Raw genomic sequence first — 55,897 nt, 5'->3', positions numbered from 1 at the left:
TCATCCTTCGGATCGCCCAGTTCACCAAGGACGCGGTTCTCGAAGTTCGGGTTGATCGGGTCCTGGTAATTGCTGATCTTCAGGTTGTGGGTGTAGATCAGGTTCGCGTTGAGCTTCACCGGGCCCAGTTCGGTGCGGTAGGACAGATTGACGTCGATACCTTTCCGCTGGCGGCTTGCGAAGTTCACTGGAGCCGAGATCAGCGAATTGCCCAGGATGCGGCCCGGCGTTTCACCAGCAGGACCAGTGCCCGAACCGCGGAACCGCGTGAACTGTCCGCAGAACACGTTGTTGAGTGTCGCAGAGTCGTAGCAGTTGTTCACGATCGCCTGAGCGGTGAGCGACACGATAATGTTCTTAACTTTGATGTTATAATAATCGACGGACAGGTTGAAGCCGCGGAGAAAACGCGGCTGGAAAACCGCACCGAGTGTCAGCGAGTCCGACGTTTCCGCTTCAAGGTTCGGGTTGCTGCCACTCACGATCGCGAGCGACTGCGTGACATCATTCAGTTGAGTGAGGAGCGCCCCCAGATCCGCCGCACAATTGGCCGCGCGAACCCCCGCGCCGCGCGCTGAAGGGTTACAAGGATCCACGAAATTCGGTGCGAAGTTCGGCACAAGCGGGAAGCCGGTTTCCGACACGTTGGGTGCACGAACCGCGCGGCTGAAGTTGCCGCGGAATCGGACGTCGGGAATCGGTGCCCAATCAGCGCCGGCATTGTAGGAATAGACCGTGCCTACATCGCCCTGATACTTTGCAACGCGTCCCGCAGCGCTGATCGTCAGCTCATGGAAGAGGGGCTGATCCTTGATCAACGGGAGCTGGAGTTCGCCGTAAGCTTCCTTCACTTCGAAAGCTTTCGCTTTGAAAGAGGGAATGGAAACACCGTTCGTGAAACCGTCGGTCACGAATGGATCCTGAGTATAGGAGGCATTTTCCCGCCGATACTCGGCGCCCAATGCGAAGCGCACTGGGCCACCGGGCAGTTCGAAAAGCTGGCTCAGATCGCCGGACACGTATCCCGAAAGAACGAGCTGGTCGAGGCTGGAGCGGTTGGAGAATGTACGGCTGAAATAATTGATCGACGCGCTGTTATCGGGCGCACCAAAGGCATTATAGGGCACGCACGCCGCGATATCGGCCGCAAGGCGTGCCGCGTTACGAGCCGCGATCGCGTTGGAAACGTCATCGGTACGCTGAATCGGCAACGCGGAGGCGGGGTCATATTGCGACCGACACTGAATTTGCCCGGTAACAGGATTACGGCCGGCGTCGAGCGCGAGCATGAAACGCTGCCGGTCGATAAAGCCGGTCGTGGTAATATTTTCCTTGAACTTCCCGTAGTTCGCCGAGAGTTCGTAACTCCAATCATCATTGAATGTGCCGCGAAGACCGGCGACGAAGCGATAGGTATCGCGTTGGAAATGTTCATCGCGATTGCCGACATCGGTCAAGGACCGAGCGTTGACGAAACGATAGCTACCATTGTTGAGTGCGGTGACGTCCGCTGGCGTCAATGCCGTGCGCGCCAAAAGGTCGGTATTGAAACCCGATGTCAGAATCGCGTTGCGAAGCGTTGTGCTGTCCTGAGCGTTGAGAAACGGGTTATCGAGACGGAAGCGTTCGCGATAGTCGAACTGGCCGAACGTTCCCTGGATACCTGTCGGGCCAGCGTTGTTGCCGACCGCATTGACCCGGTTCCACTTTGCTTCGAGGAACACTTCGACCGCCGGGCTGAACTCATAATGAGTGAGCAGATTGAAGTTATAGCGTTCGGTGTACGGTAATACCGACAAAAGATTGCCTTCGCGACCGGTCTGACCATTGCCGCCGGCGATGCCACCAATGATGCCGGCACCGTAACGCTGCCCCGTCTGGGGAGTCAGGCGACCGGCATCGTTGAAGATGTAGGTACAGTTATAAGGTGTGCCAGTGTGGTTCGGACCGCCATTCGTTGCGGCGGTACCGATTCCGCAAAGAGCCCCGGCACCTCCCGGCTGAACGATCGGGACCAGGCCGTTATAGTGGATGGACGCACTGCGGATGTCGCGGATGAACGTGCGGTCGGGGAATCCGTCACCGCCGTTTACGATGCCCGCCCCGCCATCGGCGTCGACGACACCGAAAGCATCCTGACGACGAAACGCCGGAATGTCGGAGGCATAGACGCGGTCCGCGCGCGCATATTCGGCATGGAGCGTGATGTTGCCTTTGCCGCTGTCGAAATTCTTGCCGTACATCGCCGAAAGGTACTGGTTGCCGCCAAAGCCCTTTTCAGCGACGCCCGCCTGACCGCGAACCTGCAGCCCGTTATAGTCGCGGCGCAGTACGAAGTTGACGACGCCCGCAATGGCGTCCGATCCGTAAATGGCTGAACTGCCGCCGGTGACGATATCGACCCGCTCAATAAGGTCGTTCGGAATGGTATTGATGTCAGGCGACACCGCATTGTTCAGAATATCGGCGGCAACATGGCGGCGGCCATTGACCAGCACCAGTGTGCGCTGAGTACCCAGGCCGCGGAGATCGAGCAGGTTCAGACCGCCGATGCCGATACCAAGGCCAGGATTCTGCTGGGCAAAGGTGCTGCGGAGCTGAGGCAGGTCGTTCAGCGTATCGCCGATGTTGGTTTGACCCTGCTGAAAGAATTGTTCGCCGGAAATGGACGTGATTGGCACCGTCGATTCGAGATTCGGGCGCCGGATGCGTGATCCGGTAACGACGATCGCCTCTTCGCTTTCGGCCTGATCAGTCGCTGGTTCGCTGGCAATCTGTTCCGCGGGCGCGGTCTGCGCAAAAGCAGCATTTGGAAATACAAAGGCGCCGGCGGCGAGCGCCGTGGCGGCCAAAAGGCGAGTTTTCAACATATGATCGGAACCCCCGAAAAAAAAGCGCGAGCAGCAGCTTGCGCAGCATGATGCGATGTTTTGCCGAGGCCTTCACATCGCACAATGTTAATCAGCGGTTCAGGTAGCCATCCGTGTCTATTTCAACAGGCCTGTAGCGAAAATGCCACAACCCGTACATGTTCGAGACACAAACATTAACGCTCAATACACATGGCGATGCCCATCCCACCGCCGATGCAGAGTGTTGCCAGGCCCTTCTTCGCATCGCGCTTCTGCATTTCGTAGATCAGCGTCGTCAGCACGCGCGCGCCGCTTGCGCCAATCGGATGGCCGATCGCGATCGCGCCGCCATTGACGTTGACCTTGTCCGCGTCCCAGCCGAGCTCCTTGCCGACCGACAGCGCCTGGGCCGCGAACGCCTCGTTCGCCTCGATCAGGTCGAGGTCGCCAAGAGTCCAGCCGGCCTTTTCCAGTGCGCGGCGCGTTGCCGGGACCGGGCCGATACCCATGATCGACGGATCGACACCGGCCGACGCCCAGCTCCTGATCGTCGCCAGGATGGTCGAACCGCGCTTCTCGGCTTCCTCGCGGCTCATCAGCACCAGCGCCGCAGCGCCGTCGTTGAGACCGCTGGCATTTGCCGCGGTAACCGTACCATCCTTCTTGAACGCCGGCTTCACGCCCGACACGCTCTCCAGTGTCACGCCGCTGCGGATATATTCGTCGTCTGACACGATCGTATCGCCCTTGCGTCCCTTGACCGTGACGGGAGCGATCTCGTCGCGGAAGCGACCCGAGGAGCGCGCCGCATCGGCAAGGTTCTGCGAGCGGACCGAGAATTCGTCCTGCTGCCCGCGCGTCACCTGATATTGTTCGGCGAGATTCTCAGCGGTGATGCCCATGTGATAGCCGTTGAACACGTCGGTCAGCCCGTCCTTGACCATCGTGTCGACCAGGGCGAGGTCGCCCATCTTCTGTCCGCCACGCAGATTCTGCGCATGCGCGCTGAGCGACATGGATTCCTGGCCGCCGGCCACGACGATGGTCGCGTCGCCGGTCGCGATCGCCTGCGCCGCCAGCGCCACCGCACGCAGGCCCGATCCGCACACCTGGTTGACACCCCAGGCCGGGATTTCCTTCGGCACGCCGGCTGCCATCGATGCCTGGCGCGCCGGGTTCTGGCCCTGTGCAGCGGTCAGCACCTGGCCGAGAATCACTTCCGACACGTCAGCACCGTCGACGCCAGCCTGCTCCAGCGCCGCCTCGATCGCGATGCGGCCGAGCTCATGCGCCGGGACCGCCCCAAATGCGCCCAGGAAACTACCCACGGGAGTACGCTTTGCGGCGGTGATGACGATGTCGGTCATGGAGAACTCCTTCGGGCAAGTCAGATATTGTGGGCGCTATCTAGGCGCGGGCAGAGCAGTAATCCAGTCCGCCAGCGGCTCCCACAATTGCATCCGTGCGCCGCGTCCGACGATCATCCCGACATGGCCCGCACCGAGGTCGCGCCGGTCGGGCAGATCGGCGGCGCTGGCCGCCGGCACGATGCGGTCGCTTAGCGACACGAAATCGATCGCCGGGCAAGTGAGGCTTGCCGGATCGACCGTCAGGCCGCCGACGTGCCATTCGCCGCGCCCGGTCATATTGCCGCCGATGAACTGGTCGAACATCTGCTCGCCGGCCGCGAAGGGCAGGGGCGCGCCGGCATTGGCCCAATCCTCCATTGCGACGAATGTCCGCGCACCGGCACTGTCCGGGTCCATCGCTGCGAATGCTTCGTATTTTGCAATCGTGCGCGCTGGATCGAGCCGCCAGAAGCCGGCCTGCAGCACCTCCATCGGCACCAGCCCCATCGCATCGCAGGTCGGCCGCGCGGCTCGCCACAACTCGGCGATGTCGGCGCGTGCCCTTCCGCTGAATCCATCGAAGCGCCACGGTGCCGCGATCAGCGCAAGTCCTGCCACCGGTGCGGCACAGGCAGCGGCGAGCGCCATCGTCCCGCCCAGGCAATAGCCAATCAATACCGGCGGCTCGGCGAACTTTGCGATCAGCGGCAGCAACAATTGTTCGACATGTGCGGTCACGTTCATGTCGCGCGCTTCCGGCCCGGGCGATCCCCAGTCGAGGAGATAGGGATGAAAGCCCTGCGCGGCGAGCCAGCGCAGCAGCGAAATATCAGGCGCCAGGTCGAGGATGAAGGGCGGATTGATCAGTGATGGAATCACGACCACCGGGCGACCGCCGGCCTCTCGGCCTTGCCCCTTCGGCCCATAGTCGCGCAATCGCGCCCGGCCCTTGCGATAGCGCATGGGAGCCGCCTTGCGCCGCTTGCCGCGCTCGGCTGCCTGATAGGCGCGCAGTCCGGTCAGCGCCTGTTCACGCCGCTCGGGCGATGTTGCGGTTTCGCTGCGCAACATCTCCAGAAACAAGGGTAACGGCCGCGGGCCGTGTTGCGGTGCGGCATTAAAGGGTGTTACAGGTGAGCCAACCACTTGGGCGGGGACCTTTCCCATGAAGAAGCAGACACCGGGCGACGGCCCCGTCATCATCAAGAAATATGCGAACCGTCGTCTCTATAACACCGAGACCTCGTCTTACATCACGCTTGAGCACCTTGCCGCGATGACGCGCGAAGGTCGCGATTTCAAGGTCGTCGACGCTAAGACCGACGAAGACATCACGCACAACGTGCTGACCCAGATCATCATGGAAGAGGAATCGCGCGGCCAGACGATGTTGCCGGTCAATTTCCTGCGCCAGCTAATCGCGATGTACGGCGATTCGATGCAGGCAATGGTGCCGGGCTATCTGGAGGCGTCGATGGACAGCTTCCGCCGTAACCATGAACAGTTCAAGACTGCGGTTGAAGGCGCGTTCGCCAATTCGCCCTTTGCCGAAATCGCCAAACGCAACATGGCGATGTTCGAGGCCGCAACCGCCGCGTTCAAGCCTGGCTCGGCCGGCGCCAAGGCGGCTGCCGCTGCGGCCGAAACACCCGCTGCCGCGGCGGCGGCGAGCAAGGATGATGAGATTGCCGCGCTCAAGGCCGAGCTGACCCGGTTGAACGAGAAGATCGAAAAACTCGATCATTGATCTGACAATGGCATGGTTCGAATCGCCGGCGGCCCCCTTCTGGGGTGCCGCCATTGTTGCCGTGCTGGTGGCGCTTATCGCCGGACTGGGTGATCGCCGCCGCAAGCGCCGCGCCGATCTCGATCGTGTGGGGCTGCTCGATTGGCCGACGCTTCAAATGCTCGCGCTGATTGCGGCCGCAATCTTCGTCATTTTGGCGCTTCATGACTAACGGTCCCGCGTTTGTACGTCAGATCGCGGCGCAGATAGACCAACGTGCGATACTCGTCGCGGGGCGTGCTGAAGACGAGGCGGTAATCGGCGCGCAGCGCGGATTTGGCCGCGCTGAAGCTGGCCCGGTTCCAGATGTTCAGCGAGCGTGACGAGGTGACGATCACGGGCGGGTGTGTGGCGATGATGCGCCGGACCTCCGCCGCCTCGTCGATTCCGATCGCGCCCTGCTCGGTCGCGTAGAGCAGCAAATTGGGGAAGACATAGGCGGTCGGCAGGCAGGTATCGGCCAGACGATAGGTGATGGTATCGCCGATCGCGACCCACGGGCATTCGGTGCCGCTGTTCGCCTTGACGATCGCGGCGACTTCGCGTGCGCCTTCGGCATTGCGTGGCTGCATGGCCAGCCTGATCACGAACAACAGCATCGCCAGGCCCAGCGCGCCGACCATGATCCGGGGCGACCGTCCCAGCGCCGGGGCCGCGACCAGCGCGAGCGGCGCGATCAGCGGCAGGGCATAATGATCAAAATAGGCCCCGATCGCGCAAAAGCCGATCAGCGCGGCACCGAGCCAGCCCCAGGCGATGATCGCGCTTTCCCCGGCCAGGCCGAACCGCCGGCGCCAGCGCCAGGAGATTCCGGCGGCCACGATGAGCGGCGATAGCTGCGCGACGATGCCCAGCAGCCGCATCGCGATCTGATCGATCGGATAGCCGGGACGCAGTGCGATCGAGGTGATATTGGCGAACCAGAAGGCCCGCAGCGCGTCCGGCCCGATCCAGGCATAACCGCCGATCGCGAGCAGTGTCGGCAACAACCCCATGCTGATCCAGGCCAGACCGGCGCCGGCTATCACCGGCAGCCTGGCGCCGGCGCGGCGCAGGAACCATAAATGGGCCAGGCCGAAATACATGCCCTCAATCGCCGGCGTGTATTTCATCTGGATTGCGACCCCGCCCAGCAGGCAGGCGATCAATCCATTGCTCAGGATCGCACGCTGTGCACCCGCCTCGGCCAGGGCGGGAAGGCGCAGGGTGAGCAACGCCGCGATGGCGACGAACAGATTGTAGAATACCGGCGATTGCCCACCACGCCCGTTGAGCAGGGACAGCCAGATCAGATAGGCGATCGCCGCCGCCAGCGCGCCGGTCCGCGCAGCGCCGAGCCGCAACGCGCCCCGATCAACCACCCATGCCGTCGCCGCCGCGAATAGGGTCGCTACGATCTGATAGGCGAGAATACCGTCGCCCGGCAGCAGGCGGATCGCGGCGAACAGCAGGAACAGGCCGATCGGCTTGCGGTCCCAGATGTCGATATAGGGTATGTCGCCCTGCAGGATGCGGTCGCCGACCAGCAGGTAGAATTGCTCATCGACATGGATGATGGGATTGCCGAAATCCCATATGCGCAGCGCCAGCGCGACGAGCAACAGCAGCGCCGCCGTTTTCCAGCGCGAGGCGATCGGCAGGACCATGGTCAGTAGAAATGCCGCAGCGTCAGGTTGCGGCGCGTCCCGTCGCACAGGTCGAGCGCAACGACCCGCCCCGGGACACCGATCGACCAGGTCGCAATCGGACTGGATGGATAATTGTCGGGCACTGGCGTTCCATCGATGACGCAGATCATATCGCCGACGTGCCAACCGTCGCGCTCCGCCGGCCCGCCGCGCATCACATGCAGGACTTTCAACCGGTCGCTTTCGGCGGTTACCAGCAGCCCGCTGGTCGATCGCATGGTCGGCGCGCGCGCCTGCGCGCCTGGTGCCAGCACCATATGGCCGGCCTTTGGATCGAGCAGCACGCGATATTTCTGCAGGAAGCCCGACCCGATCCGGCCGGCCATGCCCATGGCGTGGGAAAAGCCGCCTTTCTGTTCGATCTGCACATCAACATAGGGGGCAACCAATGCGCCGGTGCGCAGTTCGGGTACGATGATCAGGTCAGTGACGATCGGCCCGCCCAGGCCGAACGATATGGTCGATGTGCGCGCCGTCGGGACCATCGCAGTGGACGTCCAGGCCTCGGACGACAGAGTGACGCTGTTGCCGTCGCCGGTGTCGACGATCATCGGCCGCAGTCGCCGTCCATTGACCGTCGTCTCGCTGACATAGACCAGCCGGTCGCGCGATACCGTCAGCGGCGCGCTCGCCCCCTTGAACGGCATCCGGCCGGAGGGAAGCAGGCGAAAGCGCCGTGTGTCGTAATCGATGTCGAGCGCATAATCCGCGGTCAGGTCGCGCCCGACCAGCATCTCGATCGGCCTCGCGCTACCCGTCGCGGTCGCGGGCAGGGTGGCAACGCTGATGCTGCCCCCCGTCCGGGTCAGGCCACCCAAAGTGATCGACTGTGTGTCGATCCAGCCCAGCGGGACCATGCCGCCGATCGCATTGGCGCTGCCGCCGCTGCGCACCTTCAATTTGGCCGCATCGACATAGGCGCGCGATAATACCGAGTAGCTGACCCCGGTATCGAGAATCGCGCTGACCGGCTTGCCATCAACCATGAGCGTGAAGCGAATCTGGTTGCCCGGCGTCAAATCGAACGGCACCCACCGCACCTCGGCGTCGCGCGCGAGGATATCGGCGGGTGGCGTGGCTGCAGTCAGCAGCAGCAGCAAGAGGGCAGCGAGACTCCGCATCCGCGCTGCCGTAGCCGCATAAACCACCCAGAGAAAAGGCTTTACGCGCCTAATGTGGGCGCTGTTTACAGACAGGCCTCGAGGAACGCCTGATCGAAGCCGAACTGCCGTGCTTTTTCAAGCGTATAGGGGCGCAAGCCCATCGAGCGATACTCGCCGAGGATCTTGCCGTCAGCGCTTTCGTCGAGATATTCGAACTTGAACAATTCCTGCGTGACGATCACCGGGCCTTCCATGCCGATCACCTCGGTGACATTGGTCACGCGGCGCGAACCGTCGCGCAGACGCTTCACCTGGATGATCAGTTCGACCGAATCGGCGATCTGCCGGCTGATCGCTTCCTTCGGCACCTTGATGTCCGACATCATCACCATGTTTTCCATACGCGCGAGTGCTTCGCGCGGGGAGTTGGCGTGGAGCGTACACATCGAGCCGTCATGGCCGGTATTCATTGCCGCGAGCATGTCGAAACATTCCGCGCCGCGAATTTCGCCCAGGATGATGCGGTCCGGCCGCATACGCAGCGCGTTCTTGACCAGGTCGCGGATCGAGATTTCGCCCTGACCCTCGAGATTGGCGGGCCGCGTTTCGAGCGGCAGCCAGTGCGGCTGCTGCAGGCGAAGTTCGGCCGCGTCCTCGATCGTCAGCACGCGCTCGCCCGGGTCGATCATCTTCGACAGGGCGTTGAGCATGGTCGTCTTGCCCGAACCGGTACCGCCCGAGATGACCACGTTGAAGCGGCTTGCCCCGGCGATCTTCAGCGCGGTGGCCATTTTCGGGCTCATCGACCCGAAACCGGCCATCATGTCGAGCGTGATCGGCTTGGCGGAGAATTTACGAATCGAGATCGCGGTGCCGCGAAGCGACAGCGGCGGCACGATCACGTTAACGCGCGACCCGTCTTTCAGGCGGGCATCGGCTAGCGGCGTGGTCTGGTCGACGCGGCGGCCGACCGAATTGCAGATGCGCTGCGCGATCTGGAACAGATGCTCCTCGTCGCGGAACTGGATGTTGGCGAGAACCAGCTGCCCCTTGCGCTCGACATAGGTCTGCTCCGGGCCGTTGACCATGATGTCGGTGATCGACGGATCGGCGAGCAATTCCTCGAGCGGCCCGAGACCAAGCAGCTCGTCGACCAGCACTTTTTCAAGCGCGAACTGCTCGCGACGATTGAGCGTGAGCTTCAGTTCGGCGAGCACTTCACCGATGATCGGGCGGAATTCTTCGGCCAGTTCATTCTTGTCGAGCGTCGCGGCCGCCTCCGGATCAACGCGCTCGAGCAGGCGCGGCAGCACCTGTTCCTTGATCTTGTGAATCGAGCTTTCGAAACCCTCGACCCGGCTGTTGCCGGCTTCGCCCGAGGCGGACTGGCGGTCGGCGAGGCGCTGCATTGCATCCTGATTGACGCCCGGCATGTTGCCCGCCGGCTGGCCGTCGGTTTCGCCGGGCATGGGCAGGGGCGGGAATTGCTCGCCGCCGATCTCGGGTTCGGCCGGACGTGCCGCGCCGCCCTGCATCGGGCGCGCGACACCGAACGCGGGCCGATTGCTGGTCGTGGACCCTCCTACCCCTGGACGACGCCCAAATGCGCTCATGCCTTAACAATCCCTCATGCTTGGAATGAGATGCTTAATCGCCAAGCTTTGACAATTAGCTAACCGGCGACCCCGGCATTTCCCGTCCGCCGGCCGAACCGCACCAGGCGTGGCAGGTATTGAGACGGCGAGACGGCTTCGCGCGCATAGATCGCACTGGCCAGAATGACCGAGAAAGTGGTGACCGCCGCTCCCGCGAACAGATCGACCAGATAATGCGCGCCGAACAGCGGAGAGGCGGCGAGCATCAGCACATTGGTGACCAGTGCCGCTGTGCGCAAACCGCGCACGGTCCAGGCGGCCCACATGAAGAGGCAGGCCACAACGGCATGGAAACTGGGAAAGGTGATCAGTCCGGTCAACGTCTGCGCGCTCACCTGCCGGAAGCTGCCGTCGCGAAGCCCTTCCAGGAACGCGATATGCTGCTTCAGGATGGTAATGTGAACATCGCCTTCCGGCGGATAGATCACGGTCAATTGCCGCGCGGCCGCGCCGAAATGGCCATAAGCGGAAATCGCCGGGAAGAAGATGAAGATGATGCTGGTCACCGCGAGCGCGATGAACATCGCCAGCAGGAAGACACGCAGCCTGGCGAACTGATTGGCCAGGATCAGCGCCGCGAGGAGCAGCAGCGGCTGCAGGTTGAAGGAGTTATAGGCGAGTTTGAGGATCCAGCAGAGCAGCGGATACTCGTTGATCGTCCTCGCATAGCTGAGCCAGTCGAAACCAATCTTGAGATCGGCGGCATGGAGCTCAGCGTCGCTATAGGCAAAAGGAAAACTGGCCGCACCGGCGGCGTAGGTGATCAACGTGCCCAACGACAACATGGTCAGCAGGATCGCCGCCGCCTCCGCGCTAACGGCAAGCTTGGGCGCGTCGGTGCGATTGCGATAGGCAAACGCGACCCCTGCGCAGACGAAGAGCGGCAGCAGGATCAGCGCGATGCTCAGCAGATCGATCGTCAAGCCGGCGATGATATAGGAAAGGACGAGGACGGCGGCCTGGAACGCCAGCGCGCCATGCAGGATCGATCGTCCGCTTTGCCATAGCTCGGTCCCGCTCATGGGTTCACTTTGCAAAAACGATGTTGAAAATTGGTAAATTCATTTCGAATTCGTTCTGACCGTCAGAGCTCGCCGGGGTAATCCGGCAAGCAGTGACATGCCGGATCCTGCGTGAAGGTTGAATCGTCCTCGCCGGCGACAGGACCAAGGGTGAGCGGGGGGAGATATGGGACACCGGTTGTGTCGTATCTCAGTCCGCTGTCGGGATAAGTCGACTCTCTATAATATTATTATATATCAAATAGTTAATCTATTGATCGCCCGCCGCTCAACATGAGCGACGCGGATTGAACCCATGATGCTTTAGGTGGAATCACCAGGCAGGAACGGGCCGACCGCACGGTTGCGTGCGGTCCGTGGTGCGACCCCGGCGAGCCGGCGGAAATCGCGCGCCATATGCGCCTGATCGGCAAAGCCGCCTTTTGCTGCCTGATCCGCCAGCGTCGTTGGCGCCGCGACCTCCACCATCGCGCGGTGGAAACGGATCAGGCGCAAATAGCCGCGCGGTGTGATGCCGACACTGCGTTCGAACCAGCGCTGCACCGTGCGGTGCGAACAGCCGCTGGCCCGGACGATGTCCTCGACCCGTGTCGCACTCAATACCCGCGATCCGATCGGATGGGGCACAGCTCCCGCGAATGCCGCGGTCACATCGGCCAGGACGCTATCCGGGTTCATTACCAGCGCCCCCGCCTTGCTGTCGGCATTCAGCGCGCTCCAGCCATCGGCAAAATCGGGGCAGGGTGTGCCGCCGAGCATCTCCCACGCCCATGGCCAGAGCCTCAGCCCGAGAAACCCGGCATCACCGCTGATCCGGAACCGCACCGGCACCTGGCTCAGTCCAGTGACGAACAGTGCCGGCTGCTCTTCGCCCCAGATCGAGCGGCCATGCAGCCTATGGATCACCTCAATACAGCCATCGGGTGTCGCATCATGATCGATCCACTCGCCGGGCTCACCGTCACCGGCCATTGTCCAGATCGCCGCGACCAGCCCGGTCAACGCGTCTGGCAGGGGCTGTTCGGCGTAGCGCATCGTGCCATATTCCATGTCGCGTCGGTTCAAGCCAGCCGCAGTGCAACCGTTAGACTGGCAACGACATGTAGGGGAGACGGATGATGCGCCGGATGATCGCGATATGTGCCGCACTGGCTCTGGGTGGCGCCGCCAGCATTGCCGCTGAGCCGGCTGCCAAGGGGCCGCCGGGCTGGCTGGCCGGCTGCTGGATCATGAAGGCGGAGCAGAAATGGGTCGAGGAATGCTGGACGCCGGTGCGTGCCGGCATGATGCTCGGATCGGGCCGCAGCGGGGCAGGGGAGTCGCTCCAGTCGTGGGAAGCCAATCAGATCCTGCCCGACGCCGGCGGCAAGCCGGTCTTCTGGGCCTCACCGCAAGGGGCGGCTCGCGTTGCCTTCCCGATGGTGTCGCAAGGGGCGAGCGAGATCGTCTTCGCCAACCCGGCGCATGATTATCCGCAACGTATCCGCTATTGGCGCGACGGCAAGGCGCTCAACGCAGAAATTTCGCTTGCTGATGGCAGCAAGCCGATGCGCTGGAGCTACACCCCGATGTGATGATGTAGCCGCCCTCCCGATTGGAGAGCGGTGGCGGCGTCAGGCGGCGCGTTCGGCCAGCACGGTCAGCCCATTGGCATTGACCTCGGCGAACCCACCCTCGATCGCAATCGTCTCGGGCTCGCCCTTTTCGGTGCGATAGATCGCCAGCGCGCCGTCGCGGATCGTCGACATGACCGGCGCATGGCCTTCGAGCACGCCGAAGTCGCCCTCGGTGCCGGGGACGACGACCATATACACGTCCTCCGAGCGGACGAGCTTTTCAGGGGTGACGAGTTCGAAGTGCAGGGGCATCACAAAAGTCTTTCTAGTTCAGATACGTAATCGTGGTGGCCGGATGGCCGCCAAATTCGCCGCCCGCATCCGCCATGATCACCGCAAAAGAACTGGCGGGTGATTTCCGCGATACTTTGAGGATCATCGTGCCGTCGCCCAGAGATGCTGGCGGGCTGACGCCGTAGCCTAGTTTGCCCGCTTCGGTTAGCATCTCGCCAACACGTTCCCTGTTGTCCGGCCCTCCGAACCAAACTCCGCAGGACGGGTTATTCCCGCCATGACCGGCGATCACGATTTTGGTCGCACCTTCGCCCGTCTCCGCGCGCGGGATTCTCCCGCCCGGCGTGTCGCGCGGTGGTGTGCCCTTGTAGCCGATTGCGGCTAGTTGAGTTGGATCGTCGAGCGACACGTTGCCCGCGAGAATTTTGGGACAAAGGTCGAACACGGCGCGCTTAACATCGACCGCGCGATCCGGTGGCGGCGCGTCTTGCGCCGCAACCAGGGTTGATGCGAGTGCAGCGATCAAGATTGGGCGGCCCAACGCCATGCTTAAGCGTCCTGCGCCATCTTCTCGGCCTTGGCGACCGCTTCCTCGATGCCACCGACCATGTAGAAGGCGCTCTCAGGCAGATGGTCATATTCGCCATCGACCACGGCCTTGAAGCTCTTCACCGTGTCTTCGATCTGCACGAACTTGCCCGGGATGTTGGTGAACACCTCGGCGACGTGGAACGGCTGGCTCAGGAAGCGCTGGATCTTCCGCGCGCGGCTGACGGTACGCTTATCGTCTTCCGACAGCTCGTCCATGCCGAGAATGGCGATGATGTCCTGCAGCGACTTGTAGCGCTGCAGCGTCTCCTGGACGCGGCGGGCCGTGTCGTAATGCTCCTGGCCGACGATCGCCGGGGTCAGCACGCGCGACGTGGAGTCGAGCGGATCGACCGCCGGGTAGATGCCCAGTTCGGAAATGGCGCGGTTGAGGTTGGTCGTCGCGTCCAAGTGAGCGAACGAGGTGGCCGGCGCCGGATCGGTCAAATCGTCGGCCGGCACGTAGATCGCCTGCACCGAGGTGATCGAACCCTTGTTGGTCGAGGTGATGCGCTCCTGCAGCGCGCCCATGTCGGTCGACAGGGTCGGCTGATAGCCCACCGCCGACGGGATACGGCCGAGCAGTGCCGACACTTCCGAGCCCGCCTGGGTGAAGCGGAAGATGTTGTCGACGAAGAACAGCACGTCCTGGCCTTCGACGTCGCGGAAATATTCCGCGATGGTCAGGCCCGACAGCGCGACGCGCGCGCGGGCGCCGGGCGGCTCGTTCATCTGGCCGAACACCAGTGCCACCTTCGACCCTTCCGGGGTCGGGTTGCCGTCGGCGTCCTTGGCGATAACGCCCGCGTCGAGGAATTCGTGGTACAGATCGTTACCCTCGCGGGTGCGCTCGCCGACGCCGGCGAACACCGAGGTGCCGCCATGGCCCTTGGCGATGTTGTTGATCAGTTCCTGGATCAGCACGGTCTTGCCCACGCCGGCGCCGCCGAACAGGCCGATCTTGCCGCCCTTCGCATAAGGCGCAAGCAGATCGATAACCTTGATGCCGGTAACCAGGATCGCGCTCTCGGTCGACTGATCGACGAACAAAGGCGCCGGTGCGTGGATCGGCATCGTGTCGGTGTGGCCGACCGGGCCGCGCTCGTCGATCGGCTCGCCGATCACGTTGAGGATGCGGCCGAGCGTCTTCGGGCCGACCGGCACGCGGATCTGCGAGCCGGTGTCGGTCACCGCCTGGCCGCGGGTCAGACCCTCGGTCGAGTCCATCGCGATCGCGCGGACCGTGTTCTCGCCGAGATGCTGAGCGACTTCGAGCACCAGACGGTTGCCGTTATTGTCGGTCTCAAGCGCCGAGAGAATGGCGGGCAGCTTGTCCTGCTCGAAGGTCACGTCGACGACGGCGCCGATGACCTGGCTGATGCGGCCAACATTGCTGCCCGATGCGACCGATGCCGTCGAAGCGGTCGGTGCAGCGGCCTTGGTCGCGCGCGGCTTGCGGGCGGGCTTCTCGGCGGTAGGGGCGGTTGCCATCTTCTCTTCCTCGTATCGAATTACTTGAGCGCTTCAGCGCCGGAGATGATTTCCACCAGCTCGGTCGTGATCGCGGCCTGGCGGGTGCGGTTGTACTGGATCGTAAGGCGATTGATCATGTCGCCGGCATTGCGCGTGGCATTGTCCATCGCGGTCATGCGGCTGCCCTGTTCCGACGCGGCGTTTTCGAGCAGCGCACCGAACACCTGGATCGCCACGTTGCGCGGCAGCAGATCGGCGAGGATCGATTCCTCATCGGGCTCGTACGTCACGGCGGCACCGCCATCGGCGACCGGCGCCGCATCGGTGTCGATCGCGACCGGAATGATCTGGCGGCCGGCGGCTTCCTGCACCAGCGCCGACTGAAACTTGGCGTAGAACAGATGGGCGATGTCGAACTCGCCCGCCTCGAAGCGAGCGATCACATCGTCAGCGACGGCGCGCGCATCGGAAAACGCGACATTCTTGATCTGACCCTGCTCATGATCGTGCAGGATCATCGTCGGATAGAAGCGGCGCAGCACGCGGCCCTTCTTGCCGGCGAGGTAGAATTTCACCGTCTTGCCCTGGGCGATCAACTCCTCGGCCTTGCGGCGCGCGGCGCGGACGATGTTCGAATTGAACGCGCCGGCCAGACCCCGTTCGGAGGTCGCGACGATCAGCAGATGAACCTGATCCTTGCCGGTGCCGGCGAGCAGCTTGGGCGAGGATTCGCTCACGCTGACCTTCGACGCCAGGCTGGCCATCACGCGCTCCAGCCGTTCGGCATAGGGACGCGCGGCGACCGCCGCTTCCTGCGCACGGCGCAGTTTCGCGGCGGCGACCATCTTCATCGCCTTGGTGATCTTCTGCGTCGACTTCACTGAGCCGATGCGGAGCTTGAGAGCTTTCAAACTAGCCATTGGCTTATTGAGTCTTCCGTTCAGAAATGAGTTTTTTCAGCCGTGGTTCGATCACGATTTGGCCTGCTGCCAAGTGAGCTAAGCAAGCCCCGATGAACCACACTCCGGAGGTGCTCGAAAAACCGCTCGAGAGAGCCGAGATGATAAAGGCCGCCCAAAGCGCCATGCCCAGCAAATGCCAGGCCACAAGCGTCAAACGGGGGCTCATCCCAATCACGCGAACGTTTTGCCGAACGCCGCGAGCGCGCTCTTCAGCGCCTCGGTCGTTTCCTTCGACAGGTCGCGCTTCTCGCGGATATCGGTCAGGACGGCCGCATGATTGGCGCGCAGATCGGCGAGCATCGCCTGCTCGTAGCGAACCACGGCATCGACCGGCACGGTGTCGAGATAGCCGTTGGTGCCGGCGAAGATCGACGCGGTCTGCTCCTCGAACGGCATTGGCTGATACTGGGCCTGCTTGAGCAGCTCGGTCAGGCGCGCGCCGCGGTTGAGCAGCTTCTGCGTCGAGGCGTCCAGATCCGAGCCGAACTGCGCGAACGCGGCCATTTCACGGTACTGGGCGAGCTCGAGCTTGATCGAGCCCGACACCTTCTTCATCGCCTTGGTCTGCGCGGCGGAACCGACGCGGCTGACCGAAAGGCCGACGTTGATCGCGGGACGGATGCCGGCGAAGAACAGGTCGGTTTCGAGGAAGATCTGACCGTCGGTGATCGAGATCACGTTGGTCGGAATGTACGCCGACACGTCGCCCGCCTGGGTTTCGATGATCGGCAGCGCGGTGAGCGAGCCCGAACCATTGTCCGCGTTCATCTTCGCGGCGCGCTCGAGCAGGCGCGAGTGGAGATAGAACACGTCGCCGGGATAGGCTTCGCGGCCCGGCGGGCGGCGCAGCAGCAGCGACATCTGGCGGTACGCGACCGCCTGCTTCGACAGATCGTCATAGACGATCAGCGCGTGCATGCCATTGTCGCGGAAATATTCGCCCATCGCGCAGCCGGTATAGGGTGCGAGGAACTGCAGCGGGGCCGGCTCCGACGCGGTGGCGGCGACGACGATCGAATATTCCATCGCGCCGGCTTCTTCGAGCGCGCGGACGATCTGCGCGACGGTCGAGCGCTTCTGGCCGACCGCGACATAGATGCAATAGAGCTTCTGGCTCTCGTCGGTGCCCTGATGCGCGGCCTTCTGGTTGATGAAGGTGTCGATCGCGACGGCGGTCTTGCCGGTCTGGCGATCGCCGATGATCAGCTCGCGCTGGCCGCGGCCGACGGGGACCAGCGCGTCGATCGCCTTCAGGCCGGTCTGCACCGGCTCGTTGACGCCCTGGCGCGGGATGATGCCCGGCGCCTTGACTTCGACGCGGCTGCGCAGGTCGCTGACGATCGGGCCCTTGCCGTCGATCGGGTTGCCGAGACCATCGACAACGCGGCCGAGCAGGCCCTTGCCGACGGGAACGTCGACGATCGTGCCGGTGCGCTTGACGACGTCGCCTTCCTTGATCTCCGAATCGGTGCCGAAGATCACGACGCCGACATTGTCGGCCTCGAGGTTGAGCGCCATGCCCTGCACGCCATTGGAGAACTCGACCATTTCGCCCGCCTGGACGTTGTCGAGCCCGTGAATGCGCGCAATGCCGTCGCCGACCGACAGCACGCGGCCGGTTTCGGAAACTTGTGCCTCGGAGCCGAACGAAGCGATCTGGTCCTTGATGACCTTCGAAATTTCAGCGGCGCGGATATCCATGGGTCAGCCTTTCATCGCGTGCGCGAGAGTATTGAGACGGGTCTTGATCGACGAATCGATCATCTGCGAACCGATCTTCACGACCAGCCCGCCAAGCAGGGATGGATCGACCGACAGGTCGACCGAAACGTCACGTCCGACACGGGCGCGCAGCTGATCCTTCAGCGCGTCGACCTGATCGTCGGTCAGCGGGTGGGCGGAGACGACCTCTGCGGTCGTTTCGCCACGATGATTCGCCGCGAGTGCGCGGAACGAACGGATGATTGCGGGCAATTCGCCGAGGCGGCGATTCTGCGCCAGCACGCCGAGGAATTTCTTGGTCGTGTCGTCAACGTCGATCACGTCGGCCGCGGCGGCAACGCCCTTGCCGGCATTGATCCGCGACAGCAGCGGGTTGGTGGTCAGCCGTGCAAAATCGTCCGACTGGTCGAGTGCAGCGCGGACGCGACCCAGGCTTGCCTCGACCGCGTCGATTGCCTTGCCGTCACGCGCGAGCTCGAACAATGCGGTCGCATAACGTCCGCTTAAGCTCGCTTGTATGCCGCCGGATGTCTCCACGGAGTCGAATTCCTCGTTGGAACGGGTTTCAGGCCATATGAAAAGAGGGCCGGAATCGGCCCCCCATATGGGTCGCCGCGCGGTTAGCATTGGGTTCCCGCAGATGCAAGTTCGACCTTAACTGCACATGGGTCTGCCGCTTGCTGTGGCGGTCGATTGTCCGGTGACGATGTCGCGGGCGATCTTGTCTGCGCGCCTGCTTGTCTCGGGATCATCGGGTGATCCGGCTGTCAGCGCATCTTCGAAAGTCTTTGCCTCGCCCGGTGTGCAGAGAATCACTTCAGGCGGATGACTGACCGCGGCATGATAGTAAGTCGTCACACTCTTCCCTTCGCCTTCCTCCGACCAGATTCGGTCGGTGGTCCACGTCGGATGGCACAGAGACTCCGATTCCGTGGCCTTCTTGCTGGCGATCGCTTTCTCGAACGATGCCCAGCACGCGGGCTTGCCCTTTGGCCCGTCGCGCCGCTCGCACAGGCACGCCCGCTCCGCCTTCGCGGTGAGCGTGGCGATCTCATTTTCCGATGTACGTGTATTGGCGGTGCAGCCGCCTATTAGAACGACGAGCGGGAGCGTCAGAGGGATCCTCGCGACTATGGTCTGTCGAATAGGCATGTCTTGAGCCCCCCGTTTACGGGGAGCATGACGATTGTCCTCCGGGTCATCAAGCGGCGCGCCGGCCTGTCCCGGTGGTCGGTACCGGGACACCGAACTTAATGCTGCATTTCATTAAAGTGTAACAAACTCTTAACCATCTGTTGGTGTCTGGCGGATCATAGGGCGGGCATGAACCGACCGCATCTCCCCGCCGCGCAATTCCTCCTTTTCCGGTCGTTTTCCGGGCCAGTTGCGCGCCTGTCCGCGCGCTGGAGAGGGAGCTCCGGCAGCATCCGGACGCAATTGCGCCAGATCGTCTGGGCCTTGCTCGCGATCCAGGCGCTGCTCGCGATGGCGCTGCTTGGCACGACGCTCGGTACCAGCGGCGGGGTCCGCGCGCTGATTCTCGACCGGCTTTATCCGATCGGCGAGCTGCAGCGCGTCAACAGCTCCTACGCCACGGCATTGCTGACCGCACACAAGGTGCAGAGCGGCAATCTGTCGGCCGCCGGTGCGATCGGCGCGATCGAGGCCGCGCGCTCGGATATCAGGACAAGCTGGCAGTCGTTTCGCGACCGCCCGCTCGATGCCCGCCACGCCGACAAGGTCGCCCGGGTCGAAGGCGCGCGCGTCGGCGCGAATCTCGCGATCGACCGGCTGCTGCAGATGCTGCGCGACAATCGTCTCGAACAGCTCGATTTCTTCGTCAGCGGCGCGCTCTATGCCGCGATCGATCCGATGACGGTGGCCAGCGATTCGCTGATCACCCAGCTGCGCGAGGATGCCTTGCGCGAACGTGCCGCGCTCGAACGCGGCTTTGCCCTGGCTTATGTCATCGTGGCGCTGGTTACGATCCTCGCGACGCTGACGGCATTCTGGGGAATGCGCATGCTCAAGCAGCGGGTCGAAGGGCCGCTGGCGCAAATCGCCGCGGCAACGCGCGCCATCACGCTCGACCGCGACGATAGCGACATTCCCGGGCTCGATCGTACCGACGAAATTGGCGAGATCGCGCGTGCGCTTGCCTTTGCCCGCACCCGCTCGGGCGAGGCGCGCCGACTGAGCGAGGAATCGCGCCGCAGCGCCGAAGCGCTGCACCGTGCGCAGGTCGAGGAACATGCGGCGCGCGCCAGGCGGGCTGCGCTGCTTGAGGCGCTGTTCACCGCCTTCGAACAGCAAGCCGGGGCCGTGGTCACTCAGCTCGCCTCGGCCGGGCCGGCGCTGCGTGAGACTGCGGGGGTCATGTCGGGCGAGGCCGGCACGACCGAGCATCATGCGCTTGCCACCGCAGCGCTTGCCGAACAAAGCGCGATGAGCGCGCGGACCATCGCGCAGTCGGGCACTGCCCTGACCGCCGCAATCGAGCATATCAGCGAGGAAGCGCAGGAATCACGCGCCGGGGTGGGCGCGTTGCGGATGCGGACCATCGCCGGCCGCGACCATGCCGAATCGCTCGGCGCGCTGGTCAATGAGATTGCCGACGTCCTCGACCTGATCGCCGATGTCGCCGGCCAGACCAATTTGCTGGCCCTGAACGCCACGATCGAAGCGGCACGCGCCGGCGACGCCGGGCGCGGCTTCGCGGTCGTCGCCGAGGAAGTGAAGGGCCTGGCCCGCCAGACTCAACTCGCCGCCGGCCGGATCGAATCGCGCCTGGCCGCGGTGCGATCGGCCAGCGATACGGTGCTGGCGACGATCCAGTCGGTCGATGGCCTGGTCGCCGATCTCGACCGTTCGGCGGCGAATGTCGCGGGCGCGGTCGAACAGCAGCGCGACATGACTCGGCGTATCGCCCTGGCGATTGAAGAGGTCGAGGACGGCACCGCCGACGCGGCCGCCAATATGCAGGTGCTGCGCGAACGTGCCCAACGCTCGCGGCGCAGCGCGGAAAATGTCGCCACCACGGCGGAAGGGGTGGCCGGCGGGGTCGAGAGGCTGCGTGGCCAGATCAATCGCCTCATTGCGGATGTTCGCGCGGCTTGATCTCCACTTTCCACACGGCAATGCTCACGCGATAGGATAGGACGAACCGGTCCGGGATCGATCCGGGGACTCTTGCCAAATTGCCGCGGCCGGTGAATCGCTCTGGCAAGAGCGGCACGGGCGCGAGTTTGCCGGTTCAAGGGAGTGCGAGATGGCGGGCCAGATGGAAAAGATGACGATGTCCGACGGCGCCGAGATCGGCGTCTATCATGCACAACCCGAGGGCGAGCGGCGTGGCGGGCTGGTTCTGGTGCAGGAAATCTTCGGTATCACCGACCATATCCGCGACCTGGTCGATGACTATGCCGCCGACGGTTATGAAGTGCTTGCCCCCGCGCTGTTCGACCGCGAACATCCCGGCTTCGAGGCCGGTTATGACGGCGAGGGACTTGCGCGCGGTGTCGAACTGGCGCGCCAGCTTCACCCGTTCGACCTGTCGCTCGCCGATGTGCAGACCTGTGTCGATGCGCTGGCGCCAAAAGGGCCGGTGTTCGTGGTCGGCTATTGCTATGGCGGGTCAGTCGCCTGGTTCGCCGCGACACGCATGAACAATGTCGCCGCTGCATCGGGCTATTATGGCAGCCTCATTCCCGGCGCCGCGGGCGAAGTGCCCAAAGTCCCGGTGATCCTGCACTTCGGGCGCTTCGATACCGGCATTCCGATGGACGGCGTCGAAAAGGTCATTGCCGCCGATCATCCCAATGCGACCGTCCACATCTATGAAGCCGGGCACGGCTTCAATTCGGACCGCCGCAAGGATTATCATGAATCGAGCGCTGATCTGGCCAAGGAACGGACGCTCGAATTGTTCGAGGCGAACGCGCGCTGATGCGGATCGGAGGCATCACGCTGTGGCTGCTGGGGAGCGTGCTGGCGCTTTATCTGGCGGCATTGGGCGCATTCTATATTTTCCAGCGCGTCTTCTATTATCCCGCGCCGGGCGGCGGGCTGACGCTCGCCGAGGATCCCGGGCCCGGTTTTCAGGACATGTCGCTCACCACCAGCGACGGCCTGGTCCTGCGCGCGTTCTACCATCCGGCGCGGCCGGGCCGGCCAACGCTGGTGTTTTTCCACGGCAATGGCAGCGACCTGAACGGCAGCGAGGCGGCGACGCGTGCCTTTGCCGCTCAGGGGTACGGCGTGCTGCTGCCGGAATATCGCGGCTATGGCGGCAATCCGGGCACGCCGAACGAACAGGATCTCTATCGCGACGGCGCGGCGGGGCTTTACTGGCTGGAGAATAGCCGCATGCCGCTCAAGGACATTGTCCTGATCGGCAATTCGCTCGGGTCGGGCGTCGCCACTGAACTGGCCAAGCGAAAGAAGGTCGGCGGGCTGATCCTCGTGTCGGGCTTTTCCAGCCTGCCGCGCGTGGTCGGCCAGCATTATCCCTATATCCCGACCGTCCTGGTTCGCGACCGGTTCGACAATCGCGCCAAGATCGGCCGGGTCACGGCGCCGATCCTGCTTTATCACGGCACGGCCGATACGGTGGTGCCGGTCAGCAACAGCCGCACGCTGGCCAGGGCGCAGCCGGCGGCGACCTTCGCCCTCGAACGTGGCGCAGGACACGACCTGATGTACATGCCGGTGGCGACGCGGCGTATCTCCGCCTGGCTGCAGGATCATTTTCCGGTCCCGCCGCCGCCGCCATCTCCGCCCGATGCGGGCACGCCGCTTGACCATCGCGGTGGATCAGTGTCGAACTCGTCACCGCAATAGCGCGGAGCGGGGCGATGGACGTCGAACTGGCCGAAGAGCGGGTGCTGGTCGTGCGCGACCGCTTCTCGATGGACCATGCCGAAGGACGCGCCTGGACCAAACGCGTCGAGGCGTTCGGGACGATGGCGAAGCTGACCGGTTTCCTCACCCGGCCGCGTGATGAGGAGTTCGAGGTCGTCTATCGCGAACGGCGGCTGCAGCCCTTCTGGCGCATCGCCTGCACCGCGCTGCATGTCTATGAACGCAATCGCGACTATCGTGTGGTGGTGGCGGCCAATGTCCAGGAGGTGATGCTCGAAGGGACGCTGCGGCCCGTCAGCGAGGGCGCCTTCACTGTCTCGGGGGTCGAGCATTGCCGCGACGAGGCGGAGCGGGAGTATCTGTTCGATGCGATCCGCGGCACGCCCGATGCCGCGCTGTCGGCGCATCTCAAATTCGACGCCGATCTGTCCGACGCGGACGGGTTGGCGGCGGCGACGCTGGCCGGCACCGTGGTCGTCCCGCCCGAGGCCAAGGCGTCGATGCTGGTACGCGACGTGCTGGCCGGATCGATCGTACGGATCGAGGCCGACCGGGTATTGGAGGAGAAGCTCTCGCTCCATCTGATCGATCTCTATTACCGCCCGGTCTATGCCTTTCGCTATCGCTGGCAGGGCAAGGAAGCGGTGGTCGAATTCGATGGCGTCACCGGGGAAACCCGCATTGGCGGCGCTACCTTCGAACAGCATGTCGGCAAGCTGGTCGATGCCGAATTCCTGATCAATGCCGGGGTCGAGGCGGCCGGGCTGTTCATCCCGGGCGTGCGTCTGGCGGAGATTGTCATCACCCGCTCGCTCGCCGCCAAGCGCGATGCCGGTAATCCGCGCTCAAGGCCTTAGCCTGGACCCGCCGCGATATGGAGACTGATGGATGCTGAAGAAGTTGAGCATGGCCATGGCATTGACGATCGCATCCACATCCTCAGCCACCGCGAAACCCGATCACGCCGCGCTCGACGCGCTGGTCAAGGCCGGCATGGCGGAAACCGGTGCGAAGGGCATCGCGATCGCCTATATCGACCATGGCAAGATCGTCTCGGTCGACAGCTGGGGCGTGCGCAACGCCGGGGGCGATCCGCTGACCACTGACACCGTGATGTACGGCGCGTCGCTGACCAAGGCGGTGTTCGGCTATTTCGTCATGCTGCTCGCCGATGACGGCCGGATCGATCTCGACCGCTCGATCGCCGACTATCTGCCCCGGCCGCTGCCCGATTATGCCGGTCCCGCGATCGAGAACAAATATGCCCGGTGGAGTGATCTGGCGGGCGACGAACGCTGGCGCAAGCTGACCCCGCGCATCCTGCTCAACCATGCATCGGGCTTCGCCAATTTCGGGTTCGCCGAACCCGATGGCAAGCTGCGGTTCCATTTCGATCCCGGCACCCGCTATTCCTATTCAGGTGACGGGCTGATCCTGCTGCAATTCGTGCTCGAGCAGGGGCTGGGCATGGATCTTGGCGTGGAAATGAAGAAACGCATTTTCGACAAGGTCGGCGCGACCAGGACCGGCATGATGTGGCGGCCCGATTTCGCGACCAATCTTGCCGATGGCTGGACCATCGACGGCAAGGTCGAGCCGCATGACGAACGCAGCAAGCCGCGCGCCGCCGGGTCGATGGACACGACGATTGCCGATATGGCCAGGATCGCTGCTGCCCATGTCCGTGGCGATGGGTTGAGACCAGCGGCGCGCGCCGACCTGGTCCGCCCGCAATTGCCGATCACCACGCGCAGCCAGTTTCCCAATCTGCAACCCGATCTGCCGGTTGCGGATCGATATCCCGGGCTCTCGGCCGGGATCGGTGTCGTCACGTTTCAGGGGCCGCAGGGACCGGGCTTCTTCAAGGGCGGGCATAATGACAGCACCGGCAACACCTGGGTGTGCGTCGAGGCGAAGCAGCGCTGCGTCGTCATCCTGTCCAACGATGTCCGCGCCGAACTTCTTTTTCCACGGCTGACCAAGGCGCTGCTCGGCGATACCGGCGTGCCCTGGGCATGGGAATATGGCGACCAGCCCTGGACCAGGCCCTAGTTGATCGATCCGCGGGATTGCCTTTGCTGCAGACCGTGGCGCCGCCGCCCAACTATATGCAAACTTAACGGTAAACCGCCCAAATCGATCTCGAACCCTAATGCCGATCGCTATATCTGGGCCGCCACATGGAACGTGGCGGAACAGATTGGCGGCATGGCCGGGTCGCGGACATCAGTCTGCGTGCGGCCGGCTTTACCATGCTCGGCCTGGCCGGGATATCGATTCACGCGCTGACGGCGCTGCGCGCCGGACTGTCGCAGGGGTCGCCGCCGCCATGGGTTTTCGGGCTGGCGATGATCGGCTTCATCGGGGCAAGTTTCGGCAGCGCGCTGGTCGTGCTCGGCCGCCATATCTTTGACCGGGTCGAGATCAGCGAACGATGGGCGAGACGCAGCCCGATCCTGCCGCGCGACGCCGGGTCGTTTGAGACGGGCATCATGCCGATCGCGGTCAGGCTCTCGATCGCGGCCTCGCGCATCGAAGCCGGGCTGATCGTGACGGACTCGTTGCTTCATGCTGTTCGACCGGCCGACAAAGCATTGACCCCAAGCCCAGCTCTGGTTAAATTATAGCTATAGCTATAATAAATAACCGTGGCGAGCGGACAAGGGGAGATAAAGATGTTGGCGCGATTCCTGGCAGCCTTGGCGATCCTGTTCATACCCCTGACCGCGCCGGCGATCGCGAAATCTGTCGCAAGACCCGCAGCAAAAGCTGGTAATGCCGAAACGCTGATCGTGATTTCGATCGACGGCTTCCGCGCCGACTATCTCGATCGTGGCCTGTCCCCGACACTGGCGAAGCTCGCCCGGGATGGCGTGCGATCGGTCGGCATGCGCCCGGCCTTTCCCTCGGTCACCTTGCCCAATCATGTGACCTTGATGACGGGAAAGACCCCCGATCATCACGGCGTGATCGACAATCTGATGATGGACCCGGCGATTCCCGGCTGGTTCGGCGGGCTCGATCCCAAGGTCGCCGAGGATCCGCGCTGGTGGGCAGGGGCAAAACCGCTCTGGATCACCGCCGAGGAACAGGGCGTGCGCAGCGCCGACATGTACTGGCCGGGCGCGCAGGTACCGTTCGGCGGCAAATTGCCCAGCATGGGACGTGCACCGGGGGAACTCTCGGCCGATGCCGAGGTCGATGCCGTGCTGCAATGGCTCGACCGGCCAGTGGGTTCGCGCCCACGCCTCGTCACGCTCTATTTCCCGATGGTCGATGACGCCGGGCATTCATTCGGTCCGGACTCGAAGGAAGTGAATGCCGCCATCGTTCAGGCCGATGCCGCGCTCACCCGGCTGGTGTCGGGGCTCGAGCAGCGCAAGCGTCGCGCCTCGACCAACCTGGTCGTGCTGGCCGATCACGGCATGATCGAGATCCCCGACGGGCAGCAAATTCTGATCGACGATTTCGTCGATATATCGAAGCTCGTGGTCACGACCGCCGGCGCCTATATCGGTGTCAATCCGCTGCCCGGCAACGAAGCCGAGGTGGAGACGGCGATGCTGAAACCGCACGACCATCTGACCTGCTGGCGCAAGAGCGAGATCCCGGCGCGCTTCGCTTACGGCACGCATCCGCGCGTTCCGAAGATCTTTTGCCTTGCCGAGCCGGGCTGGGTGGTGCTGACCAAGCCGATCGCGGCTTATATGAAGATGCATTACGCCACCGGTTTTCGCGGCAATCACGGTTATGACCAGACCGATCCGAAAATGGCTGCCCTGTTCGTCGCCAATGGCCCGGCGTTCAAACGCGGCGCGACGATTCCGGCATTCGACAATATCAATGTCTATCCCATGCTCGCGCAGGTGCTGGGCGTGAAGGGAGAGCCGGGCGACGGCACGCTGGCGCTCGCGCGCGACATCATGGTGCCGGCGCGATTGGCGAAATGAACGGCCGGATCGGTTTTCCCGTCGCTCGCGCCGCGAAGCCCGCCTAGAACGCCCGCCGACACGAGTTTGGGGGTGGATTGATGAAGTGGTTCAGGCGCGTCGCATTCCTGGTGCTGATCGCATCGTCCGGGGCTGCGCAAGCCTCCTCGCTCGACCCGAAAAGCATTGATGCGATCGTCGCGCCGCATGTCGCGGACAAGAGCTTCATGGGCGAGGTGCTGGTCGCGCGCGGGGCGGATGTGATTTTCGATCGCTCCTTTGGCCGTGCGAACATCGAATGGAACGTGCCGTTCGCAGCCGATACGCGCTTTCGCATCGGCTCGATGACCAAGCAGTTCACCGCGGCGGCGGTGCTGAAGCTGGTCGAGCGGGGCAGGGTCGTGCTCGATGCGCCGGCCTCGCGCTACGTGTCCGGCCTCCCGGCCAGTTGGCATGAAGTGACCGTACGTCAGTTGCTGAACCAGACGGCGGGCCTGCCGAACTACACCAATGATCCGCTGTTCGCGACCCTCTCCCGGCTCCCGACCCCGCCCGCGAAGCTGCTTGAGCTTGTCGCGGGCAAGCCGCCGGAATTCACGCCGGGAAGCGAGTGGCGTTACAGCAACACCAATTATCTCGTGCTCGGCTGCCTGATCGAGCAGGTTTCGGGCCACAGCTTCGCGGCATTCCTGCGCGAGACATTGTTCGGGCCGCTCAGGATGACGGGCACTGACTATGATTCAGTCAACCGCATCATGCCGCATCGCGCATCGGGATATCGCCGTAATGCCGGCGCGCTGGAAAATGCCAGTTACACCGACGAAAGCGCACCTTTCTCGGCCGGCGGGCTGGTTTCCACCGGGCGGGACCTGCTTGCCTGGGGACGGGCGCTGTATCGCGGCGGCGCCTTGTCGCCGGCTGACGCCGGACTGATGATCGCGCCCGCGAAGGAGGAATATGCCTTTGGTCTGTGGAACCATGAACGCGACGGCATCCATCAGATCGAACATGGCGGACAGATCAACGGCTTCAACAGCGAGATGGCCTATTATCCCGAGGCCGACATCACGGTCATCGTGCTGAGCAATGTGGAGGGCGAGAGCGCCAAGCTGATCAGCGAGGAAATCTACACCAAGCTGATCCCGAAGCGACCGGCCGGATAAATCGATACCGATTCAACGCATCGACAAGCCATGGCAGCTGGAGCCGAACGGGACGCCATGTTCCGGTCCGCTCTTTCTCATCGTTGGCATTATTGGATGTTTCGTCACCCCTGTTCCGGCGAAACTCACCCCCTGTTATTCCGCTGTTCCACCGCTGTTCCGATAACAGGGGTGGGACAGTGCAGGGGATTGGAAACAAAAGGAAATTTCTCGCCGGAAATCCAACATAACAGGGGTGGCTTTTTTTATTTGGAAATAACAGGGGTCATTCGACCGTGAATCCCGGCTCGGACGGTCGTTTCCACGCTCCCGAGTCAAAAAATCCGGCTCCGTTTGATCGCAAGCGGCGGGATGTCGCATCGTCATGACCCGCCTATATCGGCAGTATGGAAACCGAGATGATCAATTTTGATACGGCATGGGCGGCTTTCTCCGCCCGCGACCGTAGCTTTGACGGCCGCTTCGTCGTCGCGGTCAGCAGCACCGGCATTTATTGCAAGCCGAGCTGCCCGGCGCGGCACCCGAAGCGCGAGAATGTCCGCTTCTATCGCGATCCGGCCGAAGCGCGCGTGGCGGGCTATCGCGCCTGTTTGCGCTGCAAGCCCGACGAAGTCGGCCGCGACCGTATCGCCGTGGCCCGCGCCGTCGCGCTGATCGAGGCGGCGGAGGATATCATTGCGCTCGACGATCTCGCCGAACAGGTCGGCTATGCGCCGCATCACTTCCACCGCCTGTTCAAGCGCGCGACCGGGGTGACGCCCGCCGCCTATGCCCGCGGCCTGCGCGCGCAACGCGCCGCGCGCGCGCTGACCGAGGAAGCGACCGTGACCGAGGCGATCTACGAGGCGGGCTATTCCGCCCCGAGCCGCTTCTATGAAGGTGGCGCAAAGCGGCTCGGCATGACGCCGAGCGCGTGGAAGCGCGGCGGGGCGGGGGTGACGATCCGCTGGACGGTGGCCGACACCAGCCTCGGCGCGATGCTCGTCGCGGCGACCGACAAGGGCCTGTGCCGCGTGTCGTTCGACGAGGGCGAAGACGCCTTGCGCGAACGCTTCCCCAATGCCGAGATCGTGCCCGGCGGTGCGGCGCTGGCCGATCTCGCCGCACGCGTCGTCGCCAGCGTCGAATCGCCCGATCGCGATCAGGATTTGCCGCTCGACGTGCAGGGCACCGCGTTCCAGGAGGCGGTATGGCAGGCGCTGCGCCAGATCCCGATCGGCGAGACGCGCACCTATACCGAGCTTGCGACGATCGCCGGCAATCCGCGCGCGGTGCGTGCGGCGGGCACGGCATGCGGCGCCAACCAGGTCGCGGTGGTCATCCCCTGCCACCGCGCCCAGCGCGCCGACGGCAGCATGGGCGGCTATGCTTACGGCGTGGATCGCAAGATCGTGCTGCGCAATCGCGAAGGAGTGGAATGATGGCCTATCGCATTTCCGGCTTGCCGCTCGACGATTTCGCGCCGCTGTTCGGGCGCAGCGATGCCGAGCTGGCCGAACAGGGCGTGCTCCGGGTTCGCGCCGACCATAAGCCCGGCTATCCGTGCCGCGTCACGCTTGAGGATGCGGAACCGGGCGAGACGGTGCTGCTGCTCAACTATGCCGACCACAAGGCCGCGACGCCGTTCCGCAGCAGCTATGCGATCTATGTCCGGGAAAGCGCGCTCGCTCCGGCCGAGCTTCACGACAGCCTGCCGGCCGTGTTCGCCAATCGCCGCCTGGCGTTCCGCGCCTTCGACGCGGCGGGCATGTTGCGCGACGCCAGCCTGGCGCTGGACGGCGATGCCGATGCGCGGATCCGCGAGCTTTTCGCCGATCCGGACATCGCTTACCTCCAAGCCCATAATGCGGCCCCCGGCTGCTTCGCGGCGCGCATCGACCGCGCCTGACATCCGCCCCTTGCGCGGCCGGCCGGCCGGGTTAGGCTGGCCGGGAAAAAGGGGACGCCATGCAACCGACACCGCCGAATACGCCGCCGAACAGCCTGGTCTGGCGGATCGTGCACTTTCCACCGGTTCTGCTGGCGATTGGTATCGCCTTCATCATCGGTGCCATGACGGTCTCCGGGCTGGTCAGCCGGTCGTTGCGCCAGAGCGGCAATGACTGGCTGGCGGTGCTGCTGGCAATCATCGTCGCTGCGATCTTCATTGCCTTTTATTGCGCGTTCGCGCGGCTGGTCGAGCGACGCCGCGACGTACCAGAGTTCGCCTTGCCGGGCTCGGCGCGGGAACTGGGGTCGGGCCTGCTGGTGGGGCTGGTCCTGTTCTCGCTGGTTGTCGGCATCATCGCCGTATTCGGCGGCTATCGGGTGATCGGCACGCATGGCGCCGCGGTCCTGCTCCCGTCGCTTGCGATCGCGATCACCTCCGGCGTGACGGAGGAGATTGCACTGCGCGGGTTCTTCTTTCGTATCGTCGAATCCTGGCTCGGCAGCTGGATCGCCCTGATCCTCTCGGCCGCCCTGTTCGGCGCGCTGCATCTCAGCAACCCCAATGCGACGTTCCTGGCGGGCTTTGCGATCACGCTTGAAGCCGGGATCATGCTCGCCGCGCTCTATATGCTGACGCGCCGGCTCTGGGCGGCGATCGGGCTGCATGCCGCTTGGAACTTCGCGCAGGGCGGGATCTACGGCATTGCCGTGTCTGGCTTCAGGCAGGATGGCCTGCTCGTGCCGCGGATCACTGGCTCGGATCTGCTCACCGGCGGCGACTTCGGTGCCGAGGCGTCATTGCCCGCGGTCATCCTCTGCACGGCGTTCGGCATTGCACTGCTGGTGGTCGCACATCGCCGCGGACGCTTCGTCGCGCCGTTCTGGATGCGCCCCAAGCCGGTTCAGTCCGCCGCCTTGCAGGAATAGACGATCTTCTCGTTGGGATAGGGCGGCAGCGCGGCGCGGATCGCCGCCTGCTGCGTCGACAGGTTTGCGCGCGCCGCGATATCGGACGAGCACGACTTGAGCGTAACCTGCGTCCGGATCTTGCGCGCGGCATCCATCTGCGCAGCTGAGAGCAGATAGCGGCTGTTCGAGTAGATCCGCGTCGCCGGGTCGAACTGCAGGATCGAGACGGTCTGCTCCTCCGCCGGCACCAGGATGCGGTCCCATTTGCTGCCATTCTCGGCATATTGGGTGCGCGTGTTCATGCAGCCCGCAGCGCCCCAGTCGATCGCCACCGGCTCGGTCGATGACACGGTGACGCGGCTGCGTTCCGGAACCGCTGTACACACCATCTTCCCAAGCGCCGCCTCGCTGTTGACCGCGACCGGGGCGGTGGTCGCGGTGGGCTCGGGCAGGGTCACTTCACCGCTTGGACGAAGCAGGAAGACAATGACCGCCGCGACGAACAAGGTGCCGCCGCCGACCGCTGCCCAGATTGCCCCGCGCCGTTCGTTGCGCAATTCGAGCAGCCCCGCGCCGCCGACCGTCAGGGTGCCGAGCACCAGCAGCACGGCGGCGATCGCCATGAAGTTCTCGCTGCTGCGCAGTGCGTCGGCACGGGCTTTGACCAGCGCCTGTTCGCGTTCCGCCGATAGCTTGCCTGCCGCATCGAGCTTCGCATTCTGCGCATCGGCTGCGGCGCGCGCATCGGCATCGCTGTCCTGGCGCAACCGGTCGGCGATGCTGGTGCAGGAGACGCCAACGGCCGCATAGGGCTGCTTGGCCTCGCGCAGGAACGCTGCCAGCTCGGTATCGGCGATCGCGAAGCCGAAGCTCGAATCGCCTTCCTCGCTCTTGGTCAGCGCTGAGTTCACCCCGACCACGCGGCCGCATGGATCGAGCAGCGGCCCGCCCGAATTGCCCCGCGCGATGCTAGCGGTGTGGAGCAGCACCTCGATATCGGTGAGCGTACGCCGGCCGGAGAACACGCCTTCCGACCGGACCGGCGAAAGCGGGCGGATATAATCAGCGGCCGAGCGTGCGGTGGCGATGTCGACATTGCCGGGATAACCGAGCGCGGTCACCGACCCACCTTCGTCGACCGGCCCGGTATAGAGCGCGAGCGTTGGCAGGTTCACGCCCTTGAATTCGATCAGCGCCAGGTCGCGCGCCGCATCGAGCGCAATGACCTTGCCCTCATAGGATTTGTCGCCTTCCGAGGGTACGATCCCGACCACGACATTGTCGGGATAGCGCGCCGCCAGTTCGACGACATGCGCGTTGGTCACCACCCGGTTGGGCGCAACCGCAAAGCCGCTGCCATGGCCGAAGTCGACCACCTTCTCGTCGACCACTGCGATCGTCACGACCCTTACGACGCCGCGTGCCGACGCCGAAATATCGTCAGCGCGGGCCGGCAGGGCCCAGCCGATCAGAACCGCAGCGAGGATCAGCAATCGTACCATGTGGTCAGCCCGCAATCGCATTGAAGCGGCCTTGTCCCAGCAAAGGCGATGCGCTTCAAGCGACCATCAGGGTCTTTTTTCCTTGGCCGCATCCGCCTCCGCCTGCTTCTTCACAGCAGCATCGAAGGCGGCCAGCGCGTCTGGCCCGGATTTGCCGGCGGTGAGGTCGGCGATCAGCCGGGCGGCCGGATTGTCGCGCGGAGCGTGGGGATTATAGGCGAGCGGCGCAAGCGTCCGGCGCGCCAGCAGGGGGTTGCCGTCGTTGATATCCTGCCGCGCGACGAGGAAGCGCAACTCCTCGTCTTGCGGGACTAGGTCGAACGCCTTTTGCAACCCGAGTATCGCGCTTTCGCTCGGGGCGAGTCCCTGTTCCAGAAAGCAGGTATAAAAGAGCGCCAAGGCGGCGGCGCTATCGGGGTCGGCGCGATTGGCCTTGACGATCCAGCTGCGGGCCGTGGTCCAGGCCTTGTCGTCCGCGGCTGCCTTGTCCTTCGTTGCGCGCCGCATCAGCACTCGCGCCTTGTAGAGCATCGCGTTGGCTGTCTTCGGATCCTTGGCCAGCGCCCGGTCGGCCGCAGCTTCCGAGGCCGGATCGTCTCCCGCGTCATAAGCCATTTCGGCAAGCCAGGTTTGAACCACCGGATCGTCGGGATAGCGTTCGGCAACTTCCTTGCCCTGCACGAAGACTCTTAGCGCTTTCTCCTTGTCGCCGCCGCGGGCGGATTGCATCCGCGCCGCCATCATTGCGCTCGCGCCTTCGCTCAGCGGCTTGATGTCGATCTTCGGCATCTGTTCCGGGGTCAGCGTAATCACCTTGCCGGGCAGCCGCGTTGAAAGATACCGTCCCAGATCGCGGTCCAGCTCCTTCAGGTCACCGAATGCAGTCCGCGCGGCATCGATGCTTGGCGTGCCGTTGTTCAACAGATTTATGTAAGTGGTGAATTTGGCCGCCCGCGCATCGTTGAACATCAGATAATGGGTCATCAACCAGCCGCGGGCATAGAGGTCATCGACTTGTTCGCCGGTCATGCGCTGCTGAGCTGAACCAAGCAGCTCCTCGATCGGCAGCGCCTTGCCGTGGAACAACGTATAGGCACGATGATTGGCCGGTGCGCCGATGGTGACCTGGTTGTTGTGGAAAGTCGCGGTCGAAACGACCTCGGCATAGCCTTCGGTGAACCATGATGGATAAGCTGCGGCAAAATTGCCGAGCATGAAGTGATGACCATATTCGTGATAAAGGATCACGCTCGGTGAGAACGGGTCCTCGTCGCGGTAGATGCTGCCGCGATTGTCCTCGGTCTTGGCGGGCGTAAACGCGACCGATCCATTCACGCTGGCATGATAAAAACCGCCGACCGCACTGTTCCTGTCACCATAGATTACCCGTACCGCATCCAGGTCGCGCAGGATGAATACGGTGACCGGATTGGATTCGATGCCCCCCGCTCAGGAGTGCCGCTGAGCAGGCGTAAGGCCGTATCGAGCTCTTCCACCTGAGTCGCAAATGTCCGCAGGCTGGCTTCGGTGCCCTGGCTATAGATGACGAAGTGCTTCGAGCGCGCCTTGAGCCAGGCAGCCGTCACGGGGTGCGCCGAGAACAATATCGCGGCCGCGGTTACCATTCTGAGCAAGTGTCTGATCATGATGAGATCCCCCGACGCGATTGTGTCGGATGGTCATGGCAGGCGCAAGACAGGTTCTAGACGAAGCTGTACGGGTCGATATCAATCGTGACGCGTACCTTTGACGGCCAGTCGAGCTTGCCAAGCCAGTCGCGGATCACGTCCTGCACGTCGAGCGCGCGGCGCGCATGGACCAGCAGCCGCTGCCGATGCCGTCCGCGCAGCATGGCAAGCGGGGCGGGGGCTGGGCCATAGACTTCCATTCCCTCGACGCGCGGCGCGCTGCGGCCGATCAGCAGCGCGATCTCATGCGCCGCGGCCTTGTCCTCGCTCGACACGACGATCCCGGCGAAGCGCCCGAACGGTGGGGCGCCGGCCTCGCGCCGGGACTCGGTCTCCGCTTCATAGAATGCCTCGGCATCGCCGGTGATCAGCGCACGCATCACCGGCGCGCTTGGGCTGTGCGTCTGGATATAGACATGGCCGGGCTTCGCACCGCGCCCCGCGCGGCCCGACACCTGCATGATCTGCTGGAAGGTCCGCTCCGCCGCGCGCAAATCGCCGCCATTGAGGCCGAGATCGGCATCGATCACCCCGACCAGGGTCAGATTGGGGAAGTGATAGCCCTTGGTCACCAGCTGCGTGCCCACGACGATGTCAATGTCGTGCGCCTCCATGCGGTGGACGAACTCTGCCGCCTTGGCCGGCGACCAGATCGTGTCGGAGGTGACGACCGCGGTCTTGGCATCGGGGAACAGCGCCGCGACCTCATCGGCGATGCGCTCGACACCGGGGCCGACCGGAACCAGCGTGTCCTCATTCTGGCATTCGGGGCAGTCGCGCGGGACTTGCTCGATATGGCCGCAATGATGGCAGGCAAGGCGCCGGACGAGGCGATGCTCGACCATCCAGGCGGTGCAATTGGGGCATTGGAAGCGGTGGCCGCAGGTGCGGCACAAGGTCAGCGGGGCGAAGCCGCGCCGATTGAGGAACAGCAGCACCTGTTCGCGCCGCTCAAGCGTCTCCTCCATCGCGCGAACCAGGCGCGGTGCGATCCAGCGGCCGCGCTCAGGCGGTTCGGCGATCAGATCGATCGCCTCGATCGCCGGCATCTCCGCCGCGCCCCAGCGACCGGGCAGCTTCAGTTCGGCATAGCGGCCAAGCGCGACCTGCTGGCGCGTCTCGATCGCCGGCGTGGCGGAGGCGAGAATCACCGGGCATGGTTCGAACAGCCCGCGCATCACCGCGACGTCGCGGGCGTGGTAATGCACGCCTTCTTCCTGCTTGAAGCTGGTCTCATGCGCCTCATCGACGACGATCAGGCCGAGATTGGCATAGGGCAGGAACAGCGCCGACCGCGCGCCGACGGTGACCAGGGCCTGGCCGCTGGAGATGGCGCGCCAGGCCCGGCGCCGCTGCGAACTGCGCAGACCCGAATGCCACGCGACCGGCTCGCAACCGAAGCGCGCGGTGAAGCGCTGCAGGAACGGCTCGGTCAGCGCGATCTCGGGCAGCAGGACCAGGGTCTGGCGTCCCTCACGGATCGCGGCGGCGATCGCCTCGAAATAAACCTCGGTCTTGCCGGAGCCGGTGACGCCGTCGAGCAGGGTCGGCTGGAAGGCGCGCGCCTGGACATTGGCGACCAGCACCTCCGATGCCGCACGCTGATCGGCGGACAGAGCAGGCTGGCCGAATTCGGGATCGGGCAGGGGATAGGGACTGTCGATATCGACCTCGACCGCTTCGACCGCGCCGGTCTTGACCAGCCCACGGATCACCGCGTCCGAGACATCCGCGGCGATCGCCAGTTCGCGGATCAGGCCCTGGCGGTCGCCGATCCGCTCCAGCGCCTGTTCGCGCTGCGGCGTCATGCGATCGGGCACCAACCCGGTCGCACGATACTCGGTGACGGTGCGCGCCCCCTCCAGCGCGGAGGAGGACGGCATCGCCATGCGCACCACCGAGGCGGGCGGCGCGAGATAGTAATCGGCGGTCCATTCGACCAGCCGGCGCAGCGGATCGGCAAGCGGCGGTACATCCGCCACGCCGACCAGATTGCGCAGCCGGTTGTCGCCGACCTCGGCATCGGACGGCATCCGCTCCGGCTCCCACACCACGCCGAGCAGCTGGCGCGGGCCGAGCGGGGCGATGACGATCGAGCCCGGCTCGACAACCATCCCGTGCGGCACGCGGTAATCCAGCGGACCGAGAGCGGAATTCAGCACGAGGACGCGGGCGCGAGACGACATAAAGGTGCATATGGCTTTCAAGCGCGCTAGTGGGAAGGGACACCTCCGAAGGAGTTCTCACCCGTGTCGTTGTTCGCTCTTCTGCTGCTTGCCCAGACCACTGCCGCCCCGGCCCCGATACAGGGTGAAAAGCCCGAGCCGGTATGCGTTCGCCAGGGCGACCTGCCGCCGGCCTTCGCCAAATGGAACCAGCCGCCGTCGAAGGACGCGAAGGAGATCACAGTCGGCGCGCCGTTCGTCGCGCATGCGGTCGATCCGGCAACGATGAAATGGGCGACGGCGACGCCGTCCGCCCGGCCGGGCAAATCCGCGATTGCCTATTTTGCCATCCCACAGACCGGTTCCTACAAGGTCGCGCTGAGCAGCGGTGCCTGGGTCGATGTCGTCTCGCAGGGCAAGGCGCTGACCTCGACCGCGCACGGCCATGGCCCGGTCTGCACCGGGATTCGCAAGATCGTCGATTTCAAGCTCGCCAAGGGCCTTTACGCGCTGCAACTTGCCGGGATCGCCGGGGACAGCGTCAAGGTCATGATCGTCCCGGCCTAAGCGGTGATGCAGGCCGCGATCCTTGCCTGGAGCGATCACCTCGCACAGAATCGCCGGCGTTCGACGCACACCGTGCGTGCCTATGTCGCGACGGCGCACCGGCTGGTGGCGTTCCTCGCCGGGCATTGGGGTGAAGCGGTCTCGGCCGACCGGTTGGCCAGAGCCGGCGCCGCCGATCTGCGCGCCTATCTCGCATTCCGGCGCGGGGAGGGGTTGGGTAATGCTTCGGCGGCGCGCGAATTGTCGGCGGTGCGCGGGTTCCTCGCCTTTGCCGGCGGGGAGGGGGCCATGCCGCGGCTGAAGGGGCCGCGCGTGAAAAAGGGCATTCCCCGGCCAATCTCGCCCGACGAAGCCGTATCGTTGGCCGAAGATGTGGCGGAGAATGCGGCCGAACCGTGGATCGGCGCGCGCGACTGGGCGGTGCTGCTGCTGCTCTATGGTGCGGGCCTGCGTATCGGTGAGGCGGCCGGGCTCACGGGTGCGATCCTGCCGCTCGGCGCGACGCTCAGCGTGACGGGCAAGCGCGCCAAGACCCGCATCGTGCCGTTGCTGCCGCAGGTGCGCGAAGCGATTGAGGCTTATGCTACGCTCTGCCCCTGGCCGATCGCGCGCGGCGAGGCGCTGTTCCGTGGCGCCAAGGGTGGTCCGCTCGATCCCGCGCTGATCCGCCGCGCGGTACAGGCGGCACGGACCCGGCTCGGCCTGTCGGATCGCACCACGCCGCACGCGCTGCGCCACAGCTTCGCCACCCATTTGCTCGGGCGCGGCGCGGATCTTCGGTCGCTGCAGGAACTGCTCGGCCATGCCAGCCTCAGTTCGACCCAGATCTATACCGCGGTCGATGCGGCGCATCTGCTTGACGTGTATCGCAACGCGCACCCGCGCGCCTGATGTCGATCAATTGACTTTGTGCCGGCTTGATCCAGAAACGATCGCATGACGACCGGCTTTCCGCTTCCGCCCCATCTCGCCGCCGATGTCGCCGCCGTGCAGCGTATCGATATCGTCAGGACGATCCTCGCCGATGTCTGCCACATCACCGGCATGGGTTTCGCCGCGGTGGCGCGCGTCACCGACGGACATTGGATCGCGTGCCAGGTGCAGGATGATATCGGCTTCGGTCTTGATGCCGGTGAGGAGCTCGAGGTTCGCACCACGATCTGCGACGAGATCAGGGACAGTGGCGTCACCGTCTATATCGACCATGTCCGCGACGAGCCGGCGTGGCGGACTCATCCCACGCCGATCCTGTACGGATTCCAGAGCTATATCTCGGTCCCGATCGTCCGCGCCGATGGCAGCTTCTTCGGCACTCTGTGCGCGATCGATCCGGAGCCCCGACCGGTCAGCCTGCAGACGATGGTTGCGATGATCGAAGAGTTTGCGGCGCGGATCGGCCATGAGCTCGACGCGATGCTGAACACCCACTCCGCCGCCGACTAACGACCATCAGGCGCGCGGTTTCCAGGTCATCACCCGGTACACATAGAAGCCGGCGATCCCCACCATCGTCGCCACCGCGGCCGGCCCGATATAACGGTCGAGTTCATGGAAATTGGCGCCGAGATAATAGCCCGCGCCGGCCAGGATGGTGTTCCAGATCGCGCTGCCGGCCGCGGTCCACAGGATGAAACGCCAATGCGGCATGCATGTCATGCCCGCCGGCAGCGAGATGATCGTGCGACCGGCCGGCATGAAGCGGAACACGAAGATCACCCATTGCCCATGGCGCTGGAAAAAACTGTGAAGCTTTTCCACGTCATGCCATTCGAGCGTCAGCCAGCGACCCCAGCGCTCGACGAACGGCCGCAGCCGCTTGTAGCCGAGGCGCCGCCCGATCTCGTACCAGAAGTAATTGCCGGCCACCGTGCCGACCGTGCCCCACAGGATCAGTGGCACCATGCTCATCTGCCCGCGTGCAACCGCCATGCCGCCAAGACCCATGATCACTTCGGACGGGATCGGCGGAAAGACATTTTCTGCCGCCATCAGCAGGAAGATGCCGATATAACCGCCCCAGGCGATCATGTTGATGATGAGGTCGGTCATTTATCCCGCTTCTCAACCGTTCGTCCTGAGCCTGTCGAAGCACATTGGCTTGTGCTTCGACAGGCTCAGGACGAACGGCGGTCGGTAAAAGGTCCGCGAGTCAGGCGCGCGCCGCCACCTTCGCCTCGATCGCTGCCCAGATCAGCGCACCGGTGTCGGTCCCGTTGAAGCGGTCGATCGCGACGATCCCGGTGGGCGAGGTGACGTTGATTTCGGTCAGCCATTTGCCGCCGATCACATCGATGCCGACGAACAGCAGCCCGCGCTTTTTCAATTCCGGCCCAAGCTCGGCACAGATCGCCAGCTCGGTTTCGCTCAGCTCGGTCTTCACCGCCGACCCGCCGACCGCGAGGTTGGAGCGGATCTCGCCCGCGCCAGGCAGCCGGTTGATTGCCCCCGCGACTTCGCCATCGACCAGCACGATGCGCTTGTCGCCCTGCGCCACGTCGGGAAGAAAGGCCTGGATCATGTGCGGCTCGCGCCAGGTCGTGTTGAAGACCTCGATCAGCGCCGACAGGTTTGCGCCGTCACTGCCGACCTTGAAGATCGCTTTGCCGCCATTGCCGTGCAGCGGCTTGACCACGATCTCGCCATGCTTCGCCAGGAACGCGCGCGCCTCGTCAAGCGAGCGGGTGACCAGTGTCGGCGGCATGAAGTGCGCGTAATCGAGCACGAAGACCTTTTCGGGCGCGTTGCGCACGCTGGCCGGATCGTTGACGATCAAGGTTTTGTGCGCGATCCGCTCGAGCAGATGAGTCGCGGTGATATAGCCGAGGTCGAACGGCGGATCCTGCCGCATCAGCACGACATCGGCATCCTCGCCGAGATCGAGCGAGATGGGTTCTCCGAACTCGAAATGACTGCCCGCAACGCGCTGCACCGTCACTGGATGCGCCTTGGCCCAGACCCGGCCATCGGCATAGTTCAGGTCCTCAGCGGCGTAGTGGAACAGCCGGTGCCCGCGTGCTTGCCCCGAGAGCATCAGCGCGAAGGTCGAATCCCCCGCGATATTGATGCTGTCGAGCGGATCCATCTGGACGGCGACGGCGAGCGACATGGACTTCTCCGAGTTATGACCCGCGCGATGTAGGGTGGACGCCGCGGAAAGTCACCCGATCCAGGCATTCTCGATATGGCGTGGCCGCGTACCTGGTGCGAGCAGGATGACATCGACGCGGATATCGTCGCCCGGCCCGGCATAGCGCGACATCAGCACCTCGGCCGCCGCCGCGACGCGGGCGAGGCGGCGCTCGTCGATCGCGAAGTCGAGCTCGGCGGCGGTGGCGCGCATCTTGACCTCGACAAAGGCGATCAGATTGCCGCGCCGCGCGACCAGATCGACCTCGCCGGCCGGGGTGCGAACACGACGATCGAGGATGCGCCAGCCCTTGAGCCGCAGCCACCAGCCCGCAAGGCGCTCGCCACGACGGCCTGCAGCTTCGGCAGTGCGGCGGTCTCTCACCCCTTCATCTCCAGCGCTCGCGCATAGAGCGCCTTGCGATCCACCCCGAGCTTCTTCGCCACTTCGCTCACTGCCTTCGCCATCGGCAGCCGCTTGAGCGCCTCGACCAGCGCCGCCTCGGCATCATCCTGTGACGCAGGTGCTGCCTCGCCTGGCGGGGCGACGACGATGACGATCTCGCCGCGCGGCGGTGCATCGGCATAGCGTGTCGCGAGATCGCCGAGCGTGCCGGTCACCGCTTCCTCGAATCGCTTGGTGATTTCGCGCGTTACTGCCGCCTCGCGCTCGCCCAGCCCGTCGGCGAGCGCGGCCAGCGTTGCCGCCAGCCTTGGCCCCGATTCGTACAGCACCAGCGTCGCGCGCACCGCCGCCACTTCGGCGATCGCGGCGGCGCGCGCCTGCGCCTTGGGCGGCAGGAAACCGAGATAGAGGAAGCGGTCGGTGGGCAACCCCGCCAGCGTCAGTGCCGCGATTGCCGCGCATGGCCCTGGCACCGTCACCACATTATGCCCCGCCGCGCGCGCATCGCGGACCAGCTTGTAGCCGGGATCGGAGATCAGCGGCGTGCCCGCATCGGAGACCAGGGCCACGGCCTCCGTCGCCATCCGCGCGATCAGGCCGGGGCGCACCCCTTCGGCATTATGGTCATGATAGGGTGTCATTGGCCGTTTGACGCCGATATGACGCAGCAGCACCGCCGTCACACGGCTGTCCTCGACCGCGATTACCGCGGCGTTGGCCAGCACATGTGCGGCTCGCGGCGAGAGATCGCCGAGATTGCCGATCGGTGTGGCGACGATATAGAGACCTGGTTCAAGTTCCGCGTTCATTGGGAGTAGTCATGGCAGAGGGTGTATCGGTACCGCAACGGGGCGTTTCGTTCCTGCGGGCGGCAATCGTCGCCGGCGCGTTGATTCTCAGCGGCTGTCAGACGGTCGTGCCGCGTGGCCCCGCGAGCAAGGCGCCGCCGACGACGCGGCCCGCGACGGACCCGTCGCTGATCGATCCGGGCATCCCGGTCGATACCGCGCGCCACCGCGTCGCACTGCTCGTGCCGATGACGGGCAGCAATGCCGGCGTCGGCCAGAGCCTCGCCAATGCAACGCAGCTCGCCTTGCTCGATACCAGGAACGAGAAGGTGCGCATCACCACCTATGATACCGCTCTCGGCGCCGCCAATGCGGTGCAGCGGGCCATCGCCGACGGCAACAAGCTGATCCTGGGGCCATTGCTCGGTGAGGATGTCCGAATCATCGCACCGATCGCGCGCCGTGCCGGGGTGCCGGTGGTGAGCTTCTCCAACGATGCCAGCGCGGCGGGCAATGGCGCCTATCTTATGGGCTATGCGCCCGCCCAGTCGATCGCACGCGTGGTCGATTATGCGCGCGGCCAAGGGGTGGAAAGCTTTGCCGGGCTGGTGCCGAACGGCCTGTACGGCGAACGCGCCTCGACCTCGTTCCTGCGCGCGGTCGAAAGTGCGGGCGGCCAGGTGGTCACCTTGCAAACCTATGACCGCGCATCGGGATCGCTCGCCGCGGCGGTCACGCGCATGGCGCGCAATTCGCCCTATCAGGCGGTGCTGATCGCCGATGGCGGATCGAGCGCCGCCGCCGCCGTGCCGTTGCTGCGCCGGAGTGGCGGCGCGACCGCCCGTGTGCTCGGCACAGAATTGTGGAATTCGGAAGCCTCGATCGCGAGCAAGGCGCCGCTCAACGGCGCCTGGTTCGCCAGCGTGCCGGATAATCTCTACCGCCAATATGCCGCCAAATACCGCGCGCGGTTCGGCGCGGCGCCGTTCCGCTTGTCGAGCCTTGGCTATGACGCCGTGCTGCTGACGGTCCGGATCGCGCGCGACTGGCGGGTCGGCGACGAGTTTCCCGAGGCCCGGCTGCATGACACGGGCGGCTTTTCTGGCATTGATGGCGCGTTCCGCTTCGGCCGCGACAATATCGCCGAGCGCGCGCTGGAAGTGCAGGAGATCCGGGGCGGGGCCACCGTGGTGGTGTCCGCGGCACCGACCGGCTTTGCGGGGAAATAACGAGAGGGAATGATCATGCCGTCGAGCACCGCACGAGCGATCGGGTTCGCCATGATGGCCGCGCTGGCTGTCGCGGCTGCGCCGGTCCGCGCACAGGATGATGGTGGGCGCGCCTTGATGCGCGAACTCGGTATGGGTGGTCTTGACGGCAAGAAGCTCAAAAAGGCGATCGAGAAAGCCGACGCCAAGTCGCTGGGGTCGAAGGACAATCCGATCCGTGTGAATATGCCGGTGGGCGAACACGCCTATCTCGCGCGGCTGCGCTGTGCCGACGGGACGGCGCCGGCGGAGGAGCGCGCGGGAAGCGTCGGCATTGGCGTCTTTGGCAATATCCTCGACCTGTACAAGGTGACCTGTGCGGGCCAGCCGGCGGTCGATGTCTATATGGACATGTACCATGAGGGCCCGGAAAACCGCCCGGTGCCCGGCTTCACGATCGTTGAATAGGCGCTAGCCGCCCGGCCGCAGGAGCACGGGCAGAATCGCGTCAAGCAGCAGCATGCCGGCGTCGGTAACCTGCAACCGGTCGCCGGCGCGGACGATCAGTCCCTGATCCGCCAGTTTCGACGCGGCGCGATCATCGATCAGATCGACGATGCCGCAGTCCCCGAGCGCCGCGATCCGCGCGAGATCGACGCCTTCGCGCAACCGTAGCCCCATCAGCAGCGCTTCGGTCGCCCGCGTGCCGGGGCTCAGCGCGTCCTCGGCCTCGATGCCGTGCCGGTTGCGGTCGACCGCCGCCATCCAGTTCTCCGGCTTCTTGCGCCGCACCGTCGCCAGCCCGCCACGCCGGCCATGCGCGCCCGGGCCGATCCCGGCATAATCCTGGTAGCGCCAATAGACGAGATTGTGGCGGCTCTCCGCCCCGGCACGGGCATGGTTGGAAATCTCATAGGCGGGCAGCCCGGCCGCCGCGGTCATTGCCCGGGTCGCCTCGAACAGATCGGCCGCCGCGTCGCCATCGGGAATGACGATCCGCCCCGCCGCGGCTTCGGTGGCGAAACGCGTGCCGGGCTCGATGGTCAGCTGGTAGAGCGACAGATGCTCGGTGCCGAAGCTCAGCGCCCGGGCCAGTTCGGCTTCCCAATGATCAAGCCGTTGATCGGGCCGGGCATAGATCAGGTCGAAGCTGACGCGCCCGAACGCCGCTTGCGCCGTCGCCAGCGCGGCCAGCCCCTCGTCCACGCCGTGCGCGCGGCCGAGAAAGGCGAGCGCGTCATTGTCGAGCGCCTGCAGCCCGAGCGATACCCGGTTCACCCCGACACTGGCGATATCGGCGAAGCGCGCCGCCTCGACCGATGACGGATTGGCCTCGAGCGTGATCTCGATTCCATCGGTGAAACCCCAGCTGTCCTCCGCCGCACGCAGGATCGCGGCGACGGTTTCGGGCGGCATCAGCGAAGGTGTACCGCCGCCGAAGAAGATCGAGCCGAGCGTGCGTCCGGGCGTCAGTACGGCCTCATGCGCCAGGTCGGCGAGCAGTGCCGCGCGCCATGCCGCCTGGTCCACACTATCGCGGACATGGCTGTTGAAGTCGCAATAGGGGCATTTCGACACGCAGAACGGCCAATGGACATACAGGGCGAGTGGTGGTGTTTCTGCGGGGTTCATGGTCGCGCGCTTATGGTCGCACGAGAGGAGCTAGGGAAGATGCGAGTTCTGGCGTTGGCGTTGCTGCCGATCGGGCTGTTGCTAGCCGGCTGTTCGAACGGCCCGGTGCGCGTGACCGAGGAGCGCAGCTTTGCCGGCAATGCGGCGCGTGGGGACGGGTTGCTGCGCAAAGCGATGATCGAGGGGCATAATGACGCCCGTGCCCGGGCCGGCGTGCCGCCGCTGGCGTGGGACGCGACGCTCGCTGCCGATGCGCTGCGTTACGCGCAGGAACTTGCCCGGTCCGGCCGGTTCGAACATTCGCGCGAGCCGCGCGGGGTCACCGCGCAGGGCGAAAATCTATGGACCGGCACGCGCGGCGCGTATCGCTATGACGAGATGATCGGGCATTGGGTCGACGAGGATCGCTATTACCGCCGCGCCGCGACGCCGGATTTCTCGACCACCGGCAAATGGCAGGATGTCGCTCATTATACCCAGATCATCTGGGGCCGGACGACCGAGTTCGGCTGTGCGATGGCGCGCAACGACCGCGACGATTATCTCGTGTGCCGCTATACGCCGCCAGGCAATGTTGTCGGGCAATTGCCCTGAAACTGGCCACGTCCGGCCGGCTGAGGCTAATATCGTTCCACCGTCCATGACCCGTAACCTGGAAGAGGTCGGTGATTGATCCCATCAGAGATGTAACTTTTTATTGCTTCCCCGGCGAAGGCCGGGGTCCAGTCGGAAGGTAGAAGTTAACGAGCGTCGTACGTCACCGCAGACGCTCCTCGGCTGGACCCCGGCCTTCGCCGGGGAAGAAGATTAAGTGAGATATCTGCCGAGCAAAGTTCGGGAGATGAAGGTAATGTGAGGGAGTGCCGTCCTATTCCTCGCCGGTGCGATAGGCGCAGAATTTATTGCCGTCGGGGTCGCGGAAATAGGCGCCGTAAAATGCCTGGTCGCCGGCCCCGCCCCGCAGGCCGGGCGCGCCCTCGTCGGTGCCGCCCAGTTCGATCGCCTTGTGATAGATCGCATCGACCTGTGCCCGGCTGTCCGCGGCCAGCGCGACCATCGTGCCATTGCCGGGGTTTGCCGCGCCGCCGTCATAAGGCCTGGTCACCGCGAGCATCGGCCTGTCGCGGCCCGCGCCGTACAAGGTGAAGCCGCGCGCATCGGGCATGGTCAGCAGCCTTTTGCCGCCCATGGCGCTGGCCAGCCCGTCATAAAAGACCAGCGCCCGGTCCAGATCATTGGTGCCGAGTGTCGCGTATCCAATCATTGCCCTGCGCCCTTGGCCGGTGGCGTGATGTCGCCCGGCTTGCAATCGCCCGTGCGGCTGCTGCGCACGCGCATTTCCATCACGCCCTCGCTGGCGCCGGCGGTAAAGCGTTCCATCTTCATCGTGACGTCCTGCGCGGTCGCGGTACTGCTGCCATTCATCTGGATCTTGAGCGAGCGTCCCTTGGGAGCCTCGCACGTTCCACTCAGCGCGATTGTCTGACCGGTCAGATCCTGTTTGTCGAAGGTGCACTTGCTCCCCCCCGAACTCATCTTGCCCATTTCCTTGGCGACATCTTCCTTCGCCGCCGCCTCGGGCGTCAGGCAGATCGACATGCTGCTCATCATGTCGAACATCTTCTGCATCTGCGCCCTGGCTTCGGGCGGGTTGTTCTTGCCGTCGAGCCGGACGATCTCGACCTTCTGCGACCAGCTACCGGGCTGACGCTTCACCGGCGCCTTGTCGCCACATCCGCCGACCAGCAGTGCCGATGCCGTCACGGCAGCCATCAAAATTCGCATTCCCGTTCCTCCATTATGATGTTGAGTTTCTACGTAAGGCTGAGATTCTGCTTGGACTTCAGCACGGCCAAAGCGGCGAGCAGGCGAGTCACCGGCAATCCCCCGCATAGGATGCGACAAGCGAAAGCTTCGTCGTGGTATCAACCCCCCGCACCGAGGCATTCACATCCGCAACGCCGGTCATCATGGTCGGCGTATGGGATCCGTTGAAATTCACCACTGCCTTGTATCCCCGCTGCGGTGTACCGCAGGACGACAACAGGCTGATATGGCCGCCGCCGATCTGGATCGTGTTCAGACAGTCGCCGCCGATGCCGATGCCCGGCAGAATCAGGTCGCCATTGGCGGCGAGGCTGCTGCCGATGCAATCATCGGTTTCGAACGTCGTGCCGATTTTCTTCTGCATCTCAGCTGCCCCCGCCGGCGGAGCTGCAGCCGGATCGGTCGCCTTGATCGTCAGATCTTCCCATTTCAGAACCGTATGCCAACGGCCCTGCTTAAGGCCCATTGCGGCAATCACCTTGTCTGCCGGCACCGAGACCGGGTTCTCCGCCCGGCTCACCGAAATACTCAGCGCGAACAGCGTCAGGCAGGCGCAACCAAGCAATTTGACCGTTCGCATCGCTCCCCCCGTTTATACGCCCTCGTTGGCACGATGGTGGGTCGATCTTGCGATATTGGCAATCCGGATTCGCGATCCGCCGGTCAGTTAATCGACAAAAGCGCGCTCGATCACGAAGCGGCCGGGATTGGCGTTCGATCCTTCATCGAAGCCGATCGCTTCAAGCATCGCGCCGAGATCGCGGATCATGCCTGTGCTGCCGCACAGCATCACCCGGTCGGTGGCCGGGTCGAGCGTGCGGGGGCCGCCGATCGGTGGTCCGAACAAGGTCGCATCGTCGATCAGCGCGCCGATCCGTCCGGTGGTATGGAACGGCTCGCGCGTACAGGTCGGAATATAATGGAACTGGAGCAGCGCCTGATCGCCGACCAGCGGATCGCCGGCCAGTTGCGCGGTCAATTCGTCGCGATAAGCGAGATCGCTCACGCGCCGCACGCAATGCACCAGGATGATCTGCGCGAAGCGGTCATAAATGTCCGGGTCGCGCGCCAGGCTGAGAAATGGCGCAAGTCCCGTGCCGGTGGAAAAAAGGAACAGCCGGCTGCCCGGGAGCAGCGCGTCGCACACCAAGGTGCCAGTCGGCTTGCGGCCGAGATAGACCTGGTCGCCGGCATGGATCGTCTGCAGCCGCCCGGTCAGCGGACCGTCCGGCACCTTGATCGACAGGAATTCCAGCTCATCGGCATAGGCCGGGCTGGCGATTGAATAGGCACGCATCAGCGGGCGCGCCTCGCCCGGCAGGCCAATCATCACGAACTCGCCGGAGCGGAAGCGGAAGCTGGCCGGGCGGTCGATCGCGAAGCTGAACAGATGCTCGTTCCAGTGCCGCACCCAGCGCACGTCGCTGGTCGCGAAGGCCGCATGATCGGGGATAAGCTGGGGCGTGCGGACGTACATGTTCATGATTGATTATCGTTCCTGCGATGGGCAGCGGTCGGGATGGGGAGGGCGGCGCCGACCCGCTCGACCGCGAGCATCAGGCACAGCACGGCTTCTTCCGCCACCAGGCTGGCGGCTTGACGTCGAAGCGGACCGGGATCGGGTGCGCGCGTGGCGGAGAAAAGCGCAAGCAGCCGCGCCTCGTCGTCATTGACCAGGACATAGCCGGGCGGTGCAAAGACCAGCCGGGCGAGGCCGTCGATATTGAGCGCGGCCATCGCCATGCCGAAATCCGGCAGCGCCTCCAGCATGTTCCGTTTCGCGAACGGTGCGCGCAACGCGGCGCAGGAGCAGCGGCCCGCCGAGGACGCCTCGACCCAGGTCCGCATCGCTGCGACCAGAAAGGCCATCTCGTCGTCGAGCTGCGTCAGTGGGCGGTCGACGAAACGGTACATGGCGCGACTCCTTCGTGACGATTGGGAGCGCGACTATCGATAATGAGAGTAAGTCGCAATAGCTTTTTAAAGAAGATTCGCAGATTCCGGAGCAGGAAGGTCATGCCGATCGTCGCTGTGCCGTGCGTTGCCGATCGCCGTTTTCGACCCCATATTCAACCCATGGCCATCCAGATTCGCACCAGTCTCGACGAACCCGAAACCGGGCAGAACTTCATTCCGCATCGCCCGGCGCGCCCGCCCAAAGCGGAAGGGGGCAAGGCGTTCAAGCTGGTCAGCGATTATACGCCCTCGGGCGACCAGCCGACCGCGATCGCGGAACTGGTCGAGCAGACCCAGTCGGGCGAACGCGACCAGGTTCTGCTCGGCGTCACCGGATCGGGCAAGACCTTCACCATGGCCAAGGTGATCGAGGCGGTGCAGCGTCCCGCACTGATCCTCGCCCCGAACAAGATCCTCGCGGCCCAGCTCTATGGTGAGTTCAAGTCGTTCTTTCCGGACAATGCGGTCGAATATTTCGTCAGCTATTACGACTATTACCAGCCCGAGGCCTATGTGCCGCGGTCCGACACGTACATCGAGAAGGAAAGCTCGGTGAACGAGGCGATCGACCGGATGCGCCATTCGGCGACCCGCGCCTTGCTCGAACGTGACGACGTGATCATCGTCGCCTCGGTGTCCTGCCTGTACGGCATCGGCTCGGTCGAAACCTATTCGGCGATGATCTTCGACCTGAAAAAGGGCCAGTCGGTCGATCAGCGCGAGATCGTGCGCAAACTCGTCGCGTTGCAGTACAAGCGCAACGACGCGGCGTTCCAGCGCGGCAATTTCCGCGTCAAGGGCGACAATCTCGAAATCTTCCCGTCGCATTATGAGGACACGGCGTGGCGGGTGTCCTTCTTCGGCGACGATATCGAGGAGATTGTCGAATTCGACCCGCTGACCGGCAAGAAGGTCGCGAGCCTCGACTATGTCCGCATCTATGCCAACTCGCACTATGTGACGCCGGGGCCGACGCTGAAACAGGCGATGGAAGCGATCAAGTTCGAGCTTGCGGAGCGGCTCAAGGAACTGGTGCCGGAAGGGAAATTGCTTGAGGCGCAGCGGCTCGAACAGCGCACCAATTTCGATCTCGAGATGATCGCTGCGACCGGTAGCTGTGCGGGGATCGAGAATTATTCGCGCTTCCTCACCGGCCGCATGCCGGGCGAGCCACCTCCCACCTTGTTCGAATATCTGCCCGATAACGCCTTGTTGTTCGTCGATGAAAGCCACGTGACGATCGGCCAGATCAACGGCATGTCGCGCGGCGATCATCGTCGCAAGCTGACCCTGGCCGAATATGGTTTCCGCTTGCCCAGCGCGATCGACAACCGCCCGCTGCGCTTCAATGAATGGGAAGCGATGCGGCCGCAGACGACTTATGTCTCGGCGACGCCGGGCGGATGGGAGATGGAACAGACCGGCGGCGTGTTCGCCGAGCAGGTCATTCGTCCGACCGGGCTGATCGACCCGCCGATCGAGATCAAGCCGGTCGAGGAGCAGGTCCAGGACCTGATCGTCGAGGCGAAAAGGACCGCCGAGGCCGGCTATCGCACATTGGTCACGACATTGACCAAGCGCATGGCCGAGGATCTGACCGAGTTCATGCACGAGGCCGGGCTCAAGGTCCGCTACATGCATTCGGACGTCGAGACGCTGGAGAGGATCGAGCTGATCCGTGATCTTAGGCTTGGTGTCTATGACGTATTGGTAGGGATCAACTTGCTGCGCGAGGGGCTCGATATTCCCGAATGCGGGCTGGTTGCGATCCTCGATGCCGACAAGGAAGGGTTCCTGCGCTCCGAGACCTCGCTGATCCAGACTATCGGCCGTGCCGCGCGCAACGTCGATGGGCGCGTGATCCTCTATGCCGACCGTATCACCGGCTCGATGGAGCGGGCGATGAACGAGACCGGGCGCCGCCGCGAAAAGCAACTCGCTTACAATGCCGAGCACGGTATCACGCCGCAGACGATCCGCCGCAATATCGGCGACATCATCAAGGATGTGTCGAACCGCGACCAGGTGACGATCGAGATCGACGAGGATCGGCCGCACATGGTCGGCCACAACCTCCGCGCGTATATCGAGGATCTCGAAAAGCAAATGCGCGCCGCCGCGGCTGACCTGGAATTTGAGACCGCAGGCCGGCTGCGCGACGAGATCCGCCAGTTGGAGCAGGAGGAGCTCGGCTTGCCGGTCGATCAGCAGAAAGCGCCGTTGATGGGCCGCTCGAACGAAGGCAAGCCGGGGACGCGCAAGACGCGTTACGGCAAGAGCCAGAAGATGCGCATGGGTGGCAGCGGGCGGCGGTCTTGAGGGGGGCCTTGCTCATTGCCACTCTCGCGGCCGTGACGGCATGCGATCGCCAGACAAGCTTCTCGAATGCGCCGGTTCAGCGGGGATGGGAAGCGGGCTGGCATTATACCTGGGGCAATGGATCACCGCGGGCTTATTATGGTTTCGGGCCGCCACAGATGGTATTTGGCGGCACCTGCCAGGAATATCCGTTATTTCTGCTCCTGGGCGGTGATTACGGCGCGCGGGTGGCAAGTTTTACCGTAGAGATCGACGGCAAAAAACAGGAGTTTCCGGCATTTAAAGGCGCCCATGAACGCTCGCTGCTTCTGACACCGAAGGCAGCGGATGCGGCGACGGATCTGGCCATGAAGTCTCTGGCCCAGCGTCTCGCCAGTGCACGCACGCCGATCGTCATAACGACCGATGACGGCTGGACCAGGAGTGTGCCGCCAAGCCCGATGATTGCGCGCTTCAATCAGGAATGCATCTCCTGGCGCGCACGCCAGGACGCTCAGGCAGCAGCCGTCCCCAGCGACAGGTCTTCCTTGCCGACGCCGTAATAGCTCGCCACGCGGTCGGCATAGGCCTGATCGAATACCGGCGCGTTCGCTGCCCAGCTCGGGCCGCCTTCGAGCACGCGGCGGTCGATCGTCACGATATAGGTGTCGGCGACCGCGTCGAACGACAACAGGCTGAACGGCAGGGGGTAATAGGCCTTGCCCATGCCCAGGAACCCGCCGATCGTCAGCACGGCATAGACCGCCTGGCCGCTGCGCTTGTTGATCATGAAGGCGTAGACCGAGCCGATCTTGTCGCCATCACGGCTGCGCACCGGCATCACATCGACCTTGTTCGACTGGATCAGCAACTGGGTCGGTTCGTCTGACGCTTTGGACATGAATTTCCCCCTTGGAGTCGGTTGCGTAACAGTTTCCGCGCCGTGCGGTTCCTTAGTCTTCCTCGATCAGGCTGGTGCGCTTGGTTTCCGGCAACATCAGGAAGGCGATGGTCGCAGCACCGATGATCGCCGTGACATACCAGTAAAAGCCGGCTTCGATCCCGCCCTGCTTGAACCACAAAGCGACATATTCCGCTGTCCCGCCGAATGCCGCATTGCCGATCGCATAGGGCAGGGCGACACCCAGCGCACGGATATGCGCCGGGAACAGCTCCGCCTTCACCAACGCGCTGATCGAGGTGTAGGCGGAGAGCAGCATCAGCGGCACCAGGATGATCGCAAAGGCGACCACCGGATCGCGGGTCGCCGCCAGGATGCTGAACACCGGCACCGAGACGATCATGCCGCCAAAGCCGAACAGCAGCAGCATCGGCTTGCGCCCCAGCCGGTCGGCGAGCAGCCCGAATACAGGCTGCGCGAGCATGTACACGACCAGCGCGGCGGTCATGATGAAAGTGCCGGTTTGCACCGCGAAGCCGCTAGTATTGGTCAGGAAGGTCTTCATATAGGTGGTGTAGGCATAGAAGGCGCAGCTGCCGCCGGCGCTGATTACGGCCACCAGGATGAATTCGCGCGGGTGCGCTTTCCACAGCGCCAGCAGGCCGGACTTAGGCCGGTTCGCATCGAGCTTCCCGAACGCTTCGGTTTCGGCGAGGCGCCGGCGCAGAACATAGACGACCAGCGCGAGCACGGCGCCGATCACGAAGGCGATACGCCAGCCCCAATCCGCCATCTGCGTCTTGTTGAGGGTCGCCTGGAGGATTGCCGCGACTGCCAGCGCGGTCAGCTGGCCGCCGATCAGCGTGACATATTGAAAGCTCGACCAGAAACCGCGCCGGTCGCGCGTCGCCATTTCCGAGAGATAGGTTGCGCTGGCGCCATATTCGCCGCCGACCGACACGCCCTGGATCATGCGCGCGATCAGCAAAATCGCCGGCGCCGCAATCCCGATCGTGTCGTAACCGGGCACGAAGGCGATCATCAGCGAGCCCGCGCACATCAGCCCGACCGACAGCGCAAGCCCGGCCTTGCGGCCATGCGTGTCGGCATAGCGGCCCATGATGTATGCGCCGATCGGCCGCATCAGGAAACCGACCGCGAACACCGCCGCGGTGCCGAGCAGCTGTGCGGTCAGGTCGCCCTTGGGGAAGAAGGTCGCGGCGAACACCAGCGACAATGAGGAATAGGCGTACCAGTCATACCATTCGACGAGATTGCCGGCCGACCCGCCGATAATCGATTTCAGCCGTTTCGCATCAAGCGCCATAGATGACCTCTCCTGATCGGATACGTCGCTCATCCCGGCACGTTCGCCAAGGAAATAGTCGTGGGGCGGTTGAGCCCGCGGCAGGCTTCGCCCATAGACGCTGTCATGCGTTCGCTTCCCATCCTCGCCCTGCTCGTCGTGTTGGGAGGGTGCGTGGCGCCGTCCAAGCCGCCACCGCGCCCTGCGCCCCGGCCTGTCCCGATCCAGACGCCAACCCCTGCGCCGGCACCCGTGCCGCTCAGTAGCGACTGGCGCGACTGGCCGTTCACGCCGGGCGACTGGGTCTATCGCCAGGACGGGCGGGGTTCGGTCGCGCAGTTCGGCGTTCCCGGCACCGATGCGGTGCTGGCGCTGCGCTGTGATCGTGACTCGGGAGCGATCCGTCTCTCGCGGTCGGGCACCGCTGTCGGCGCGGTGCCAATGACGATCCGCACCTCGACCGTGATGCGCACGCTCAATACGACCGCGACCGGCGGGACGCCCGCCGCGCTTGCCGTATCGATCAACGCGCGCGACAGTCTGCTCGATGCGATCGGTTTCAGTCGGGGACGGTTTGTGGTGCAGCAGCCCGGACTTCCCACGCTGGTCTTGCCCGCCTGGGCCGAGATCCTGCGCGTGACGGAGGATTGCCGCCGCTAGACGGATAGGCTTACCGCCTGGTGCGTTATGCGGACGAGGAGGCGAGGCCATGATCCGCAAGCTCAAGTCCGGCGAATACCGGCTCTATTCCAGGAAGGTCGACGAGAAGACCGGCAAGCGCCGCAATCTCGGTACCTTCGACACGCGCGCGGCAGCCGAAAAGCACGAGCGCGAGGTGCAGTATTTCAAACGGCATTGATGGCGGGGAGTGGGCGCAGCGCGATCAGATCAGCGCGGCGGGCTCGCCCCGATTTGGGCGACGAAAGAGAATCGTCGAAATCGCAGTGAATTACAAGACTTGTATATGCGATTCGGATGATTCACATAGGGTTTGCGCCCAAGCAGGGTGCGCCGTTTCAACAAGCGAAAGGAGGTGATCCGATGTCTCATGGTTCAGCAATGGGGTCGGTTCAGTTCGTTCGGGGGACGCGCCGCTAGCTCTTTGGGATGACGGCGGGGGGTATTTTCCCCCAATCAACGTCGCCGTCTATCGGAGCTTAGCGGTTCGCATGGTCTCCCAAGCTGGAGCTTCCGGCCGCTGACCATGTCAGGAGGTTGCCGGTGCCCTTGATGGGGCATCGGCAGCCTCTTTTCATGTCTGGCACATGCCATTTCATTCTTCGCCCCGGGCTTGTCCTCGGTTCAACCGTCCCGCACAGTCCAGCCATGGTCATTCCGTGATCGCTGCGGATCGGCAGATGGATTGGGGCATAATGCGCGTTCTTCACTTCGCTTTCAGTGTGGCGGTCACCATCGCGGTCCCATTCTCTGCCCGGGCCGCGCCGGCGGTCGATGAGCGTTCGATCCCCGACCTCCAGGCCGCGATGGCGAAGGGCAGCGCATCGAGCGAAGCGATCACCCGCGCCTATCTCGCGCGGATCGCAGCGATGGATCGTACCGGGCCGACGCTCCGCGCGGTGATCGCGGTCAATCCCGATGCCCTCGCGCAAGCCAGGGCGAGCGACGCGCGGCGTAAGGGCGGCAAGACGCTTGGCCCGCTCGATGGCATTCCGATCCTGATCAAGGACAATATCGAAACGCTCGATCCGATCGCGACCACGGCAGGCAGCCTGGCGTTGAGGGACAATGTCACCCACCGCGACGCGCCGGTGGTGGCCGGATTGCGCAAGGCCGGCGCGGTGATCCTCGGCAAGACCAATCTCAGCGAATGGGCCAATATTCGTTCGTCCCATTCGATGAGCGGCTGGAGCGCGGTCGGCGGGTTGGTCCGCAATCCCTATGCGCTCGACCGCAGCTCGTGCGGGTCGTCGAGCGGATCCGGCGCGGCGATCGCGGCGAGCTTCGCGGCGGCGGCACTGGGGACGGAAACCGATGGATCAGTGGTCTGCCCGGCATCGATGAACGGGCTTGCCGGGCTGAAGCCGACGGTCGGCCTGGTCAGCCGCACTCATGTCGTGCCGATCAGCCATAGCCAGGATACGCCGGGACCGATGGCGCGCAGTGTGCGCGATGTCGCGATCCTCTTCTCTGCGATGGTTGCCGCGGATCCGGCCGACCCGGCGACCAAAGATGCGGGCAATCATGCGCACGACTATGCCCGATCCTTGTCTGCTGGCGGCTTGCGGGGCGTGCGCATCGCCGTTCTGCGCCCCGATATGCCCGAAGCGCTCAGGGCGAAATATGAAACCGAACTGCGCGCGCTGGAAGGGGCCGGGGCGGTGCTGATCGAGGCGACGCAGCCCAAGCTCGACGGCATGGGCCAGGCCGAGGGCGATGTGCTCCACACTGAGCTCAAGGCCGATCTCGACGCCTATCTCGCATCGACGCCGGCGAGCGTGAAGACGCGCACGCTCGATCAGGTCATTGCCTTCAACGAAGCGAACAAGGCGGCCGAAATGCCATTCTTCGCGCAGGAGACCTTCCTTGTGGCCGCGAAGACGCGCGGCCTGGCGGATGCGGAGTATCTCGGCGCGCGCGCCAAGTCATTGCGGCTGGCGGGAACCGAGGGGATCGATGCGATCCTCAAGACCGCCGGGGCAACGATCATCGTCGCGCCGACCTATGGCCTGCCCTGGCTCAGCGACAGCGTGTCGGGCGACAATTTTGACGGACCAAGCGCGAGTGAATTGCCCGCCATTTCGGGCTATCCGCACCTCACCGTGCCGATGGGGCTGGTGAAGGGGCTGCCGGTCGGCATGTCGTTCATCGCCACCGCTTATGGTGACCAGGCTGTGCTCAATGCGGGCTATGCCTATGAGCAGGCAAGCAAGGCACGCGTCGCGCCGAAATATCTACCGGTCGCCGATCTGGGGCTGGGGCTGGATGGAGTGCGATAGGTTTCAGTGCAGGGTCAATTCTTTTCCCGTTCCAGCAATTCCGGCCGAATATGGATCGCGGTCAGCGACATGCGCACTTCGATCAGGAACGAGATCAACGCGGCGATCAGCAGCGCCATGGCGAGGATGAACGAGATCGCGACGACCGTGCCGATGTGAAGCTTGACGATTTCGGCGACGAACAGGCCGGCGACGACCAGGCAGGTCATCACCGCGCTCGATACTGCCAGCACCAATGCTCGGTTGATTACCGTCATGCGCCGGTCGAGCAGGCGCAGTTCCCATACATGGCGATCATGCTCGGGCCCGGTCGAGCGCGGGTGCAACTGCTCGATCGCCCGGGCGCGGTCGACCACGCGCGACAGACGCCCGGCCAGGACGTTGAGCAGCGCGCCGATCCCGGCCAGCATGAACACCGGGCTGAGCGAGAGCTGGATCGTCTGGGCGATGGTGGTGACGGCGGGCGTGGAGAACATCGCGCGACTGTGACGTGTGCGCGCTCATATGGTCAAGCTTGAACAGGTTGGTAACGCATCGCCGCCTATAGCGGCGCGCATGAACAAGCCGATGCGCCTCGACGACTTTGTCCGCCTGCCCGCCACGACGCGTGCGGTCGCGCTCGACGGATTGTCGGGGCTGCTCGACCTGGTGGCCGAGTCCGCACCCGAGACGCACCGCTTCCTGCGCTATCAATGGTTTGCGGCAGCGCTGCAGGTCTATGGTGGCGCTG

General features: G+C 64.3%; 57 protein-coding genes (2 of these 57 only partly in view). 26 read left to right on the top strand and 31 right to left on the bottom strand.

Annotated features, from left to right (window positions below; genetic code table 11):
- The 3 genes from ACRECS_RS10835 to ACRECS_RS10825 all read right to left on the bottom strand — a co-directional run.
- Window positions 1-2,870 carry the 5' portion of a TonB-dependent receptor domain-containing protein gene (locus tag ACRECS_RS10835; RefSeq protein WP_431582978.1) on the bottom strand. 355 nt of this gene lie to the left of the window's left edge, so 2,870 of the gene's 3,225 nt are visible here — the first part of the coding sequence; the start codon lies at window positions 2,868-2,870; its stop codon lies beyond the left edge, outside the window.
- Window positions 2,871-3,046: 176 nt separating this feature from the next.
- Window positions 3,047-4,219: an acetyl-CoA C-acetyltransferase gene (locus ACRECS_RS10830; protein ID WP_431582977.1), complete on the bottom strand. Its 1,173-nt coding sequence runs from the start codon at window positions 4,217-4,219 to the stop codon at window positions 3,047-3,049.
- Window positions 4,220-4,255: 36 nt separating this feature from the next.
- Window positions 4,256-5,272: an alpha/beta fold hydrolase gene (locus ACRECS_RS10825; RefSeq protein ID WP_431582976.1), complete on the bottom strand. Its 1,017-nt coding sequence runs from the start codon at window positions 5,270-5,272 to the stop codon at window positions 4,256-4,258.
- Window positions 5,273-5,366: 94 nt separating this feature from the next.
- Between ACRECS_RS10825 and phaR the strand changes: the two genes are divergently transcribed.
- Window positions 5,367-5,948, top strand: a complete 582-nt coding sequence (phaR, locus tag ACRECS_RS10820; protein ID WP_431582975.1) for a polyhydroxyalkanoate synthesis repressor PhaR — start codon at window positions 5,367-5,369, stop codon at window positions 5,946-5,948.
- A gap of 7 nt (window positions 5,949-5,955) precedes the next feature.
- Window positions 5,956-6,159 (top strand): hypothetical protein, encoded by a 204-nt coding sequence (locus ACRECS_RS10815; protein ID WP_431582974.1) that lies wholly within the window; start codon window positions 5,956-5,958, stop codon window positions 6,157-6,159.
- Here the strand turns inward: ACRECS_RS10815 and ACRECS_RS10810 are convergent.
- The 5 genes from ACRECS_RS10810 to ACRECS_RS10790 form a co-directional block, all read right to left on the bottom strand.
- On the bottom strand, window positions 6,137-7,633 hold the full coding sequence (locus ACRECS_RS10810) for a hypothetical protein (protein ID WP_431582973.1): 1,497 nt from the start codon (window positions 7,631-7,633) through the stop codon (window positions 6,137-6,139). The genes ACRECS_RS10815 and ACRECS_RS10810 overlap by 23 nt on opposite strands.
- A gap of 2 nt (window positions 7,634-7,635) precedes the next feature.
- On the bottom strand, window positions 7,636-8,796 hold the full coding sequence (locus tag ACRECS_RS10805) for an aspartyl protease family protein (RefSeq protein ID WP_431582972.1): 1,161 nt from the start codon (window positions 8,794-8,796) through the stop codon (window positions 7,636-7,638).
- 65 nt (window positions 8,797-8,861) lie between these two features.
- Window positions 8,862-10,391, bottom strand: coding sequence for a CpaF family protein (locus ACRECS_RS10800; RefSeq protein WP_431582971.1), 1,530 nt, complete (start codon window positions 10,389-10,391; stop codon window positions 8,862-8,864).
- A 59-nt stretch (window positions 10,392-10,450) separates the two neighbouring features.
- Complete coding sequence (locus ACRECS_RS10795; RefSeq protein WP_431582970.1) at window positions 10,451-11,455, bottom strand: phosphatase PAP2 family protein; 1,005 nt, start codon at window positions 11,453-11,455, stop codon at window positions 10,451-10,453.
- 303 nt (window positions 11,456-11,758) lie between these two features.
- Window positions 11,759-12,520: a helix-turn-helix domain-containing protein gene (locus tag ACRECS_RS10790; protein WP_431582969.1), complete on the bottom strand. Its 762-nt coding sequence runs from the start codon at window positions 12,518-12,520 to the stop codon at window positions 11,759-11,761.
- A gap of 53 nt (window positions 12,521-12,573) precedes the next feature.
- Between ACRECS_RS10790 and ACRECS_RS10785 the strand changes: the two genes are divergently transcribed.
- Window positions 12,574-13,029 (top strand): DUF6265 family protein, encoded by a 456-nt coding sequence (locus tag ACRECS_RS10785; RefSeq protein ID WP_431582968.1) that lies wholly within the window; start codon window positions 12,574-12,576, stop codon window positions 13,027-13,029.
- Window positions 13,030-13,068: 39 nt separating this feature from the next.
- On the opposite strand, the gene ACRECS_RS10780 is transcribed toward ACRECS_RS10785, so the two are convergent.
- From ACRECS_RS10780 to ACRECS_RS10750, 7 genes are all read right to left on the bottom strand, one after another.
- Window positions 13,069-13,323 (bottom strand): ATP synthase F1 subunit epsilon, encoded by a 255-nt coding sequence (locus tag ACRECS_RS10780; RefSeq protein WP_431582967.1) that lies wholly within the window; start codon window positions 13,321-13,323, stop codon window positions 13,069-13,071.
- 13 nt (window positions 13,324-13,336) lie between these two features.
- Entirely contained in the window at window positions 13,337-13,852 is a 516-nt protein-coding gene (locus tag ACRECS_RS10775) for a hypothetical protein (RefSeq protein ID WP_431582966.1), read from the bottom strand.
- 2 nt (window positions 13,853-13,854) lie between these two features.
- Window positions 13,855-15,384 carry a F0F1 ATP synthase subunit beta gene (gene atpD / locus ACRECS_RS10770; RefSeq protein ID WP_431582965.1) on the bottom strand — a complete coding sequence of 510 codons (1,530 nt, stop codon included), beginning with the start codon at window positions 15,382-15,384 and terminating at the stop codon, window positions 13,855-13,857.
- Window positions 15,385-15,404: 20 nt separating this feature from the next.
- Window positions 15,405-16,286, bottom strand: a complete 882-nt coding sequence (locus ACRECS_RS10765) for a F0F1 ATP synthase subunit gamma (protein WP_431582964.1) — start codon at window positions 16,284-16,286, stop codon at window positions 15,405-15,407.
- Window positions 16,287-16,499: 213 nt separating this feature from the next.
- Window positions 16,500-18,029: a F0F1 ATP synthase subunit alpha gene (gene atpA, locus ACRECS_RS10760; protein ID WP_431582963.1), complete on the bottom strand. Its 1,530-nt coding sequence runs from the start codon at window positions 18,027-18,029 to the stop codon at window positions 16,500-16,502.
- A gap of 3 nt (window positions 18,030-18,032) precedes the next feature.
- Window positions 18,033-18,587, bottom strand: coding sequence for a F0F1 ATP synthase subunit delta (locus tag ACRECS_RS10755; protein WP_431582962.1), 555 nt, complete (start codon window positions 18,585-18,587; stop codon window positions 18,033-18,035).
- Between the two features lie 117 nt (window positions 18,588-18,704).
- Window positions 18,705-19,202, bottom strand: a complete 498-nt coding sequence (locus ACRECS_RS10750) for a hypothetical protein (RefSeq protein WP_431582961.1) — start codon at window positions 19,200-19,202, stop codon at window positions 18,705-18,707.
- Between the two features lie 171 nt (window positions 19,203-19,373).
- Here ACRECS_RS10750 and ACRECS_RS10745 point away from each other — a divergent pair, with 171 nt between their 5' ends.
- From ACRECS_RS10745 to ACRECS_RS10695, 11 genes are all read left to right on the top strand, one after another.
- Window positions 19,374-21,167, top strand: coding sequence for a methyl-accepting chemotaxis protein (locus ACRECS_RS10745; protein ID WP_431582960.1), 1,794 nt, complete (start codon window positions 19,374-19,376; stop codon window positions 21,165-21,167).
- 151 nt (window positions 21,168-21,318) lie between these two features.
- A complete protein-coding gene (locus ACRECS_RS10740) occupies window positions 21,319-21,996 on the top strand; it encodes a dienelactone hydrolase family protein (protein WP_431582959.1) in 678 nt (225 codons plus the stop codon).
- Window positions 21,996-22,889, top strand: coding sequence for an alpha/beta hydrolase (locus ACRECS_RS10735; RefSeq protein ID WP_431582958.1), 894 nt, complete (start codon window positions 21,996-21,998; stop codon window positions 22,887-22,889). Before ACRECS_RS10740 ends, ACRECS_RS10735 begins: the two co-directional genes overlap by 1 nt.
- Before the next feature lie 14 nt (window positions 22,890-22,903).
- Window positions 22,904-23,767, top strand: a complete 864-nt coding sequence (locus ACRECS_RS10730; protein ID WP_431582957.1) for a hypothetical protein — start codon at window positions 22,904-22,906, stop codon at window positions 23,765-23,767.
- 31 nt (window positions 23,768-23,798) lie between these two features.
- On the top strand, window positions 23,799-24,962 hold the full coding sequence (locus tag ACRECS_RS10725; RefSeq protein WP_431582956.1) for a serine hydrolase domain-containing protein: 1,164 nt from the start codon (window positions 23,799-23,801) through the stop codon (window positions 24,960-24,962).
- Window positions 24,963-25,090: 128 nt separating this feature from the next.
- Window positions 25,091-25,537, top strand: coding sequence for a hypothetical protein (locus tag ACRECS_RS10720; RefSeq protein ID WP_431582955.1), 447 nt, complete (start codon window positions 25,091-25,093; stop codon window positions 25,535-25,537).
- 48 nt (window positions 25,538-25,585) lie between these two features.
- Window positions 25,586-26,860 carry an ectonucleotide pyrophosphatase/phosphodiesterase gene (locus tag ACRECS_RS10715; protein ID WP_431582954.1) on the top strand — a complete coding sequence of 425 codons (1,275 nt, stop codon included), beginning with the start codon at window positions 25,586-25,588 and terminating at the stop codon, window positions 26,858-26,860.
- 80 nt (window positions 26,861-26,940) lie between these two features.
- A complete protein-coding gene (locus ACRECS_RS10710) occupies window positions 26,941-28,002 on the top strand; it encodes a serine hydrolase domain-containing protein (RefSeq protein ID WP_431582953.1) in 1,062 nt (353 codons plus the stop codon).
- 398 nt (window positions 28,003-28,400) lie between these two features.
- Window positions 28,401-29,423: a bifunctional DNA-binding transcriptional regulator/O6-methylguanine-DNA methyltransferase Ada gene (gene ada / locus ACRECS_RS10705; protein WP_431582952.1), complete on the top strand. Its 1,023-nt coding sequence runs from the start codon at window positions 28,401-28,403 to the stop codon at window positions 29,421-29,423.
- Entirely contained in the window at window positions 29,423-29,890 is a 468-nt protein-coding gene (locus ACRECS_RS10700) for a DUF1203 domain-containing protein (protein WP_431582951.1), read from the top strand. The genes ada and ACRECS_RS10700 overlap by 1 nt, the downstream gene beginning before the upstream one ends.
- Before the next feature lie 59 nt (window positions 29,891-29,949).
- Window positions 29,950-30,858, top strand: coding sequence for a CPBP family intramembrane glutamic endopeptidase (locus tag ACRECS_RS10695; protein ID WP_431582950.1), 909 nt, complete (start codon window positions 29,950-29,952; stop codon window positions 30,856-30,858).
- Here the strand turns inward: ACRECS_RS10695 and ACRECS_RS10690 are convergent.
- The 3 genes from ACRECS_RS10690 to ACRECS_RS10680 all read right to left on the bottom strand — a co-directional run bounded on the left by ACRECS_RS10690 (window position 30,834) and on the right by ACRECS_RS10680 (window position 36,216).
- Complete coding sequence (locus ACRECS_RS10690) at window positions 30,834-32,342, bottom strand: S1C family serine protease (RefSeq protein WP_431582949.1); 1,509 nt, start codon at window positions 32,340-32,342, stop codon at window positions 30,834-30,836. The genes ACRECS_RS10695 and ACRECS_RS10690 overlap by 25 nt on opposite strands.
- A 66-nt stretch (window positions 32,343-32,408) precedes the next feature.
- A complete protein-coding gene (locus ACRECS_RS10685) occupies window positions 32,409-33,677 on the bottom strand; it encodes a tetratricopeptide repeat protein (RefSeq protein WP_431582948.1) in 1,269 nt (422 codons plus the stop codon).
- Window positions 33,678-34,044: 367 nt separating this feature from the next.
- Window positions 34,045-36,216, bottom strand: a complete 2,172-nt coding sequence (locus ACRECS_RS10680; protein WP_431582947.1) for a primosomal protein N' — start codon at window positions 36,214-36,216, stop codon at window positions 34,045-34,047.
- A 63-nt stretch (window positions 36,217-36,279) separates the two neighbouring features.
- Here ACRECS_RS10680 and ACRECS_RS10675 point away from each other — a divergent pair, with 63 nt between their 5' ends.
- The 3 genes from ACRECS_RS10675 to ACRECS_RS10665 are packed head-to-tail and all read left to right on the top strand — an operon-like array spanning window position 36,280 to window position 38,205.
- Window positions 36,280-36,762, top strand: coding sequence for a homogentisate 1,2-dioxygenase (locus ACRECS_RS10675; RefSeq protein WP_431582946.1), 483 nt, complete (start codon window positions 36,280-36,282; stop codon window positions 36,760-36,762).
- Window positions 36,763-36,768: 6 nt separating this feature from the next.
- Window positions 36,769-37,653 carry a tyrosine recombinase XerC gene (locus ACRECS_RS10670; protein WP_431582945.1) on the top strand — a complete coding sequence of 295 codons (885 nt, stop codon included), beginning with the start codon at window positions 36,769-36,771 and terminating at the stop codon, window positions 37,651-37,653.
- A 45-nt stretch (window positions 37,654-37,698) separates the two neighbouring features.
- On the top strand, window positions 37,699-38,205 hold the full coding sequence (locus tag ACRECS_RS10665; RefSeq protein WP_431582944.1) for a GAF domain-containing protein: 507 nt from the start codon (window positions 37,699-37,701) through the stop codon (window positions 38,203-38,205).
- A gap of 6 nt (window positions 38,206-38,211) precedes the next feature.
- On the opposite strand, the gene ACRECS_RS10660 is transcribed toward ACRECS_RS10665, so the two are convergent.
- From ACRECS_RS10660 to rsmI, 4 genes are all read right to left on the bottom strand, one after another.
- The gene (locus ACRECS_RS10660; RefSeq protein WP_431582943.1) at window positions 38,212-38,811 is read right to left on the bottom strand and encodes a DedA family protein; all 600 of its coding nucleotides are present in this window, start codon (window positions 38,809-38,811) and stop codon (window positions 38,212-38,214) included.
- A 100-nt stretch (window positions 38,812-38,911) separates the two neighbouring features.
- A complete protein-coding gene (gshB, locus tag ACRECS_RS10655; protein ID WP_431582942.1) occupies window positions 38,912-39,868 on the bottom strand; it encodes a glutathione synthase in 957 nt (318 codons plus the stop codon).
- Between the two features lie 51 nt (window positions 39,869-39,919).
- On the bottom strand, window positions 39,920-40,273 hold the full coding sequence (locus tag ACRECS_RS10650; RefSeq protein WP_431582941.1) for a YraN family protein: 354 nt from the start codon (window positions 40,271-40,273) through the stop codon (window positions 39,920-39,922).
- Window positions 40,270-41,103, bottom strand: a complete 834-nt coding sequence (gene rsmI, locus ACRECS_RS10645; RefSeq protein WP_431582940.1) for a 16S rRNA (cytidine(1402)-2'-O)-methyltransferase — start codon at window positions 41,101-41,103, stop codon at window positions 40,270-40,272. Before rsmI ends, ACRECS_RS10650 begins: the two co-directional genes overlap by 4 nt.
- Window positions 41,104-41,114: 11 nt before the next feature.
- Between rsmI and ACRECS_RS10640 the strand changes: the two genes are divergently transcribed.
- The gene (locus ACRECS_RS10640; protein ID WP_431582939.1) at window positions 41,115-42,311 is read left to right on the top strand and encodes a penicillin-binding protein activator; all 1,197 of its coding nucleotides are present in this window, start codon (window positions 41,115-41,117) and stop codon (window positions 42,309-42,311) included.
- A gap of 15 nt (window positions 42,312-42,326) precedes the next feature.
- Entirely contained in the window at window positions 42,327-42,758 is a 432-nt protein-coding gene (locus tag ACRECS_RS10635) for a hypothetical protein (protein WP_431582938.1), read from the top strand.
- A 3-nt stretch (window positions 42,759-42,761) separates the two neighbouring features.
- Here the strand turns inward: ACRECS_RS10635 and hemW are convergent, their stop codons facing one another.
- A complete protein-coding gene (gene hemW, locus ACRECS_RS10630) occupies window positions 42,762-43,922 on the bottom strand; it encodes a radical SAM family heme chaperone HemW (RefSeq protein ID WP_431582937.1) in 1,161 nt (386 codons plus the stop codon).
- A gap of 39 nt (window positions 43,923-43,961) precedes the next feature.
- Between hemW and ACRECS_RS10625 the strand changes: the two genes are divergently transcribed.
- Window positions 43,962-44,516, top strand: a complete 555-nt coding sequence (locus tag ACRECS_RS10625; RefSeq protein ID WP_431582936.1) for a CAP domain-containing protein — start codon at window positions 43,962-43,964, stop codon at window positions 44,514-44,516.
- Between the two features lie 274 nt (window positions 44,517-44,790).
- On the opposite strand, the gene ACRECS_RS10620 is transcribed toward ACRECS_RS10625, so the two are convergent.
- From ACRECS_RS10620 to ACRECS_RS10600, 5 genes are all read right to left on the bottom strand, one after another.
- The gene (locus tag ACRECS_RS10620; RefSeq protein ID WP_431582935.1) at window positions 44,791-45,186 is read right to left on the bottom strand and encodes a VOC family protein; all 396 of its coding nucleotides are present in this window, start codon (window positions 45,184-45,186) and stop codon (window positions 44,791-44,793) included.
- Window positions 45,183-45,707, bottom strand: a complete 525-nt coding sequence (locus ACRECS_RS10615; protein WP_431582934.1) for a DUF3617 domain-containing protein — start codon at window positions 45,705-45,707, stop codon at window positions 45,183-45,185. The genes ACRECS_RS10620 and ACRECS_RS10615 overlap by 4 nt, the downstream gene beginning before the upstream one ends.
- Window positions 45,708-45,795: 88 nt before the next feature.
- Window positions 45,796-46,329, bottom strand: coding sequence for a hypothetical protein (locus tag ACRECS_RS10610; protein ID WP_431582933.1), 534 nt, complete (start codon window positions 46,327-46,329; stop codon window positions 45,796-45,798).
- 87 nt (window positions 46,330-46,416) lie between these two features.
- Complete coding sequence (locus tag ACRECS_RS10605) at window positions 46,417-47,226, bottom strand: ferredoxin--NADP reductase (RefSeq protein ID WP_431582993.1); 810 nt, start codon at window positions 47,224-47,226, stop codon at window positions 46,417-46,419.
- 2 nt (window positions 47,227-47,228) lie between these two features.
- Window positions 47,229-47,663, bottom strand: coding sequence for a hypothetical protein (locus ACRECS_RS10600; RefSeq protein WP_431582932.1), 435 nt, complete (start codon window positions 47,661-47,663; stop codon window positions 47,229-47,231).
- Between the two features lie 162 nt (window positions 47,664-47,825).
- Between ACRECS_RS10600 and uvrB the strand changes: the two genes are divergently transcribed.
- Window positions 47,826-50,024 (top strand): excinuclease ABC subunit UvrB, encoded by a 2,199-nt coding sequence (uvrB, locus tag ACRECS_RS10595; RefSeq protein ID WP_431582992.1) that lies wholly within the window; start codon window positions 47,826-47,828, stop codon window positions 50,022-50,024.
- Window positions 50,025-50,032: 8 nt separating this feature from the next.
- Window positions 50,033-50,566 (top strand): hypothetical protein, encoded by a 534-nt coding sequence (locus tag ACRECS_RS10590; RefSeq protein WP_431582931.1) that lies wholly within the window; start codon window positions 50,033-50,035, stop codon window positions 50,564-50,566.
- Here the strand turns inward: ACRECS_RS10590 and ACRECS_RS10585 are convergent.
- Together ACRECS_RS10585 and ACRECS_RS10580 are read right to left on the bottom strand one after the other, a co-directional pair.
- Complete coding sequence (locus ACRECS_RS10585) at window positions 50,518-50,904, bottom strand: PRC-barrel domain-containing protein (RefSeq protein WP_431582930.1); 387 nt, start codon at window positions 50,902-50,904, stop codon at window positions 50,518-50,520. The genes ACRECS_RS10590 and ACRECS_RS10585 overlap by 49 nt on opposite strands.
- Window positions 50,905-50,956: 52 nt before the next feature.
- On the bottom strand, window positions 50,957-52,231 hold the full coding sequence (locus ACRECS_RS10580) for an MFS transporter (RefSeq protein WP_431582929.1): 1,275 nt from the start codon (window positions 52,229-52,231) through the stop codon (window positions 50,957-50,959).
- 105 nt (window positions 52,232-52,336) lie between these two features.
- On the opposite strand from ACRECS_RS10580, the gene ACRECS_RS10575 reads away from it, so the two are divergent.
- From ACRECS_RS10575 to ACRECS_RS10565, 3 genes are all read left to right on the top strand, one after another.
- Window positions 52,337-52,870: a hypothetical protein gene (locus tag ACRECS_RS10575; RefSeq protein WP_431582928.1), complete on the top strand. Its 534-nt coding sequence runs from the start codon at window positions 52,337-52,339 to the stop codon at window positions 52,868-52,870.
- 49 nt (window positions 52,871-52,919) lie between these two features.
- On the top strand, window positions 52,920-53,069 hold the full coding sequence (locus tag ACRECS_RS10570; RefSeq protein WP_431582927.1) for a hypothetical protein: 150 nt from the start codon (window positions 52,920-52,922) through the stop codon (window positions 53,067-53,069).
- A 514-nt stretch (window positions 53,070-53,583) separates the two neighbouring features.
- Window positions 53,584-55,167: an amidase gene (locus ACRECS_RS10565; RefSeq protein ID WP_431582926.1), complete on the top strand. Its 1,584-nt coding sequence runs from the start codon at window positions 53,584-53,586 to the stop codon at window positions 55,165-55,167.
- Window positions 55,168-55,181: 14 nt separating this feature from the next.
- On the opposite strand, the gene ACRECS_RS10560 is transcribed toward ACRECS_RS10565, so the two are convergent.
- Window positions 55,182-55,643, bottom strand: coding sequence for a DUF2721 domain-containing protein (locus ACRECS_RS10560; protein WP_431582925.1), 462 nt, complete (start codon window positions 55,641-55,643; stop codon window positions 55,182-55,184).
- Window positions 55,644-55,722: 79 nt separating this feature from the next.
- Here ACRECS_RS10560 and ACRECS_RS10555 point away from each other — a divergent pair, with 79 nt between their 5' ends.
- Window positions 55,723-55,897, top strand: the beginning of a protein-coding gene (locus ACRECS_RS10555; protein ID WP_431582924.1) for a GNAT family N-acetyltransferase. Its footprint extends 950 nt past the window's final position; only the first 175 of its 1,125 coding nucleotides appear in the window; the start codon lies at window positions 55,723-55,725; its stop codon lies beyond the right edge, outside the window.

Origin of the sequence: Sphingomonas sp., from assembly GCF_050725575.1 — a bacterium.
Lineage (GTDB): Bacteria > Pseudomonadota > Alphaproteobacteria > Sphingomonadales > Sphingomonadaceae > Sphingomonas.
Note: the sequence above shows the minus strand (reverse complement) of the source record. Positions and strands in the feature narration are given on the sequence as shown.

Excerpts from the sequence above, each read along its gene's own strand:
- ACRECS_RS10695 (WP_431582950.1), top strand. The coding sequence starts at position 29,950 with ATGCAACCGACACCGCCGAATACGCCGCCGAACAGCCTGGTCTGGCGG.
- ACRECS_RS10800 (WP_431582971.1), bottom strand. The coding sequence starts at position 10,391 with ATGAGCGCATTTGGGCGTCGTCCAGGGGTAGGAGGGTCCACGACCAGC.
- ACRECS_RS10725 (WP_431582956.1), top strand. The coding sequence starts at position 23,799 with ATGCTGAAGAAGTTGAGCATGGCCATGGCATTGACGATCGCATCCACA.
- phaR (WP_431582975.1), top strand. The coding sequence starts at position 5,367 with ATGAAGAAGCAGACACCGGGCGACGGCCCCGTCATCATCAAGAAATAT.
- ACRECS_RS10795 (WP_431582970.1), bottom strand. The coding sequence starts at position 11,455 with ATGAGCGGGACCGAGCTATGGCAAAGCGGACGATCGATCCTGCATGGC.
- ACRECS_RS10625 (WP_431582936.1), top strand. The coding sequence starts at position 43,962 with ATGCGAGTTCTGGCGTTGGCGTTGCTGCCGATCGGGCTGTTGCTAGCC.
- ACRECS_RS10810 (WP_431582973.1), bottom strand. The coding sequence starts at position 7,633 with ATGGTCCTGCCGATCGCCTCGCGCTGGAAAACGGCGGCGCTGCTGTTG.
- ACRECS_RS10565 (WP_431582926.1), top strand. The coding sequence starts at position 53,584 with ATGCGCGTTCTTCACTTCGCTTTCAGTGTGGCGGTCACCATCGCGGTC.
- ACRECS_RS10605 (WP_431582993.1), bottom strand. The coding sequence starts at position 47,226 with ATGTACGTCCGCACGCCCCAGCTTATCCCCGATCATGCGGCCTTCGCG.
- ACRECS_RS10785 (WP_431582968.1), top strand. The coding sequence starts at position 12,574 with ATGCGCCGGATGATCGCGATATGTGCCGCACTGGCTCTGGGTGGCGCC.
- ACRECS_RS10805 (WP_431582972.1), bottom strand. The coding sequence starts at position 8,796 with ATGCGGAGTCTCGCTGCCCTCTTGCTGCTGCTGCTGACTGCAGCCACG.
- ACRECS_RS10665 (WP_431582944.1), top strand. The coding sequence starts at position 37,699 with ATGACGACCGGCTTTCCGCTTCCGCCCCATCTCGCCGCCGATGTCGCC.
- ACRECS_RS10670 (WP_431582945.1), top strand. The coding sequence starts at position 36,769 with ATGCAGGCCGCGATCCTTGCCTGGAGCGATCACCTCGCACAGAATCGC.
- ada (WP_431582952.1), top strand. The coding sequence starts at position 28,401 with ATGATCAATTTTGATACGGCATGGGCGGCTTTCTCCGCCCGCGACCGT.
- ACRECS_RS10660 (WP_431582943.1), bottom strand. The coding sequence starts at position 38,811 with ATGACCGACCTCATCATCAACATGATCGCCTGGGGCGGTTATATCGGC.
- gshB (WP_431582942.1), bottom strand. The coding sequence starts at position 39,868 with ATGTCGCTCGCCGTCGCCGTCCAGATGGATCCGCTCGACAGCATCAAT.
- ACRECS_RS10575 (WP_431582928.1), top strand. The coding sequence starts at position 52,337 with ATGCGTTCGCTTCCCATCCTCGCCCTGCTCGTCGTGTTGGGAGGGTGC.
- uvrB (WP_431582992.1), top strand. The coding sequence starts at position 47,826 with ATGGCCATCCAGATTCGCACCAGTCTCGACGAACCCGAAACCGGGCAG.
- ACRECS_RS10635 (WP_431582938.1), top strand. The coding sequence starts at position 42,327 with ATGCCGTCGAGCACCGCACGAGCGATCGGGTTCGCCATGATGGCCGCG.
- ACRECS_RS10775 (WP_431582966.1), bottom strand. The coding sequence starts at position 13,852 with ATGGCGTTGGGCCGCCCAATCTTGATCGCTGCACTCGCATCAACCCTG.
- ACRECS_RS10715 (WP_431582954.1), top strand. The coding sequence starts at position 25,586 with ATGTTGGCGCGATTCCTGGCAGCCTTGGCGATCCTGTTCATACCCCTG.
- ACRECS_RS10690 (WP_431582949.1), bottom strand. The coding sequence starts at position 32,342 with ATGGTACGATTGCTGATCCTCGCTGCGGTTCTGATCGGCTGGGCCCTG.
- rsmI (WP_431582940.1), bottom strand. The coding sequence starts at position 41,103 with ATGAACGCGGAACTTGAACCAGGTCTCTATATCGTCGCCACACCGATC.
- ACRECS_RS10750 (WP_431582961.1), bottom strand. The coding sequence starts at position 19,202 with ATGCCTATTCGACAGACCATAGTCGCGAGGATCCCTCTGACGCTCCCG.
- hemW (WP_431582937.1), bottom strand. The coding sequence starts at position 43,922 with ATGAACCCCGCAGAAACACCACCACTCGCCCTGTATGTCCATTGGCCG.
- ACRECS_RS10700 (WP_431582951.1), top strand. The coding sequence starts at position 29,423 with ATGGCCTATCGCATTTCCGGCTTGCCGCTCGACGATTTCGCGCCGCTG.
- ACRECS_RS10560 (WP_431582925.1), bottom strand. The coding sequence starts at position 55,643 with ATGTTCTCCACGCCCGCCGTCACCACCATCGCCCAGACGATCCAGCTC.
- ACRECS_RS10745 (WP_431582960.1), top strand. The coding sequence starts at position 19,374 with ATGAACCGACCGCATCTCCCCGCCGCGCAATTCCTCCTTTTCCGGTCG.
- ACRECS_RS10570 (WP_431582927.1), top strand. The coding sequence starts at position 52,920 with ATGATCCGCAAGCTCAAGTCCGGCGAATACCGGCTCTATTCCAGGAAG.
- ACRECS_RS10720 (WP_431582955.1), top strand. The coding sequence starts at position 25,091 with ATGGAACGTGGCGGAACAGATTGGCGGCATGGCCGGGTCGCGGACATC.
- ACRECS_RS10730 (WP_431582957.1), top strand. The coding sequence starts at position 22,904 with ATGGACGTCGAACTGGCCGAAGAGCGGGTGCTGGTCGTGCGCGACCGC.
- ACRECS_RS10585 (WP_431582930.1), bottom strand. The coding sequence starts at position 50,904 with ATGTCCAAAGCGTCAGACGAACCGACCCAGTTGCTGATCCAGTCGAAC.
- ACRECS_RS10735 (WP_431582958.1), top strand. The coding sequence starts at position 21,996 with ATGCGGATCGGAGGCATCACGCTGTGGCTGCTGGGGAGCGTGCTGGCG.
- ACRECS_RS10815 (WP_431582974.1), top strand. The coding sequence starts at position 5,956 with ATGGCATGGTTCGAATCGCCGGCGGCCCCCTTCTGGGGTGCCGCCATT.
- ACRECS_RS10615 (WP_431582934.1), bottom strand. The coding sequence starts at position 45,707 with ATGCGAATTTTGATGGCTGCCGTGACGGCATCGGCACTGCTGGTCGGC.
- ACRECS_RS10640 (WP_431582939.1), top strand. The coding sequence starts at position 41,115 with ATGGCAGAGGGTGTATCGGTACCGCAACGGGGCGTTTCGTTCCTGCGG.
- ACRECS_RS10620 (WP_431582935.1), bottom strand. The coding sequence starts at position 45,186 with ATGATTGGATACGCGACACTCGGCACCAATGATCTGGACCGGGCGCTG.
- ACRECS_RS10680 (WP_431582947.1), bottom strand. The coding sequence starts at position 36,216 with ATGTCGTCTCGCGCCCGCGTCCTCGTGCTGAATTCCGCTCTCGGTCCG.
- ACRECS_RS10780 (WP_431582967.1), bottom strand. The coding sequence starts at position 13,323 with ATGCCCCTGCACTTCGAACTCGTCACCCCTGAAAAGCTCGTCCGCTCG.
- ACRECS_RS10740 (WP_431582959.1), top strand. The coding sequence starts at position 21,319 with ATGGCGGGCCAGATGGAAAAGATGACGATGTCCGACGGCGCCGAGATC.
- ACRECS_RS10825 (WP_431582976.1), bottom strand. The coding sequence starts at position 5,272 with ATGTTGCGCAGCGAAACCGCAACATCGCCCGAGCGGCGTGAACAGGCG.
- ACRECS_RS10610 (WP_431582933.1), bottom strand. The coding sequence starts at position 46,329 with ATGCGAACGGTCAAATTGCTTGGTTGCGCCTGCCTGACGCTGTTCGCG.
- atpD (WP_431582965.1), bottom strand. The coding sequence starts at position 15,384 with ATGGCAACCGCCCCTACCGCCGAGAAGCCCGCCCGCAAGCCGCGCGCG.
- ACRECS_RS10765 (WP_431582964.1), bottom strand. The coding sequence starts at position 16,286 with ATGGCTAGTTTGAAAGCTCTCAAGCTCCGCATCGGCTCAGTGAAGTCG.
- ACRECS_RS10580 (WP_431582929.1), bottom strand. The coding sequence starts at position 52,231 with ATGGCGCTTGATGCGAAACGGCTGAAATCGATTATCGGCGGGTCGGCC.
- ACRECS_RS10600 (WP_431582932.1), bottom strand. The coding sequence starts at position 47,663 with ATGTACCGTTTCGTCGACCGCCCACTGACGCAGCTCGACGACGAGATG.
- ACRECS_RS10710 (WP_431582953.1), top strand. The coding sequence starts at position 26,941 with ATGAAGTGGTTCAGGCGCGTCGCATTCCTGGTGCTGATCGCATCGTCC.
- ACRECS_RS10830 (WP_431582977.1), bottom strand. The coding sequence starts at position 4,219 with ATGACCGACATCGTCATCACCGCCGCAAAGCGTACTCCCGTGGGTAGT.
- atpA (WP_431582963.1), bottom strand. The coding sequence starts at position 18,029 with ATGGATATCCGCGCCGCTGAAATTTCGAAGGTCATCAAGGACCAGATC.